Here is a 57671-nt window from a genome sequence, read left to right on the forward strand (position 1 = left end):
AAAAGGCCGCTAGGGATTTAACAAAAAGTACCTTGGATGATTATTTCGATTTTGTGGATGATTTGGAACGCAAAGATTGGTTTGTACAGTACTTAAATACTATAGTTGAAGTTTTCGATCCACATACTTTTTATTTTGCGCCGGATGACAAGGAAAAATTCGATACCAGTATGTCAGGTAAATTTGAAGGTATTGGTGCCCGATTACAAAAGAAAAAGGATCAAACTAAAATTGTAGAGATTATTTCTGGAGGTCCAGTTTGGAGAGATCAGCAATTGGAAGTTGGCGATGAAATTCTAAAAGTAGGACAAAACGGGGAAACCCCGGTTGATATTGTTGGAATGCGTTTGGATGATGCCATCAAATTTATAAAAGGACCTAAAGGCACTAGGGTGGATCTAACGGTTAAAAAAGTGGATGGTTCTATGGTAGTTATTTCCCTGACCAGGGATGTAGTTGAATTGGAAGAGTCATATGCGAAATCCGCAACCATAATCAAGGGCAGTCAAAAGTATGGCCTTATTAATTTGCCAAAATTTTATGTAGATTTTGAGGACTACAATGAAAGAAACGCAGCTACGGATGTGGCTCAGGAAGTGGAAAGATTAAAAGAAGCTGGAGCGGAAGGACTAATTTTAGATCTTCGCGATAATGGCGGTGGATCACTTAAAACAGTGGTTGAAATGGCTGGCCTATTTATAAAGGACGGTCCAATTGTTCAGGTAAGGTCTACCGATAAAAAACCAGAGGTGTATAACGACAAGGATGAGCGCATTCAGTGGGATGGTCCTTTGGTAATATTGGTAAATGAATTATCGGCCTCCGCTTCTGAGATATTGGCGGCAGCTATGCAAGATTATAAAAGAGGGGTGGTTATTGGCAGTAAGCAAACTTTTGGTAAAGGTACGGTTCAAAATGTAATCCCATTAGAGAATATAGTCAGAAGCAATGAGCATGGAGATTTAGGTGCAATAAAACTTACGACTCAAAAATTCTATAGAATTAATGGTGGGTCTACCCAATTGGAAGGTGTTAAAAGTGATGTGGTTGTGCCAGATCGTTATAGTTACATCGACCTTGGGGAAAGAGATCAGGAAAACCCGTTGACATGGGATAAGATTTCCCCAGCAGAATTTACACCTTGGGATGGCTATATAGACTACGAGTCCACCATTGCGAGCAGCACTAAAAGGATGGACCAGAATTCTCAAATAAAATTGATCGAGGAAAATGCGCAATGGATTAAGAAGGCACAAGATGAAACTGTGGTTTCTTTAAAATACGCCGATTATAAGAAGGGCTTGGAAGCGGATAAGGAAAAAGCCAAATATTTTAAAACTATATCGGATTATGATTCACATCTAACATTTGAGTCTTTAAAATACGAAAAAGAACTATTTACCCAAGATTCGATTTTAAGGGAAAAGCGTGACCGTTGGCACAAGGATTTAGCCAAGGATGTCTATGTAGAGGAGGCTGTTAATGTTTTGGAGGATCTAAAAATGAATAATATAAAGAATTCCAAATTGGCCAGCGTAAAAGGATAATTTTGGAAATGGATAAGATGTTAAAACCTGCTCATAGAGCAGGTTTTTTTATGGCATTAATTAGTCTGATGCCTATTCCAATAAAAGGAAATTGTTTATAAAGTTGATTACCTTGACTTCTGCCATCTCACATGGTTTTAACTGCTCCATCTTCTCCGTAATATAAAAGTTAAAACTGATAAAATCGTTGCCGCCCAACTCTTCGGCGTATACCTTTATGCTTTTGCCCATATTAAAATTGGACCGCGTTACTGCGTATTTTTTGTTTTGAAATAGTACATTGGAGTAACCCAAAGGAATGGCTTTTATTCTTTCTGTTAACATGGAAACAAGACAATTTGTTTGTGGTTATGTGAGAAGGATGCATGCTTATGAACTGCAGGAGAGCATAGAACATCCTACTTTGTTCCTGGCCCAATCCGGACGTTTGGCAAACCACTTTTCAGCTTGGATTTGTTCGTCATAGGGATGCTTTAAAAGTTGAAAAAATTCATCGATCAAGGTATAATCCCCTTTGTCAGCCTGGTCTATGGCCAATTGTGCCATATAATTTCTTAGAACATATTTGGGGTTCACTTTATTCATTTTTTCGCTTCTCCGCTCGTCAGTCAGGTTTTCTTTTTGCAATCTTAATTGGTAATCAGTAAACCATGTTTTCCATATTTCAAGAATGTCGACATCAACTTCTGCATGGGTATAGAAGGCATTCTTAATCGGGTCCAAAAAGTCATCATCAATAGGGCTGTCTTTTTTGATTTTATTCAAGCTTCGGAAAAAGATGGTCATATCGGTTTCTGTTAATTGTAAATTGTCTTCCAACCTTCCTAAAAGTTCACCATCCTTTTTATCGGTTTCAAAAAGTCCGATTTTGGATTTCATCATTGATAAATATTTGGTCTGATAATTTTTCCTGTATTCCTTTAATATGCCTTCCAGTACTACTGAATCCTCTATTAAAGGAAATAGGGCATTAGCCAATTGATATAGGTTCCAAAGGCCTATATTTATTTGATTGCCAAATCTATAGCGCTTATGCTGGCGGTCGGTAGTATTTGGGGTCCAGCCTTCATCATAGCCTTCCAGCCATCCGTAAGGTCCGTAGTCTATGGTGAGTCCAAGAATGGACATATTGTCTGTGTTCATAACCCCATGTACAAATCCTACCCGCTGCCAGTGTATGATCAGATCGAGGGTACTGTTGGCGACTTCCCTAAAAAACTGGATATAAGATTCCTTTGAATCTTCACTCAAATTAGGAAAGAAATGCCGAATAGTGTAATCGGTGAGATCTTTTAAAGTTTTTTTATCCTGTCTTGCAGAAAAAATTTCGAAATTCCCAAAGCGTAAGAATGAAGGTGCCACCCGGCATACCACCGCTCCCTTTTCATAAGCTGGATTGCCATTATAAAGTACGTCACGAAGTACTTGGTCGCCCGTTAGCGCCAAGGAAAGGGCTCTTGTGGTGGGCACTCCCAGGTGGTACATGGCCTCACTGCATAAATATTCCCTAATGGAAGACCGCAATACTGCCAAGCCATCGGCCGTTCTGGAATAAGGTGTTTCCCCGGCCCCTTTAAGTTGTAGCGCCCATTGTTTTTTGTTGTGGTTAACTTCAAATAAATTTATAGCTCTGCCATCCCCTAACTGTCCGGCCCAATTGCCAAATTGATGGCCACCGTAGCACATGGCATAGGGATGCGTGTCTGGTAAAACGGCGTTTCCTGAAAAAATATTCTGGAACTCAGCGGACTTAAGGTCGTTCTTAGTTAATCCCAAGTCTAATGCCAATTCACTTGATGTGTGGATCATTCCCGGTTTGGCAGTTGATTTTGGAGTTACAAATGAGTAGCATGCCTGCATGACCTGCCTTCTAGTGTTTTCCAAAACTGGGTCTGCTGGGAGTTCTATATTAAAAGTATCCTTAATATTTAAATTCATACGATTCCTAATCTATTATTGAGTTCCATTTTTTACTTCTTCTGGCAACGGCCTTGATATAAGAACAAACGGCTACCGCCTTGTATCCTTCGCTGGTCAATTGCTCAAAAGTACCTTCCACAAGTTCCTTGCCATATCCTTTGCCCCTTAGCTTAAAGGGTACTTCGGAATAGGTCAAATACATCTTCCCATCAACTAGCTTGTAGGTTACCACGGCCGTTGCATCATTTATAACCATGGTAAATTTCTTGTTTTCTTTATCGTGATGCACCTTTAAATTACCTGTTGTTAAATTGTTATCCATTTATTTGGTTCTTTTTCGATAGAATTTATCAATTTTTTAAGCCACCGGTAGCGTAGGAAAATTAAGTTTTCTTGATTTATTCAAATTATGCAAATCTTTGGCTTGGCAATAATTGACTGTCACTACCAAAAAAGTGGAAGAAAATTACGCCATTTTAGTCAACCCTTATAGAACTTGGTTGTATGGCATCCTTTGGTACCATAAAGGTATAGGTGCCCGCCTATTAAATCGACTTTAAAAAATCAATGGCATTGGTTACGTTAAGATGAAAGTCGGCAAAAACCACACTATCATTTTGATCTATTAAAATAAACCAAGGTGTTCCTCCCGTTCGGTAATTTACCATGACCTTCGAAATATTGTTGGAACTTTCATCACCGGGATCATGGCCAAAGGGGATTTTTAAATCGTATTGCTTTTGGGTTTCCAATATCTTGTCATAGGTGTTGGAATCGTGTCCTTCAAAAACGGTCTGAATGCCCATAAAAACAATATTTTTGTTGTCTTTTAAAGCGGTAACCATTTCCTTAAGCGCGGGAAATCCTCTACTATGACATCCTTGGCACCAACTTTGAAAACAATAGACAACCTTGAATTTTCCCTGAAAATCGGACAATTTAATGGCCTTTGTGATATTTCCATTGGCATCGATCCATTGTTCTACCCCTAATTCACGAGCTTTAAAAATATTCTTGTCATTTGAGGTGCTATCAGTCATATATTGGGTCCTTTCCAGTTTTGTTCAACACAAATTCTATAGTTGTAGGGATGTGTTTTTATAATCTGTTTAATTCTTAACGGTACACCCGATTATTTTAAGGCACAATTACACTTTTACTTTTTTAAGTTTATCGGCATGCATTTTTCGTAGCTTGCTCAACTTTGGGGTAATAACGGCACTGCAGTAACCCTGGGACTGATTGTTTCTATAGTAATCCTGGTGATACTCTTCAGCTTCGTAAAATGTGCCCAACGGACTAATTTCTGTTACAATTGGTTTGTCGAAGTATGGTGCCACTTCCTTTAATACCAGGCCTGCGTTTTCCTTTTGGGCATTATCGTGATAATAAATTACCGAACGATATTGTGTGCCGGCGTCAGCCCCCTGACGGTTTAGGGTAGTTGGATCGTGGCTGGTCATGAAAACTAAAAGGATGTCCTCGTAGGGAATAATATTGGCGTCAAAGGTCAATTGAACTACTTCGGCGTGGCCAGTAAGTCCAGAACACACTTCCCTATAAGTTGGTTTTCCTGGGGCATTTCCACCTGTATATCCGGAAATAACTTTTTCTACACCATTCACTTCCTGAAATATGGCTTCAACACACCAGAAACATCCACCACCAAAAGTAGCGGTTTCTAATTTTTTATTTTTCATCGGTCACCCTTTCTTTAATTATTTTCATGGATTCTGAATTTATGCAATAACGTAGCCCACTGGGTTCCGGTCCGTCCGGGAATACATGCCCCAAATGGGCATCACAGGTATTGCACATTACTTCTACCCTGACCATACCATAAGAAGTGTCCTTATGGTATTTAATGGCATTGTCTTTAATAGGCTGTGTAAAACTGGGCCAACCGGTCCCGGAATTAAATTTTATAGTAGAGTCGAACAAAGGTGTGTCGCAACAAATACAACTATATTTTCCTGCATCATGGGTGCTGCAAAGCGCTCCACTATGCGCTGCTTCCGTACCTTTATTTCTGGCGATTCTAAATTGTTCAGGAGTTAGCAGTTGTTTCCATTCCTCCTCAGTTTTTTCAACCCTTTTATCAGGTTGTGGATTTCCCTTAACACTGAAGTTGATGATGTCTTTCCATGTCAACATAAAAATTTTCCTTTCTTTAATAATTTTTAAATAGTATTCGGTATTGATCTAATTGGGATGCTTGAAGACTATTGGGGTGTCGGAATTTTTTGGTCCAATAACCTTTTCAATTCCCATATTTCGTCGTTCCAACACCTCTAAACTTACAAGGGCCTTAAATCCCAATTGACAACTTTAATTTATATTTACACTATGAATAAATATAACAAAAATAGGGTCATTTATACTACGCTGTTACTGGTTTGTGTGGTTCTATTTTGGATGTTTGAAAATTTCTACACTCCTGCCCCATATACACTTCCTAAAGGGGAAGGAAGTAGGACTGAAATCCCAGAGCTACTGTGGCCAAGTTCTACCACTGGTGATATAGTGCAACATGCCCATTTTGCCTTATCCTATAATGAGGCCTATGAACAGGCCGAGTGGGTGGTTTATGTTTTGGATAAATCGCATTTGACCCAGGATGATAGAAAAAGACCTTTTTTTTTAGAAGACCCCATGGTTAGGACCAAGTCTGCAGACTGGAGAAACTATAAGGGTTCTGGATATGATAGGGGCCATCTATGTCCTGCTGGTGATCGCAGATTCTCGGAATTTGCATATAATGAAACCTTTTACACCAGTAATATTAGCCCTCAGGATAGGGATTTTAACGGAGGAATCTGGAATAGGCTAGAACAGCAGCTACGCTTTTGGGCCAAAAAAGACGGACCTTTGTTTGTTGCGACTGCCGGAGTTTTGGAGAAAGGTTTGCCCAGTATTGGTGAAGAGGAGGTAGCGGTTCCAAATTTTTATTATAAAATTATTGCAAAAGGCAAGGGTAAGAATCTCAGGATTATAGCTTTTCTTTTCCCCCACAGGGAAGATAACGGAAAATTGAATCAATTTGTAGTCTCGGTCGACAATCTGGAAAAAATGACCGGAATAGATTTCTTCCCAAATTTGCCAGATGATCAAGAAGATTTATTGGAAGCCAGCTTAAGTACCGAAGGTTGGAAATTTTAGGTCAATTCATTTAGTCTATTCGCATCCAATTTTAGAAAAATAAACAATAAGGCGGTGAAAAATAGTAGTCCGGAACCTCCATAACTAAAGAAGGGTAGTGGTATACCTATGGTGGGCAGAACTCCGATAACCATTCCTATGTTTATGAAATAATGTATGAATAAAATGGAGATAACGCCATAGCCATACATACGACTGAAGGCATTTTTCTGTCGCTCTGCCAAATGTACCAGTCTTAAAAGCATTAATGTAAAGAGAATAACAACAGTTGCCGTACCAATAAATCCCCATTCCTCACCTACCGTGCTAAATATGTAATCTGTATGTTGTTCCGGAACAAAGTCGCCCTTGGTTCTCGTTCCCTCCAAAAATCCCTTACCGTATTTTCCGCCCGATTCAATGGCTTTTTCAGATTGATAGGTATTGTACCCTATTGTTTTTCTGATTTCCTCCAATTTCTTGGGGTCTTTTTCCAATCGAAGCCAAAGACCGAACCGGTCTCTATGGCGTTGTTCAAAAACCGAATTATAAACGAAATTAACCGAAAGTGAAAATAAAACGACAGCTACATATATAAGGGTAACCGGGATTACGGGTACTTTGAATGATGGCTTTTTCAATAACAGGAACAAAGCTAATAAGAGTCCTAGGATTATGGCTACCCAGATGGTACCGAACATAAGTGTTAAAATAAAAATAAGGATCACCATAACTCCTATACTCAGATAATAAAGAGGGAGACCTTCCCTAAATATTACAAAGATCAAGGCAAAGAAGACCAAGGCGCTTCCTGGATCTGGTTGTGGAATGATCAAGAAAGCAGGAATCAAAATTATCAATATGGAGACCATTTGATCTTTCTGGCGCTTAATGTCGGTCTGTATATCGCTTAAATATTTGGCTAATGCCAGGGCGGTGGCAACTTTTGCGAATTCTGATGGTTGTAGGTTGAAAAATCCAAGGTCGTACCAAGAGGTAGCCCCGGCAATAGTTTTTCCAAACACAAAGAGGCCCAAGAGCAGTGCAAGGGATATAATGTAGAACAGACTTGAAAATCGTTCGTAAAAATTTGCTTCCAAGGCCAGGATAATAATAATTGCAACTGCACTGGTTCCTATAAAAAACAATTGCTTTCCATGCAATGAAGCAAAATTGAATATAGAAGGGTTGTCCTCTGTGAAGGTGCTTGAATAGATATTTATCCAACCTATAAAAACTAAGGAAATGTATATAAGAACGCTAAACCAGTCTAAGCGTTTAAGGACACTTTTACCAGACACGCTCATTTATTTTAAAGGGTTGTCCACTATAGGGCTTTGCATATTCCTCCTCCAAAGTTTTTTCCAACATTCTTTTTTCCAGATCTACCCGGGTTATTTCGCCTTTTAGATATTTTTCAATCATTAGGGAGGCGATATGCCCGGCAAAACGGGATCCAAAGTATCCATTTTCTATATATACCGCAATGGCGATCTTTGGATTGTCAACTGGGGCAAAGGCAACAAAAACGGAGTTATCCGTGAGTTGGGTACGTACCCCATCAATTCTTGTGAAGTTTTCAACGGTTCCTGTTTTACCTGCAATTTCGATACCTTCAATTTGTAGGCGACTTGCTGTTCCTTTTTTATAAACTTCGGCCATTCCATGGGCTACCGGTTCAAAATGTTTTTTGTCAATGGTGGTATGTTTGGCCTTGGTGAATTCTGGAATGCTAATATTTTCACCGCCGATTTTTTTCAGCACATGTGGTGTAAAATAATGTCCTCTATTGGCAATGGCTGCAGTCATGTTGGCCAGTTGGATAGGGGTAACCTCTACTTCTCCCTGACCTATGGAATTTGAAATAATGGTAGAGGAAGACCATCTTTTTTCCCCGTAAATTCGGTTATAATATTCCTTGTTTGGAATTCTCCCCGGTCTTCCGGTAGGCAGGTCGTAACCCAAAAATGTGCCCAAACCAAAACTTTTCATATGCTTTTCCCAGACATCCATGGCTTCGGCAGAGGTCGGAAATTGGTCATATATTTTGCGAAAAGTTCCAGCAAAATATGCATTACAGGATAGGTATATCCCAGAATTTAAATTTCTGCTTCCTCCTCCGCAATGGCAGCCTCTTTTCCTTTTTCCCACATAGAATCCGTTGTAGCAATGAATAGTGGTTTCAGGTGTAATTGCCCCTTCCTGAAGTGCTACGAGGGCATTTAGGGTCTTAAATGGCGATCCAGGCGATTGTGATGCCAATATGGAACGGTCAAAAGTTGGTTTTGAAATAGTGTCGTAGTGTAATTTACTGTAGTTCTTGGATCTTTCCCTACCCACCAAAAGGGCGGGGTCATAGGTTGGACCAGAAATTAAGGCCAATATTTCACCGGTGGCCGGTTCAATGGCAACTACCCCTCCGTGTTTACCTGTCATTAACTTTTCTCCGTATTCCTGGAGCAATTTGTCTATTGTGACGGTTATTTGTTTGCCTTGTTCCGGAAGTGTATCCAAAGTACCGTCCTTATAAGGGCCAATATCCCTATTAAATCGATCCTTCTGTATGTGTTTTACTCCTTTACGTCCCCTAAGGATTGATTCGTATTCCTTTTCAATGCCCGTGGTCCCCTTTAGTTCTCCAGCAGCATAGGAAGGATTTCGTTCCAAGTCCCATTCGTTTACCTCACTTATGTACCCTAAAACGTTGGCGCCACTATTGGTGTCATAATATCTCAATGATCTTTTTTGAATATAAAACCCTTCAAATCGTCTCATTTTTTCTTGAAGCCGTCCGTAGTCCTCTTTTGAAAGCTGAGGTACCAACACGGAAGGAAGTCTAGGGGAATACACTCTCGCCTTCTTTAGCTGGGATACAAACCTTTCTTTATCAATTCCAAGAAGATTACAAAATGCAAGGGTGTCCAACGGTTTTACCTCCCTTGGAATAACCATAACGTCATATGCCGGCTGGTTTGCTACCAGGAGTTCTCCATTTCTATCGTATATATAGCCCCTTTCCGGATAGTCATAAACTTTTTTAATGGCGGGATCTTCCAATATTTGATTGGGGGAAAAACTAAAAATCTGGAGATATGACAATCTACCGATAAAAGTTATTCCAACCAGCAATATAATAGAGGATAATAAGATTTTTCTCATTCTTTTTTAACACTAAAAAGTGAACTTAACAATAAGCACAATATTAATGTGGCTGTACTGATAGATAAAACTTTCTTCAAAATTAACAGTGTATTTGCTAAACTGAAAATTTCTAGAGTGAAGAAAACCAAATGGTGTATTATTATTAATAACGCTAAAAATGTAATTTGTTGTGCCCTAGTGGTGTTGGTTAGTTTAAAATTTTGAAATTCATAATTCACCCCAAAACAAAAGCGCATTATGGTTGGTCTTAAATAAGCAATGGTTACGGTGGCGGCGGCGTGTAAGGCAACGGTATCCGAAAACAGATCAACCATAAAGCCAAGTAAAAAACTTAAAAGAAGAAACAGTTGCCTTTTTTCCTTAATGGGATACCAGTACAGGAATAGAATATACACCATTGGATTGATATATCCAAAAAAATTGAGCTTATTAAAGACCAATACCTGCACCAAAATTAATAGTACAAATCTAATTATATTAATAAAGTAGCTATTGCGAATCATTATTGGTTTTGGCTTCTAATTCAATTATTTCTTCCCTCTGCACATTGTCCAAAACATAGATGCTTTTAACGGCAGCCATATTGTTAAAAAGCTTAATATCCAAGCTATAGGAGCTTTGCGAGTTGTTCAGATCAAATTTCTTGATAACACCTATCGGAATATTCTCAGGAAAGATGCTGGAACTTGCACCCGTAACAATGGTGTCCCCGATCTTAAGTGGTACCAACCTTTCAATGTCGACAAGTTGCACCGTATTAAAGTCTTTTGTGTCCCATACCAATGAGCCATAATGGTTGGTGTTTTTGATTTTGGCGTTGACCCTGGATTTAGTGTTCAGGATGCTTTGTACCGTTGCAAAATTTTTGGAGGTATTTTCTACTATTCCAAGGATGCCATTGGAGGTAATTACCCCCATATCGGGTTTAATCCCATTTATGGTCCCTTTGTTGATCGTAATATAATTACGGGGCAGTCCGTAGCTGTTCTTAATTACTTGGGAGGCAATGACTTTGTAAATAGTATTGGCAGTGTCCAATTGCATGGAATCTTCCTTTTTTTGATTAAAAAGAAGGGTGCGCAAACGCTTATTCTCCTCCACCAACTTTTTATTTTCCTCGCCTAATCCAAAATAGGTGGTTATACTACTCGTGGTTTTATAAATATTTCCCGTTATCCAGTTGGAGGAATTAAAATACTTGGAATGGTGATAGGAATGGGATTGTACAGTAAGCGCTAAGGATATAGTCAACAAGAAAAGATATAGCAAGAAATTTTTATATCTTAATATAAAGTTGATAATCTGCTGCATTCACTTAAATTGTTTTGTAAATCCTAAATCGATCAATTGCCAATTAAGGAATTAATGCCTATTTGCTAATTGTTGCCATGATAAAAGGTAGTTCTAAGTGCAGGGGATTATATGAACTATTTAATTAAAATACTCTTATATCGCTCCAAATTTTTTAAAGCAATACCGGTCCCCCTTACAACCGCCCTTAATGGATCTTCCGCAATATAAACGGGCAAATCCGTTTTTTGGGACAAACGTCGGTCAAGACCCCTAAGCATAGAACCACCACCAGCTAAATATATACCTGTATTATAGATATCCGCAGCCAGTTCGGGAGGCGTTTGTGATAGCGTTTCCATTACCGCATCTTCTACCCTTAAAATGGATTTGTCAAGGGCTTTGGCTATTTCTCTGTAGGAAATGGAGACTTGTTTTGGTTTTCCGGTTAAAAGGTCTCTACCCTGAACCGACATTTCGTCCGGCGGGGTCTGTAGATCTTCTGTGGCCGAACCAATCGTGATCTTTATATTCTCGGCAGTACTCTCCCCAACATATAGGTTGTGCTGCGTACGCATGTAATAGATTATATCGTTGGTAAATACATCACCAGCAATCTTAACCGATTTATCGCAAACGATTCCACCCAAGGCAATTACCGCAATTTCGGTAGTACCACCCCCTATATCAACGATCATGTTTCCTTTAGGCTGCATTATATCCAAGCCAATACCAATGGCCGCAGCCATTGGTTCATGAATAAGGTAAACTTCCTTTCCATTTACACGTTCTGCCGACTCCTTAACGGCGCGCATTTCCACCTCCGTAATTCCGGAAGGGATGCAAATTACCAATCTAAGCGCTGGTGGAAACCATTTTTTCTTTAATGCAGGAATGTTCTTTATAAACATCATTAGCATCTTTTCAGAGGCATCAAAATCTGCAATTACGCCATCTTTTAGAGGGCGTATGGTTTTAATATTTTCATGGGTCTTGCCTTGCATCATATTGGCTTCCTTGCCTACGGCAATGATTTTTCCACTTATTCTGTCCCTGGCCACAATAGATGGACTGTCTACCACCACTTTGTCGTTGTGAATGATGAGGGTGTTGGCAGTACCTAAGTCTATTGCAATCTCCTCGGTTAAGAAATCAAAGAATCCCATTTTATGTTGTTATATTTCGGTTTAAAAGTCAATTTGATCGTTAAATGTAATAAAATTAATGTTTAAAATGACGTGTACCAGTCATTACCATGGCAATTCCATTTTCGTTACAGTAATCTACACTAAGTTGGTCCTTGATAGACCCACCAGGTTGTATAACGCTGGTCACTCCACTTTTATGCGCAATCTCTACACAATCCGGAAAAGGAAAAAAGGCGTCACTCGCCAATACGGCACCATTAAGGTCAAAATTAAAGGACTGAGCCTTGTGTATAGCTTGGTTTAGTGCATCAACACGAGAAGTTTGCCCTGTACCACTGGCACATAATTGTTTGTTTTTTGCCAGAACAATGGTATTGCTTTTTGTGTGTTTGCATAATTTAGAGGCAAATATTAAATCTTCCAATTCCCTGTCCGTAGGTTTTTTGTCAGTGGCATTGCTTAGGTCTGAAATTTGATCTGTTTTTTCATCCTTTTCCTGTACCAAAACCCCGTTTAAACATGTTCTAACGGTCATTTTAGGGAGTTCAACCTCATTTTGAACCAGGATTATTCTATTTTTCTTTCCCTTCAGAATATCTAGGGCAACAGGAGTGTAGCTTGGAGCAATAACTACTTCGCAAAATAGATTGTGAATTTCTTCCGCAGTAGATTTGTCAATTTCAACGTTGCTGATCAAGATTCCTCCGAATGCGGATACTGGATCACCGGCCAAAGCATCTACATATGCCTGGTGAATAGTTGGTCTGGTTGCAAGACCACAGGCATTGTTGTGCTTTAAAATAGCGAAGGTAGGTTCGTCATTCTTAAATTCTTGAATAAGGTTTACGGCAGCATCCACATCCAGCAAATTATTGTAAGAAAGTTCCTTGCCGTGAAGTTTGTTGAACATAGCGTCGAAATCACCAAAGAAAAACCCTTTTTGATGGGGGTTTTCACCATAGCGTAGCACTTGTCCGTCAACTGCACTTAATTTAAACGAAGCCTCTTCATGATTCTTGTTGAAATAATTAAATATCGCTGAATCATAATGTGATGAAACATTGAAAGATTTTGTAGCAAAACGTCTGCGGTCTTCCAAAGTAGTACTTCCATTACCTTTGGTTATCAATTCCAGGACTTCGTCGTAGTCGTTCATGGAAGAAACACAAAGTGTATCCTTGTAATTTTTGGCGGCCGCACGTATCAATGAAATTCCACCAATATCTATTTTTTCAATAATATCTTGTTCAGAAGCACCACTTGCAACTGTTTTTTCAAAGGGATATAGGTCTACAATAACAATATCCAACTGCGGAATTTCAAACTCCTTCAATTGGTCCTGATCACTCTTATTGTCCTGACGGTTCAAAATCCCACCAAATACCTTGGGGTGCAATGTTTTAACCCTGCCGCCCAAAATGGATGGATAGCTGGTGACGTCCTCTACTGGCACTACATCAATACCTAAATTCTTAATGAATACTTCGGTGCCACCGGTAGAATAGATGGTAATTCCCAATTCATTAAACTTTTTTACCAATGGCTCTAAACCATCTTTATGAAATACAGAAATTAAGGCTGATGAAGCTTTTTTAGTGGTACTCATTTTGTTGTGATTGTTGTTTTGGATTATAAGGACACAAATGTAATTTTTTTGTACTTAAAAAGCAGTACGTTTATTAACAATCGCCCTAAAGTTTTAAAGAATTTTTGCTACCTCTTGGTTCACATATTCCAAAAATCGTTCATCATCTTCGGAAAATGGGTCTGGAGTATTGGAATCTATGTCTATTTGTCCAATATTTTCACCATTTAGAAAAAGAGGGACAACAATTTCCGCTTTAACGGTTATACTGCAAGCTATATAATTATCCTGGGCATGTACATCGGGAACCACAAAGTTTTGATTGGATACTGCCACCTGTCCACAAATGCCTTTTCCAAATGGAATTATGGTGTGGTCTGTTGGTGCACCGGCGTAGGGACCCAATATTAACTCATCTTTGTCCCCATTTTTAAAATAGAACCCTACCCAGTTATAATAGGGGACATTGTCTTTTAGTAAATCGCAAATGCCCTGCATTTTTTGGGTATTACTTTTTTGATCATTACTTGTAATTGCTGAAACCTTTGCCCTTAATGTAGTAAGCATAAAATTATTTTTTGCAAAAGTAGGGCTATTTCCAATTTTGCTCTCTATTGGGGTTTAAACTTTTGTTTCAGTTTTAGTACAGACAATTTTATCCTTAATTTTCAGTTAATATCTTATAGGTAAATCATAGAGTTCCAACTTTTGATTATTTTTGCATTCATGAAACCAATGATCCAAAAAATACTAGCTATGTTGATGGCATTTTTTATGCTGGCTTCTACTGTTTCTTGGACGATAGAGAAGCACTATTGCTTTGGTTCTTTGGTCGATATTGCTTTTTTTCATGAGGCGGACACCTGCGGGATGGATGTAGGGTTGGTAAATGCCACCTTTGATAAAAAAGGTAATCCCTGCTGTGCCCTTGAAGTTATTACTATCCCGGGGCAGGACGATTTAAAAATATCCTACCATGACATTGATCTGGGCCATCAATTATTCTTGGTGGCCTATGTAGCTTACCATATAAGCCTATTTCAGCCCAAGGCTCAGCCACTTGTTCCCCATGCCGATTATCCACCGCCCATTTTGGTAAAGGATATTCATATCCTGGATCAGGTTTTTCTAATTTGATTTTATGTAGTTCGTAGTCTTGTTTCTTTTCCAGTCATCGATTTGGGAAAGGACGATTGTGTTTGTGTGTTGAATACTGAACTAATATTAAAAAGATCAAGTGAAGAATTTTATTATAAGTATTTTATTGTGGATTCCGTTTTTGGCTATTTCCCAAAATAATATGGCGGGTATGGTCATGGAAGCCAACCCTGAAAACAACCACCTAGGGTTGGCAGGTGCCAATGTGTATTGGTTAAATTCCCAGACTGGCACCATTACCAAAGAGGATGGTAGCTTTGTTATACCGTTTAAAAAGGAGTTTAACCGGTTAGTGATAAGCTATGTGGGATTTGAGTCCGACACTTTGTTGGTCAATTCCCCTAAAGCGATTCATCATTGGTTAAAGCCATCCAATGAGTTAAATGAGGTGGTGGTCCGGAAAAAGCGGGAATCTGTACAGAAGTCGTTTTTTAGCCCACAGAATGTGGTCACTATAAACAGTGCCGAATTATTAAAGGCAGCTTGTTGCAATCTCTCCGAAAGCTTTGAGACCAATCCGGCGATTGATGTTAATTTTTCCGATGCCCTCACAGGTACCAAGCAAATTCAAATGTTGGGACTTACCAGTCCTTATTTATTGATAACCCAAGAAAACATTCCTATGGTTCGGGGGGCTTCACAGGCCTATGGACTTACCTTTACACCTGGAACTTGGGTAGAAAGTATACAGATTACAAAAGGGGCCGGGAGTGTAGTTAACGGTTACGAAAGTATTTCCGGTCAAATTAATACGGAATTGGTAAAACCCTTAACGGACAATCCCCTATTTGTTAATGGCTATGCCAATTTGAATGGCCGTTTGGAATTAAATACCCACTTAAACAAGAACTTGACCGATAAATGGAGTACTGGGCTATATCTCCATGCCAACCGACGGGATGTGAAGGAGGATGATAATGCAGACGGGTTTTTGGATGCTCCCTTGGGCAATCAAATAAATGTTTTGAACAGATGGCAATACCAAAACCCAAGTACCGGATGGGTGAGTTTTATTAATCTTCGTTTTTTAAATGATGACAAACAAGTAGGGCAAACAAATTTTGTACCTAGTATAGATAAATTCACTGCCAATTCTTGGGGAGGTGAAATAAATACCAGAAGGTTTGATACATCGTTGAAATTGGGTTATGTATTTCCGGAGCTACCTTTTCAGAGCATTGGTTTTCAAACGGCCTACAATATCCATAAACAGGATTCTTATTTTGGCTTTAATGAATATAATATAGATCATGAAAGCATCTATTCCAATCTGCTGTTCAATTCCATTATAGGGGATACCAAAAGTAAATTTAAAACAGGTCTGACCTTTGCTTATGACGGCTATGGGGAAATGGTAAATACCTTGGATTATTCCAGAGTGGATAAATCTATTGGTGCCTTTTTTGAGTATAGTTACGATAATTTAAAGGAATTGAGTTTTACTGCTGGCATTAGGGTGGACAACCACAATAAATTAGGGACTTTTGTTACTCCCAGATTGCATGTGCGCTATATGCCCTGGGAAAGAGGAAGCTTCAGGGCGTCTTTCGGCCGTGGAAAACGGGCAGCCAACATCTTTGCCGAAAACCAACAATTGTTTGCCTCTTCAAGACAGATAAGGATTCTAGGGGATAATAGCAGTATTTATGGCCTGGATCCCGAAGATGCCTGGAATTATGGTGCTAGTTTTATTCAGGGATTTAATTTGATGGGTAGAACAGGTGACATAACATTGGATTATTACATTACCAATTTTAAAAATCAAGTGGTAGTGGATTGGGAGAATCCCTTGGAGGTATCGTTTTATAATTTGGTGGGAAAAAGTTTGGCCAAAAGCTTTCAATTTGAAATAAATTATAAGGTTTTAAAGAATTTTGAATTAAGGACGGCCTATAAATATTACGATGTAGAAACCGACTACCTAAGCGGCACCTTACAAAAACCTTTGCAGGCCCAACATCGATTTTTTGCTAACTTGGGTTATACTTCCGTTCCTAAGGAGAATGGTTCCTCATGGCGTATGGATTATACCGTTCATTCGCAGGGAAGGCAGCGTTTGCCAAATACCTCCAACAATCCTGAAGAATTTAGATTGGCAGAATTTTCTCCCTCCCATAGTATGATGATTGCCCAGGTGACAAGAGTGTTTAATGATAATTTCGAAATATATATTGGTGGTGAGAATCTGGCAGATTATACTCAAGATGACCCTGTATTAAGCGCAGACAATCCATTTGGTCCAAATTTTGATACTACAATAATACATGGTCCTATAATGGGCAGAATGTTTTATGCAGGATTTAGATATAAATTATAACTTTATGAGATATTAATTATTCAACATGAAAAGTATAACAATGAAAAATTTATTTATAGGAGCCATATTTGGAGTATTGACCGTTGCTGGCTATGGTCAGGAGAAAAACAAGAAAATGAGTTTTGAGGTCAATGGAAAATGTGTCATGTGCAAGGAAAGGATCGAGGAGGCCGCCTTAGGGGTAAAAGGGGTTAAATATGCGCTTTGGGATATTCCAACGCATCAATTATCTGTTATTATTGATGAGCGAAAAACAAATTCGATGGCCATAAAAACTGCTATTGTAGGGGTAGGTCATGATACCAAGGAATTAAAGGCAACTGATGAAGCTTATGAAAGTGTACATCCTTGTTGCAAGTATCGTGAGGATAATTCGGACGACGGTCAACACCATGAATAAAAGTGGAGCGATCTAGATATTCTTTCCATCGTTCGATGTCAATAAACAAAAAACCGCATTTGGAATTCCAAATGCGGTTTTTTTATTGTTGTAAATTTTAAAACTTACATCATTCCTGGCATACCGCCACCATGGCCATGTCCGCCGCCAGCAGGAGCTTCCTCTTTAATGTCGGTCAAGGCACATTCAGTAGTCAAGATCATTCCGGCTACAGAAGCTGCATTTTCCAATGCAATTCTAGTTACTTTAGTTGGATCAATAATACCGGCTTTGATCATATCAACATAGGTTTCTGATTTGGCATCATAACCAAAATCCCCTTTGCCGTCCAATACTTTGGCCACTACTACAGAACCTTCTCCACCAGCGTTTTCAACGATGGTTCTCAACGGAGATTCTATAGCTCTAGCAACTATTTGTACGCCTGTTTCTTCGTCGGCATTTTCAGTCTTTATTTTAACAAGTGCAGATTTGGCTCTTAATAAAGCAACACCTCCACCGGCTACAATACCTTCTTCAACAGCTGCTCTTGTAGCATGAAGGGCATCATCAACCCTATCTTTTTTCTCTTTCATTTCTACTTCGGAAGGAGCGCCAATGTAAAGAACAGCAACACCACCGGCTAATTTGGCCAAACGTTCCTGTAATTTTTCCTTGTCGTAATCAGAGGTAGTTGATTCGATTTGAGATTTAATCTGGTTTACCCTAGTTTTAATAGTTTTAGGAACACCGGCACCATTTACAATGGTCGTATTATCCTTGTCTATGGTGATCTTCTCACAGGTACCTAGCATATCCAAGGTTGCATTTTCCATAGTAAAGCCTCTTTCTTCGGCTATTACGGTACCACCTGTTAGGATAGCAATATCTTCCAACATTGCCTTTCTTCTGTCTCCAAATCCTGGAGCTTTTACAGCGGCAATTTTTAAAGATCCTCTCAATTTATTTACTACCAATGTAGCCAAGGCTTCACCATCAACATCTTCTGCAATGATCAAAAGAGGTTTTCCTGATTGTGCTACTGGCTCCAATACTGGTAACAAATCCTTCATAGAAGAAATCTTCTTATCATATAATAATATGTAAGGATTCTCTAAATCGGCTGTCATTTTTTCTGAATCGGTGACGAAGTATGGGGAAAGATATCCTCTGTCGAATTGCATACCTTCTACAACATCGACATAAGTATCTGTTCCTTTTGCTTCCTCCACAGTGATAACACCTTCTTTACCTACTTTTCCAAAAGCCTGGGCAATAAGGTCACCAATAGTTTCATCATTATTGGATGAAATAGCGGCAACTTGTTTGATCTTATCTGAAGAGTCACCTACTTTTTTGGTTTGTTTGGCCAAGTCCGCAACAATAGCTTCTACAGCTTTGTCTATACCTCTTTTAAGGTCCATAGGATTAGCACCTGCTGCTACGTTCTTCAAGCCTTCTTTTACGATCGCTTGTGCAAGAACTGTTGCGGTAGTTGTACCATCACCTGCCAAATCATTGGTTTTGGAAGCAACTTCCTTTACCATTTGAGCACCCATATTCTCAAGAGCATCTGCCAATTCAATTTCTTTGGCCACGGTAACCCCATCCTTGGTAATGGTCGGAGCACCAAACGATTTGCTGATGATTACGTTTCTACCCTTGGGTCCCAAGGTTACTTTTACTGCGTTTGCCAATGCATCAACACCTCTTTTCAGGCCGTCTCTTGCATCGATATCGAATTTTATATCTTTTGCCATAATTTAATTTCATTTATCATTCCAAATAAAACGGAATGAAATTAGTTATACTCTTTAGTTTGTTGTTTGGAATATTCCCAGCTTTTAGGGAATAATAGCAATGTTATATGATTGCCAAAATGTCGCTTTCGCGCATCATAAGATATTCGGTGCCCTCAAGCTTTAACTCGGTACCTGCATACTTACCGTATAAAACCGTATCCCCAACTTTAACGGTTATTTTTTCATCCTTGGTTCCAGGACCAACGGCAACTACTTTACCTTTTTGTGGTTTTTCTTTTGCGGTATCTGGGATGTAAAGACCTGATGCAGTCTTTGTTTCGGCAGCCATAGGTTCTATTAGAACTCTATCCGCTAATGGTTTAATGCTAACTTTAGCCATATTATTTAGATTTTATGTTTTTAAGTTTGATTATAGTAGGCAGAAATTATGCCATTGCCTTAAAACTGACACTTTGTTAAATAAAAATGCCAGCTTGTCACGTAAGCTGGCATTTTTGATATTTTAAAGGTGTTTTCTCTTATTATTGAACACTGTCGGTATTGTTTGTACCGTTAGTGGCAGGTGCTGAGATAGGTGTGTCTGGTAAAGCATCGGGTGCTGTGGTTTCAATTGGGTCCCCATTAAGTAATTTTGAATCGGAATCACTAAAACTTCCCTTTATTGCTACGTTGGAAAGCAAAATTAAAACAACCAATATAGTTGCCAAAGTCCAAGTACTCTTATCCAAAAAGTCTCCAGTTTTCTTTACTCCTCCTACAATTTGGGTTCCGCCTCCACCGAAGGAAGAAGACAATCCGCCACCTTTAGGGTTTTGCACCATAATAACAAGCATCAATAGGATGCAAACTAGGATGATCAGTACCAAGAATATTGTAAATGTTGTATTCATTATTTAATTATTTTCTTGTTGTATCTTTTCTACCGCTTTAATTCGGTCTGCAAAGAAACTACTTTTTTCTGGATATTTCAAACTTAAAATTTTGTAAGCCTGAATGGCCTTTTTATACTTCTTTTGTTCCAAATAAACTTTGGCTAAAGTCGCCGTCATTAATTCATTTTTATCAAAGGTAAGGGAGTCCTTGATAGCTACTTTGGTCGCATTGGCCGTGGGAACAATTTTGGGGTTTGTTTCAATAAATTTGTCGATCTGATCAAATTTCTTCTTCTTTAGCTTGTCTTCTTTTGGTGTTGATTTAGACTGCTTATTGTGAACTGCCTTTTTTGCAGAATCCGATCCCGACTTTGGTTTTTGTGCCTTTTGCGAGGTTAACTGAAGCCATTCCCCGAATGAATATTTTTCTTTTTTGGTAAAATTCAGCGGTTTCCCGATTTCCAGTGCCTCTTCAGCTTTTTTTTTATCGTCCGAGATGGATTTGTCTATATCCGGGTCTTTGGAAGAAAAAAGGGAGGGGTCCAAAATATTGTCAGCATCCTTTACCGTCCTGGGCAAGGGCTCGTCTTCCGATTCTTCAATTAGTGCACTCTCTTTTTTAAATTCCGAAACTATCTCTTCCGAAATTGTTGGCGTATCATTTAATGTGGTGGCCTTCCCCAAAATAGAATCGGCGATTGTGTTCTGTAGAAAATCTTTGGAGGTAATAAAATCGAAAAGAATATCCCTATCCGCTGTATATGCCGCAGCAACCTTAAGGGCGTTGTTGTATTTGAAACTGTTGAGGTTCTTTAGACCTTTAAGGTGCATGGCCCTGGCTGCTTGGAAATAGGGGTACTCGGCCAATACATCTTCCAGTTGATTGGTCTGCACGGGGGAAACCACCTTGTCCGGGTTTTGCAATAGATATGTAAAGTCCTGTACATTCATAAATTACCAATCAGCCAACGATTTATTAAAAATATCCTGGGTAATACGTTCAAAAATTATTTGATGTGCCTCATCCTTAACACTGGCCAATTGCGAATTGGCAGGATAGTCGTAAAAGAAGGAAAACCGTTGTTCAAAGTCAACATCTTCCTTGGTATTGTTAAAGAATCTTACGTTTACCCCAATACTCAGCCTGTTTTGAGCAGCTGTTTGTTGGGAGGTGGCCGACATGGGAGAAATTCGGTATTCCACAATTTCGCCTTCGTACAGCAAATCCCCATTGGACTTGACAAGGTCCAGACTCGTCTGGTTTAATATTAGATCCTGCAGTGACAAGGTAAAATCCCTATCCATCCCCGGTTCAAAAGTAGATCCTGGATTTTGGGAGGCATAGTTTTGAAAATAATTCACCTGAAAGGTCTTTGCCGTTCCCACATCTCCCCCGGTAAAGTTATAGATACCACATCCAGAAATACTTGCCACTACAACCAGCATCAAAATAATATGTTTACTCCGGATCATTAATTTATTTTTTTTAATTTTTGCCTACTGCCTACTGCCTACTGCCTACTGCCTACTGCCTACTGCCTACTGCCTACTGCCTACTGCCTACTGCCTACTGTTATAGGTCGTACTGTTTTATTTTACGGTAAAGGGTGCGTTCCGAGATGCCCAATTCTGCAGAGGCCGCTTTTCTTTTTCCCTTATTTCGTTCCAAGGATTTTTTTATGAGCTCAATTTCCTTATCCTGTAAAGATAAGGTTTCTTCCTCTTGTATTTCCTCCGCAAAATCATACTTATCCACCTGGGGAGTTTTAATTATTGGTTTTTCGGTATACGGCTCGGGAAGCTGCAAAATTTTATTGCGGCTTTCCTCTTGTTCCGTGTAATCCTCCTCATCGTCACCATAGATTTTTCGGATAAGATTTTCGTTTTCTTCCTGTACTTTCTCGCTGTCGTTGTGTTTAAGCAGCTCCAATGTTAATTTCTTTAAATCGTTTAAATCGCCTTTCATGTCAAAAAGCACTTTGTACAATATCTCCCTTTCCGTACTAAAATCGCCTTCTTTTTTTTCTTTTCCTACAACGGCCGGCAAATTGGTATTGCTTGAACTGGGTAGGTAACCATTTAAGGTAGCTAGGTTGATAATCCTGCTTTCCTCCAGGACAGATACCTGTTCTGCAATATTCCTTAACTGTCTAATGTTTCCCGGCCATCTGTATTTTAATAGTAATTGTACCGCATCATCATCCAAGCGAATCGTGGGCATTTTATATTTCTGGCCAAAATCCGAAGCAAATTTCCTAAACAATAAGTGTATGTCCTCCTTGCGCTCGCGCAAAGGGGGTATGTTAATTTCAACAGTACTTAGGCGATAATATAGGTCTTCCCGGAATTTTTCCTTTTTAATGGCTTCGAACATGTTGATATTGGTCGCAGCTACTATTCTTACGTCTGTTTTTTGGACTTGGGAGGAACCTACTTTTAAAAACTCTCCATTTTCCAGAACCCTCAAAAGTCGTACTTGGGTGGTCAAAGGCAATTCCCCAACTTCATCCAAAAAAATAGTTCCACCGTCGGCCACCTCAAAATAACCACTCCTGGTGGCGGTGGCTCCTGTAAAGGCCCCTTTTTCATGTCCAAAAAGTTCGCTGTCTATGGTGCCTTCGGGAATAGCCCCACAGTTGACCGCTATATATTTGGCGTGTTTTCTATGTGAAAGGGAGTGTATAATTTTAGGAATGGCTTCTTTTCCAACACCACTTTCCCCAGTGACCAATACGGAGATATCCGTCGGTGATACTTGGATGGACTTTTCAATGGCGCGATTAAGTTTTACATCGTTGCCAATTATTTCAAAGCGCTGTTTAATTGATTGAATCGATTCCATCTTCTAATTGTTATTGGAATATCCTACAGGTCTTCCTATTAATGTACCCGAGGTGCAATCTATAATTTCGACCTTTACAAAATCGCCTTTTTTATAGTTTTCCTTAGGAAATACCACAACAAAACTTTGTGAGTTTCTGCCCATCCAATCCAAATCTGATTTTTTGGAAGGTCCCTCAATTAAAACTTCTACGGTTTTTCCAAGTTGTTGTTTGCTCCGGATATGACTATGTTCCCTTTGTAGGGCAATGATCTCTGTTAATCTTCTATTTTTCACCTCTTGAGGCACATCGTCTACCATATTCCTAGCTGCAGCAGTGCCAGGTCTTTCGGAATAGGCATACATATATCCATAGTCATATTGTATTTCCCTCATCAAGGAAAGGGTGTCTTGATGGTCTTCTTCCGTTTCGGACGGAAAACCGGTAATCATGTCCTGGGAAATGGTACAATCCGGAATTATTTCCTTAATGTTTTTAACCAGTTTCAAATATTCCTCCCTGGTATGTAATCTGTTCATTTCCTTTAAAATGCGATCGCTGCCGCTTTGTACCGGTAAATGAATGTAATTACAGATATTTTGGTGTTTTGCTACAATTCTTACCACATCCAGGGTCATGTCCTGTGGATTGGAAGTGGAAAAGCGGATACGTATTTTTGGTTGTGCCAATGCCACCATCTCCAATAAATTGGAAAAATCAACAGCGGTTGCTTTTTGCATTTCAGTGGCCTTTTCAAACCCCTTTTTCAACCCTCCACCGTACCATAGGTAGCTGTCCACATTTTGGCCTAACAGCGTAATTTCCTTATATCCTTTATGGGCAAGGTCGTTCACTTCTTCTAAAATAGATTGTGGATCCCTGCTACGTTCCCTCCCACGGGTAAAGGGTACTACGCAAAAGGTACACATATTGTCACAACCACGGGTAATGGATACAAAGGCGGTAACGCCATTGGTATTGAGACGTACCGGGGAAATATCCCCATAGGTTTCCTCTTTGGATAGGATTACGTTTACGGCATTTCTGCCATCATCTACTTCTTGAATAAGATTGGGTAAGTCCTTATATGCATCCGGGCCTACCACCATATCTACAATTTTTTCTTCCTCCAGTAATTTGGTTTTTAGCCTTTCCGCCATGCAACCAAGAACACCCACCTTCATATGGGGCCGATGTCTTTTTACAGCATTAAACTTTTCCAAGCGCTTGCGAATGGTGAGTTCAGCTTTTTCTCGAATTGAACAGGTATTCACCAAGACTAAGTCTGCATCTTCCAGATCCTGGGTAGTGCTAAAGCCTTCATTGGACAAAATGGAGGCAACAATTTCACTATCAGAAAAGTTCATGGCGCAACCATAGCTTTCTATGTATAGTTTTCTAGTGCTATTTTCTTTTTCCGCAATGGTTATGGCAGTTCCTTGAACAGATTCGTCTATAGTCTTCTCCATTTTATTATGCATTCATCGTCATCTTTAAGAGTTTGCAAAGATAGTATTATATAGGTAAATATGACATATTGACAGTTAAAAATTTCTCAAAGTTCCACGCAACTTTTTGAGCGCAATCGTATCTCTTAAGGGTAAACCCAATAACTTTAAAAAAAATGAGAACCACAATAATACTATTCTTAGCGCTGGCAACCCTTGGGTTTGTGTCCTGTAATGATGAGGATGATGGTAAATATGCAGAGTACCTGGTGGCCAAACCAATAAAGATGAGCATAGCCGATTTTAAGAAGGATGTAGATGTAATAGCTCCCGTTCCTTTGAACGAATCCGGAAAGATTTATGTTTATGGAGAATTTATATTTGTCAATGACAAATATAAAGGGGTTCACGTTATAGATAATAGTAATCCCAAAGCCCCCAAGAAAATAGCCTTCATAAAAATACCAGGAAACGTTGATGTCTCGGTAAAGGGAGATTATTTATATGCCGATAGTATTACGGATTTGATCGTTTTGGATATTTCCGACATCAATAATGTTAAAATGGTTAACCGTTTGGAGAATGTTCTAAGGGATAATGTGGTTTTCCCTTTTGAGGTTGATATTTTTGAATGGCAGGATATAGATTACCAGAACGACATTGTGATTGGCTGGGAAACGGTAAAGGAAAGAAGGCTGATAGAAGATGTGGAAGTTCAGTTTTCACGTGAGTTTGATGTTATGTTGGCCAATGCCGCCCAAAATTCGTCACCAACGGGGCAAGGTGGATCCTTGGCTCGCTTTAAGATTGTAAACGATTATTTATATGCCGTTGATAGTCATAGTATCAATGTATTCAATATTCAAGATTTGGAAAATCCCAAGGATTTGGAGGACGTATATGCAGGTTTCGATATTGAAACTATCTTTAATAGAGGTGACCAATTATTTTTAGGGAGTATGCGAGGTATGTACATCTATGATATCTCCTCTCCGGCCACGCCTACATTGATTTCGGAATTTCAGCACGGTACAGCCTGTGACCCCGTAGTGGTCGATGGTGATTATGCCTATGTTACCTTAAGGGGAGGCAATATGTGTGGCGCTACGGAAAGTGGACTTTTTATTGTGGACATTTCAGATATGACCAATCCTGAATTGGTTAAGACCTATCCAATGGATGGCCCTTATGGCTTGGGGGTAAAAGGTGAAAAACTATTTGTTTGCGATGGGACTTCGGGGTTAAAAGTCTTTGATAAGACCGATGTTCAGAATTTGGTACAGCTTAATCATTTTAAGGATATCAATACTTTTGATGTTATTCCCATGGAGGATAATTTGTTAATGATCGGGGAAGAAGTCATTTATCAATATGAATATTTGGAAAACAAAATAAAGCTGATAAGCACATTTAAGCTTAATTAAAGGCTGCAAAATAATTTAAAACACCCCTTGAAATAGGGGTGTTTTTTTATGGGGGTACAAATGAAAATCCGTTAAATAAAAAAATTGATATACTTTTGTGTCACCAAAAACTAGTTAATGGCAAAGAATTTAGTAATAGTAGAGTCCCCGGCTAAAGCAAAAACAATTGAAAAATTTTTAGGAAAAGATTATAAGGTAGAGTCCAGTTTTGGGCATATTGCCGATCTACCTTCCAAAGAATTGGGAGTGGATGTGGATAATAATTTTGCCCCTAAATATATTGTTGACAAGGATAAAAAGGCCTTGGTAAAAAAACTTAGGGATTTAGCGGACAAAGCGGAAACTATATGGCTTGCCAGTGATGAGGACCGGGAGGGTGAGGCTATTTCCTGGCACTTGGCCGAAGAGTTGAAGTTGGATAAGAAAAAAACGAAGAGGATAGTCTTTAACTCCATTACCAAATCTGCCATTCAGAAGGCCATTGAAAATCCCAGGGAAATTAATTATAATTTGGTAAACGCCCAACAGGCCAGACGCGTGTTGGATAGATTGGTGGGTTACGAACTTTCTCCAGTGTTGTGGAAAAAAATTAAACCGGGATTATCTGCAGGTAGGGTTCAATCTGTAGCGGTTCGATTGATTGTAGAAAGAGAAAGGGATATAGAAGCCTTTAATCCTGAGGCGGCTTTTAGGATATCGGCCGAATTCAAAACCATTGAGGGCAGTATTTTTACCGCCAAATTAAATAAGACCTATTCCAGCCAGAAAGAGGCTGAAGCTTTCCTCAAGGAAAATATAGGAGCTAATTTTTCGGTTGCCACTTTAGATAAGAAGCCTGCCAAAAAATCGCCAGCTGCTCCATTTACAACTTCAACATTACAGCAGGAAGCCTCACGAAAATTGTATTTTTCTGTTTCAAGGACTATGCAGGTGGCACAACGCTTGTACGAGGCAGGGTTAATAACGTATATGAGAACGGATAGTGTTAACCTTTCCAAGGATGCATTGGATGCGGCCAAGGATGCCATTATAAGTAATTATGGCAAAGAATATAGCAAGGTTAGGAATTTCACTGGAAAATCCAAGGGAGCTCAAGAGGCCCATGAGGCCATTCGTCCTACGGAGATGACCAATCAGTCCCCTTCTTTGGAAAGGGATCAATCCAAATTATACGAACTTATCTGGAAACGTACCCTAGCTTCACAAATGAGTGATGCCGAATTGGAGCGTACCAATGTTAAAATAAAGTCCAATACCCATAAGGAAGAATTTACCGCCAACGGGGAAGTGATCAAATTCGATGGTTTCCTAAAGGTGTATTTGGAAGGAACCGATGAAGAAGATATAAGTGAAGAGCAGGAAGGAATGCTTCCGGCCATGAAGGAGGGTGAAAAGCTCATTAATAATTATATATCCGCAACAGAGCGTTTTTCCAGGGCCCCATATAGGTTTACGGAAGCGTCTTTGGTAAAGAAACTGGAAGAACTTGGCATAGGAAGACCATCTACCTATGCACCTACCATTTCCACTATTCAAAATAGAGGTTATGTAGAGAAGGGCACCATTGAGGGTACGGAAAGGAATTACGTGCAGTTGATGTTGAGATCGGATAAACTTACAGCTAAGAATTTATCTGAAAATGTGGGATCTGACAAAGGCAAATTGGTCCCGACAGATATTGGAATGATTGTAACCGATTTCTTGGTCAGTCACTTCGAAACAATTTTGGATTATCATTTCACGGCCAAAGTGGAAGAGGATTTTGATGAAATTGCCTCAGGAGATGAGGATTGGCAAAAAGTAATGAAGGATTTTTACGCGGATTTTCATCCCAAGGTACTGGATGTGGAAGAAAATGCCGATAGGGCAAGTGGTGAACGCGTTTTGGGGACCGACCCCAAGACAGGAAGGCAGGTGTCCGTTAGATTGGGCCGCTTTGGACCCATGGTACAGGTTGGGACTGTGGATGATGAGGAAAAACCGTTGTTTGCCAGTCTGTTACCGGACCAGTCCTTAAACACAATTAGCTACGAAGAAGCCATGGACCTGTTTAAATTACCAAGAAAACTTGGAGTTTATGAAGGGGAGGAAGTAGAGGCAAATGTAGGTAGGTTTGGGCCCTATATAAGGTTTGGGAAAAAGTTTGTTTCTTTGGGCAAGGATGAAAATGCCATGGAGATAGATATGGATCGCGCTGTGGAGCTCATTAAGGAAAAACAGGAAGCTGATGCCCCAATAGCCATATACGACAATAAGGATGTAACCAAAGGAGTGGGTAGGTTTGGCCCATTTATTAAATGGGACGGAATGTTTATCAATGTAAGTAAGAAATACGACTTTGATAATCTTGCAAAACAGGATATAGAAGAGATTATTGAGGCCAAAAAACAAAAAGAAATTGATAAATTGGTCCAGGAATGGAAAGAGGAAGGTATTCGTATAGAAAAGGCGAGATGGGGAAGGCATACCATTATTAAGGGTAAAATAAAAGTGGAGGTTTCCAAGGATGTGGATGCAACCAAGATTTCCCTTAAAGAGGCACAGGAATTAATAGAGAAAAAAGCACCAAAGAAAAAAACCAAGGCAAAACCTAAGGCTAAAAAATAATATGGCGTTCGATTTTTTAGTGCCCGTTAGTGATAGGGTATTGGCCCACTGCGAATTACTACCGGCCCAAGCATTGGGAAAACACGTATACATGCACACTAAACGGCATGGCCTTCCGGTATTGGCAAATGTTAGCGTGGCCATATTGGGGGTTAACGAATCCAGGAATGCCTTCGAGAAAAAACCGGAGCGTTTGGATATCTCGGAGATCAGGCTTCAGCTTTATAATTTAATGCTGGGGAATTGGAACTCATCCATTGTAGATTTGGGCGATATTGAGGAAGGTGAGACGGTAGAGGACACCTATTTCGTAGTCAAGGAAATAGTTGCCGGATTATTGGAAGAAAATATCATTCCCATTGTAATTGGAGCTACCCAAGACTTGACATATCCCACTTATAGAGCTTTTGACGGACTTAAAAATATGGTCAATTTGGTGTCCATTGACAGTAGGTTCGATTTTGGGATGGACGAAGAACTTATTTCTTCCCACTCCTATATGAGTAAAATAATTACCGACAAGCCAAACAATCTTTTTAATTTCTCGAATATAGGCTATCAAAGCTATTTTAATTCCCAGGAAGAATTGGACCTTATGGAGCGTCTTTTCTTTGATTCCTATAGGTTGGGGGAATTAATTTCGAATATAACCTTGGCAGAACCCGTGCTTAGGAATGCCCATGTGGTAAGTTTGGACGCACGTGCCATACGTGCCGCCGATATAGGGTATTCCCGGAATTTTTCCCCCAACGGCTTTAACGGAAGGGAAATTTGTGCCATAGCAAGATATGCCGGAATAAGCGATAATGTATCCGTTTTTGGGATTTATGAATGCGAGAACAGCAATCAATCCTTTCAACTTGTCGCCCAAATAATATGGTATTTTATAGAGGGGCTGAATTTTAGGATTCAAGAATTGCCCAATAGTAATAGTAACGACTTCACCAAGTATACCGTACCTACAGAAGATGAGTCCCTTGTCTTCTATAAAAGTCATCTTAGCGAAAGATGGTGGGTAGAGGTACCTTCAATTTTAACTTCACATACTAAAACAAATTCACCTGCGTTATTACCATGCACCGAATTGGATTATCTAGATGCATGTAATCAAAATATTCCTGAGCGGTGGTTTAAAGCCTACAAAAAAGGGTTTAATTGAAATAATAATTTTAGGGTATAAAACAAATTTTATACAATAAATTATTTAAAAATAAGTTTTAGAGAATAATACTTGTGTTTGCATTTATAATCATAATCGAAATTTAACCTAACGTATGAAGAAGCTATTGTTGTCATCTATAGCATTTGTTTTTTTACTCTCAAGTTGTGGGTCCAAAACAAAAGGAGAGCTAGTCGGAGCTCAAGGAAAAAAGTGGTATCCAGAAAAACCCTATGGTATGGAATTGATTCCTAGAGGAGCATTCATCATGGGTAAGAGTGAGGAGGATCAGGCTCAGGCACAAAATGCCCCGACAAAGACTGTTACTGTTCGATCCTTTTACATGGATGATACCGAAATTACAAATAGTGAATATCGCCAATTTGTAGAATGGGTCAAAGATTCCATTGCAAGAACAAAATTGGCCATTTTGGCCGATGAGTTGGGATTGGGTCCAGATGATGGCGGTATTGGCGAATATGCGTTTAAGGATGCCGATACCACAAAATTATCTGCCTACGATAAGTATATGCTGAACAACTATTCCGGCATGGGCGAAACAGGCTACGAAGGAAGGGCATTGAACAGAAGGGTTGATCTAATATGGGATATATCAAAGTATCCTGATGAGTATTATACCGAGGTCATGGTAGATTCTATGTATCTGCCAGAAGAAGAATCCTATAACGGTCAACGTAATATTGATGTTACCAAATTGAAATACAAATACACCTGGATGGATATTGAAGCAGCAGCTCGTGCCAAAAAAGGAAGTAGAAAAGATTTCATAAAACAGGAAGAATTGGAAATATATCCTGATACTACGGTCTGGATAAAGGATTTCTCATATTCCTATAACGAACCAATGCACAATGATTACTTCTGGCACGATGCTTATAGTGATTATCCTGTAGTGGGTGTTTCTTGGCAACAAGCCCAGGCTTTTTGTAACTGGAGAACAAAATTCAAGAACGATGATCAAAAAAGTAGGAGCAAGCAATTTGTCAACCGCTTTAGATTACCAACAGAAGCGGAATGGGAATATGCTGCTAGGGGAGGTATAGAAGGTGGAACATACCCATGGGGTGGTCCTTATGTAATCAGTGATACTGGTTGTTTCATGGCCAACTTTAAGCCACAGCGAGGGGATTACGCAGCTGATCAAGCCTTGTATACAGTAGAGGCTAAGGCTTATGAGCCCAACGATTATAACTTGTACAACATGGCCGGTAACGTTTCAGAATGGACGAATAGTAGTTATGACCCAAATTCATATGAATATGTGTCCACTATGAACCCAAATGCAGAATCGACCAATAATGCAAGAAAAGTTATTAGAGGTGGATCTTGGAAAGATGTTGCTTATTTCCTACAGGTAAGCACCAGGGATTACGAATACCAAGATTCTGCACGTAGTTACATCGGTTTTAGAACCGTACAGGATTACATGGGAGAAGAGGATTCTACCAATTAAAATATAAAATAAAGAAGACCTTTATATTAAATCAAACGTTAAACCAAATACTTATTATTAACATTACTTAATTAAATTTAAAATTATGGCACAGTCAAAATCAACTAAGAAATTATTTAACATGGCCTACGGCCTTGGTGCATCTGTAGTAATTATAGGAGCATTATTTAAGATCCTTCACTGGCAATTTGGCCCACTTACGGGAGGATTGTTATTGGCAATCGGACTTATTACCGAAGCATTAATTTTTGCTATTAGTGCATTTGAACCAGTAGATGACGAATACGATTGGTCATTGGTGTATCCAGAATTAGGTGGAGGAGCAGCTTCAGGAAAATCGAATAACGAATTAAAGGAAGCAGAAGCCTCTTTATCCAAAAAATTGGATGATTTGTTAAAAGAAGCTGGTGTAGATGCCAGTCTTATGGAAAGTCTTGGATCTAGCATTAGAAACTTTGAAGGTGCTGCCAAGGGTATTGCTCCAACTGTTGATGCTATGGAGTCTACCAAAAAGTATTCTGATGAAATGGTACAAGCTGCCTCTCAAATGGAATCTTTAAACAGTCTTTACAAAGTTCAGTTGGAAAGTGCAAGCAGACAAGCGTCTATCAACGAGGAAGTGGTACAGAATTCAAGTGCCTTAAAAGATCAAATGGAATCTTTGGCAACCAACCTTTCTTCTTTGAATGGAGTATACGGTGGTATGTTATCTGCAATGAATAGAAACTAATTAGTTATAATTCAATAACCAAACCCAAATCGATTAATAATTAAAACTAATTAGAAAAATGGCAGGAGGAAAAGCAACACCACGTCAGAAGATGATCAACCTAATGTATTTGATCTTCATTGCGATGCTGGCCTTAAATATGGGAAAAGAAGTTCTATCGGCTTTCGGTCTTATGAACGAAAAGTTAGAAGCTTCTAACATAAAAACCACGGAAAACAATACGGCTTTCCTAAGTGGTCTTGAAACTAAAGCATCTGAAAATGCTGAGAAATTTGGTCCTCTTTTGGAAGATGCCAAGAAAATAAAGGAATTGTCCGTAGAGTATTACCAGTACTTGGAAAACTTGAAAAAGGAGATGATGGCCGATGTTAAGGATCCCAAAGATTATCAAGTAATGGACAAGACCGATTATTTAGATCAAAAGTTTTTCCAAGGAGATCAACTTGGAGCAGATGGTAAGGAATTCTTGGATCGCTTGGTAAATTATCGTTCACAAATTACAGCGGTAATGCCTAAAGAACTGGAGTCTGTAAAGTCTTCTGTTAAAAGTAGGTTCGAAACAGGTGATGAAAACGGTAAAGTTGAAAAAAGGGATGGTTCCAAACAAGATTGGTTGAACTATAACTTTGAAGGATATCCTTTGGTAGCATCATTGACTAAAATCACTTCGCTTCAGGCGGATATTAAAGCTACTGAAGAAGATGCATTAAAAGCTATGCTTCAAGGTCAACTGAGCAGTGAGGTTTCCATGACCAACTATACCACTTTATTGGAGCAAGAAAAGTCTGCCTTTTATGCAGGTGAAAAATTTGCTGGAAATATAGTTTTGGGTCGTAAGGATGCCACTACAAAACCAAATGAAGTTAACTTGACCATAGATGGTAGAAAGTTGACCGAAGGTACTGATTATGTTATAGAGGATGGTAAGGTTAGATTAACAGTAAGTGCTGGAAGTGCTGGTGATCATAAGATCGAAGGTAGTTTAGTATTTATGCAGGATGGGGAGCGTACAGAAGTGCCAGTATCCTCAACATTTGCAACTATTACCAAGCCTAATGCCGCTGTAATTTCAGCCGATAAAATGAATGTGGTATATCGTGGGGTTTCCAACCCTATCACCATATCCATTCCTGGTATTCCTGATAACAATGTTTCTGCATCTGCTCCTGGACTTAGTAAGCAAAGCGGAAGTAAATATGCTATGAATCCTGGTACAGGAAGAACAGTTTCCATTACAGCCTCAGGTAAGTTGCCCGATGGCCAAATGATCAAAACTTCTTCTGAGTTTAGAATTAAGGATATTCCTAGACCTTCAGGCTCTGTGAGAGGAGAATCCGGAAGTGCTAAAATGGGTAAAAACAACCTAGAAATTTCTACTATAGGTGCCTTGTTGGAAGATTTTGATTTCGATCTTAACCTTGCGGTCAGTGGATTTAAATTTAAAGTTCCAGGACAGCCAACTGTAGATGTAAATGGTAACAAATTGGATGATAGAGCCAAGTCTGCCCTTAAAAGAGCAGGTCGTGGGGATGCCGTTCAGATATTTGATATTGAGGCCTATATTACAAACAACAAAGGCTATAAGCTTAAAAAAGTATCTCCAGTTGTTGTGGAGATAACAAACTAGTAAAAAATGTTGTGAAGTGGCCATGGCAAACTATGAATGTTTTCCATGGCTAATTCACCAGTCTGCTGAAAAGCTGGACTGAAGATTAAAAACAATAAATTTAAACTGATGAATTGGAAAAATGTTTTATTAATTGGAGTAGTGGTTCTGTTGCCATTGTCTATTTCCGCACAGGCAAATATTTTAAATGCCAAATTACCGGAAGAGATTGGTAAGAAGACTCAGGCGCAGATCGAGAAAGATAACGACGCCCCTCTGCCCTATGCTTATGTGGACGATAGGGACATACTCTGGTCCAAGACCATTTGGGAAGTGATCGACTTGGACGAGCGTATTAATTTTCCACTGTATTATCCTTTGGATACCATTGATATAGGTCCGGACAGAAGGTCTTTGTACGATGTGTTGATCAAAAACATCAAAAACGGAACATTGGAAGATGTATATGTGGATTCCTATTTTACTGAAAAAAGAAAGTTCAGTGATTTAGCAGCGACTCTAAGAAAACGGGATACTACCGATTTTGGTTACGAACAATATAACGCAGGAGAACCAATTTCTCCGGAGTATATTAACGAAAGAAACCTTGTTGCTGCCGATTTGGAGGAGTACCTTGTTAAAGGAATCTGGTATTTCGACAAAAGACAGGGAGAGCTTAAGTACAGATTGTTGGGTATTGCCCCTGTAGCTCCGGATGTTAACTTTATAGATGATGAGTCTATGGATTTGGCTGAGGCAAAAGTTCCATTGTTCTGGGTATGGTATCCTAGTGCAAGACAAATATTACATGAGGCTAAAGTATTTAATCAGCGAAATTCCGCACAGCCTATTTCCTTTGATATGTTGTTGAATGCCAGAAGATTCAATGCAACCATATATAAAGAGGATAACGTGCATGGAGATCGTGAGGTTAAGGATTATATAGCTGATAATGCCTTGTTCCAATTATTGGAATCCAAACGAATCAAGGAGGTTATCCGAGATAGGGAACAAGATATGTGGGCATACTAGCCTTAATAAAATTCCAATTCACATATAAAGCAGAGCGCCACATCATATGATGTGGCGCTTCCTTTTTTTTACTATTTTACCAAAGATTTAGAATTCCTTCTCTACTTTTGCGCAATGGTAGACTATTTAATTGTGGGCCTCGGATTGGCCGGCATTTCCTTTTGCGAAGTATTGGAAAGGAATAAGAAGTCGTTTATAGTAATAAGTGATGATTCCCAAACCTCTTCCGTAGTGGCGGGGGGCTTGTACAACCCGGTAACCCTTAAACGATTTACCTTGGCCTGGAATGCCAAAGAGCAGTTGGATTTGGCGATTCCCTTTTATGCCGAATTGGAAAAAAAACTTAATATCCAATTGGATTATAAAATTCCCATCCTTAGGCGTTTTGCCAGTATAAATGAACAAAATCTTTGGTTTGAAGCTTCAGACAAGCCTAATTTAAGTCGCTTTATAGCCCCAAAAATACTATCCAACCATAACCCAAACATCGAAGCCCCCAATGGCTATGGGGAAGTGTTACATACCGGCAGGATAGATACCTCCGTTTTAGTATCACATTATAAGAGGTATTTGGCGGAACAAAACTTAATATTTAAGGAATCTTTTGATTTTGAAGCCTTAAAGCTACAGCATGCCTATTTGGAATACCGTGGATTAAAAGCTAAAAGGATTGTATTCGCAACGGGATTTGGTATAAAAATTAATCCGTATTTTAATTATTTGCCACTAAACGGTACCAAAGGAGAGTTGCTTACCATTAAGGCACCAGCTTTAAAAGAGGAAAGGGTTATAAAATCCTCTGTGTTTATAATTCCCATGGGTGACGATCTGTATAGGGTGGGTGCCACCTATAAATGGAAAGATAAAAGCAATACTCCTACTGAGGAATGCAAGCAGGAACTTCTGCAAAAGTTGAACACCTTTTTAAAATGTCCTTATGAGGTTATTGATCACGTAGCAGGAATAAGGCCAACGGTAAGTGATAGGAAGCCACTTGTAGGGAGGCATCCCAAGCATGAAAATATGTTTTTACTCAATGGATTGGGATCCCGAGGGGTAATGATCGCCCCAATGGCTTCCAAACAGCTTTACGGCTTTATAGAAAACAGTGAGGCCTTGGAACCTGAAATGGATCTATCCCGTTTTACCACAAAACATTTTAAGAATTAATCTTTGCAGCCTTGGGATCGAATTTTACGAAAAAATTAATCCAGATATTCCGCGAAACCCTAATAATAAAGGGCATAAAAACTATCATTGTAGCAATTATGGCAATAAAAGTGTTTATCAATGAGGCCTTGAACATTAAAAAGGCAATAATAAAAGTGGCTACTGCAAAAGCTACGCCTACAGCATAACTAACATACATGGCTCCATAAAAAAAAGAGGGTTCTATTTTATATTTGGTGCCACAATGGGAACAGCGTTCGTGCATTTTAAAAATATTTCCAATATTATATGGATTTTTATCCTCATACATACTCTCTTCATGACATTTAGGACAAGTTCCTGTTAAAATGCTGTAGAGTTTGTTTCCTTTTTTTAACATTTGCAAAAAGTTTCTGCAAAAGTACATTTTTGTAGATGTAATCAGTGTAACATTAGTAACGAAATATGCTCAATATCCATAACCTCTCCGTTTCATTTGGCGGAGAATACTTATTTGAAGAAATATCTTTCCGTTTAAATTCCGGAGACCGGGTTGGTCTTATAGGAAAAAACGGGGCAGGTAAATCTACCCTGTTGAAAATTTTATCAAAGGATATGCCCATAGATTCGGGAACTATAGCTTCTGATAAAGACATTAAAATGGGTTTCTTACGGCAGGATATCGATTTTGAACAGGGTAGAACAGTGTTGGAAGAAGCCCATCAGGCTTTTGAGGAAATAAAGGCTTTGGAGCTTAGGTTGGACGATATCAATCACCAACTGGCAGAACGTACAGATTATGAAAGTGAGGGGTACAATCAATTGATTATTGATTTAAATGATGTAAGCCATCATTATGAGATATTGGGCGGATACAACTATCAGGGTGAAACTGAAAAGGTACTATTGGGCCTTGGATTCAGACGAGAGGATTTTGATCGTAAAACAGAAACCTTTTCAGGAGGATGGAGGATGCGGATAGAGTTGGCCAAACTTTTATTGCAGAGCAATGATGTGTTGTTGTTGGATGAGCCAACCAACCACTTGGATATAGAATCTATTATTTGGTTGGAGAATTTTTTAAAAAATTATTCAGGGGGTGTAATGATCGTATCCCACGATAAAATGTTTTTGGACAATGTTACCAACCGGACCATTGAAATATCCTTGGGAAGGATCTATGACTATAACAAGCCCTATTCCAAGTACTTGGTGCTGCGGAACGAAATAAAGGAACAACAGTTGAATGCCCAGAAGAATCAGGAGAAGGAGATACAGCAGGCAGAAAGGTTGATTGAAAAATTTAGGGCCAAGTCCACAAAGGCATCCATGGCACAGTCCCTGATCAAGAAGCTCGATAAAATGGAGCGCATAGAGGTTGATGAGGATGATAATAGCGTAATGAATTTGAGGTTTCAAATTTCAGTAACTCCAGGTAAGGTAGTAACGGAAATTGAAGGTTTGGCCAAAAGCTATGGTGACAACCATGTGTTGCAAGGCATAGATCTTTTAATAGAACGGGACTCCAAGACTGCTTTTGTGGGTCAGAATGGACAAGGTAAATCCACTTTGGCTAAAATAATGGTGGGGGATTTGGACCATAAGGGGCATTTAAAACTGGGTCATAATGTTCAGATAGGATACTTTGCACAAAATCAGGCGGAGTATTTGGATGGGGAAAAGACTATTTTGGATACTATGATAGATGCGGCGAATGAGAAGAACAGAAGTAAGGTAAGGGATATTTTAGGATCTTTCCTCTTTAGGGGCGATGAGGTGGATAAATATGTAAAAGTACTTTCTGGTGGTGAGCGGAACAGATTGGCCCTTGCCAAAATGCTTCTACAGCCTTTTAATGTTTTGGTAATGGATGAGCCAACCAACCACCTTGACATCAAATCTAAAAACGTACTAAAACAGGCGCTTCAAAATTTTGACGGAACTTTGATCCTGGTGAGTCACGATAGGGATTTTTTACAGGGCCTTACCAATAAGGTATATGAATTTAAAGATGGCAAAATTAAAGAATATCTAGGGGATATCGATTTCTATCTGGAACAGCGGAAGGTCGAGGATTTTCGGGCAATTGAAAAGAAACAAACAGTAGTTCAAAAAAAGGAAAAGCCCAAGGAAAAAAATGTTGATTTTGAAGATCAAAAAAAGATAAAATCCCTAAAGAACAGACTGAGCTCAGCGGAAAGCGATATATCCAAGTTAGAAAAGGAAATAGCAAATATTGACCATGAGCTACTTATGAATTATGATGCAACCATTGCGAAGTCCAATTTCTTCGACGCTTATCAGAAGAAAAAAAAGAACCTGGAAATTCTGATGAAAACTTGGGAAAATATCACTTTGGAGCTTGAAGAATTCTCTTTGTAGGAAAAGTAATCTAAAGGGGCAAATTTCTTTCACCACAACTTTTCACACTTTCACAACAAAAATGGCGTTTTCAGACGTTTTTCATCGAATAATTTTGTTGTTTATCGAACAATAATCTTATTTTGTAGGGTAATTCTTAATCCTTAAGTGGAAAATATGAAAAAAAGCATACTCATGCTATTTATGGTTGTTGTAGGGCAAATTTTGTCTGGACAGGTTTCTGATCTGGAAAAAAATGCTTTAATAGACCTTTATAACAGTGCTAATGGTGATTCTTGGACCAAGAGTTGGGATCTGAACACAGCTGTTTCTTCTTGGGAGGGTGTCAATATTGAGAACAATAAAGTGGTTTCCATTAATTTAATGAATAATAATCTTAGGGGGAACTTACCTAATTCTATTGGTGACTTGGTTAATTTGAAGATATTGAATCTGGCTTTGAATGAGATTGGTGGGGACATTCCTTCAAGTATAACCAAATTAGAAAAATTGGTGGTGCTAAGGTTGGGAAAAAATAAAATTACCGGTTTAATTCCAGAAAATATTGGAAATCTTGAAAAGCTTGTGGTTTTGGACCTTTTTTACAACAACCTTTCTGGAGAATTGCCAATTGGTATGGGAGATATTAAAAAGCTAAAGGTAGTATTACTTTCACATAACGGGTTAAGTGGTGCAATCCCTGCAACATTTGGAAATTTAAAATATTTGGAGAGGTTGGAGTTGGCCGATAACGATTTTAGTGGTGTAGTGCCCGAAAACTTGGATAAGCTTACCCATTTGAAAATGCTGGTTTTGGCAGAAAATAATTTTAGGGGAGACTTTCCAGAGGATATCTTAAGCCTACCCAATCTGCAATTGGTACAACTTCAAAATAACAAATTTGGTAAACATGATTTTAAAAGTGATGCCGCTAAAGATAGGTTGGCTCTTTTTGATTTTGATGGGAATAAGCTTAGAAATTTTGATATAAATAAATTGAATACCGATAAGGATATTAGAACCGCTGAAACGCGTTTTGAGGATGGAGTTAACTAAAAAATATATGGATATGTTAAAACGAAAATTGCAAAATGCCGGATTTCTGGTGCTGCTTATGTTTTGTATAGTATTTACTAGTGTGGTTAATGCCATGGTTCCAAAAAGCGAGACAAATGTGTTATTGGAACTTTACAAAAGTACAAATGGGCAAAAATGGAATACCACTTGGGATGTCAATGCCCCGGTAAACACTTGGTACGGTGTAACCGTGCAAAATGGCCATGTGGTGGAAATTAACCTTTTTAGGAACAACCTGGAGGGTAGCCTACCTGAAAGTATAGGGGATTTAAAACACTTGGTACATCTAAACCTGGCCTTCAATACTATTAGTGGAGAGATTCCAAAAAGTCTTGCAGAGCTTAGTAAGTTGGAAGTTTTAAAATTGGAAATGAACAGGATAGAGGGCGAAATACCTTCTGAAATTGGAAATATGAAATCGTTGGTGAAGCTGTCCGCTTTCAACAATTTCTTATCTGGAAAAATACCCGAAAGCCTAGGGAATATTCAAACTTTAAAAGAGCTGAATTTGTCTAGCAATAACCTTACGGGGCGCATACCAAATTCTTTGGGAGAGTTATCCCAACTGGAGAGCTTGGGACTTTTTGAGAATAAACTGTACGGTTCCATTCCTGGAGAATTGGGAAAATTGGGTCAATTGAAGGAGTTGGTCTTGGCCAATAACGATCTTGGCGGAGAAATTCCAAAGGAGTTTGGACAATTGTCCAGCCTTCAGATTCTTCAAATTCAGAACAACAATATATTCTCATTTGATAACATGGACAATATGAATTCAAGTCAGTTCCTTGTTTTCGACTACGATAAGGTAGAAAAAGAGAATAAGTATAAAGATTTTGATGTTATTAAGACTAGAATGGCGGATACGAAGTTTGAGGACGAAATGGAAGAATAGTAAATATTTATAAATAAGTTGGTTTGGTTAGAGGGAATACAATTTGTATTCCCTTTTTTTATGCAATTATGTTAATTCGGAACTTTAAGATACATTTAACAAAAGGCCCTTAAACTTATAGATAGTTTTGCAGTCAAACCAACTTACAGCCCTTTTATGAATTCAAGAAAAATTGTTTTATCTATTGTTGGGGTCGTCCTTATAATAGGCTCCATTTTTGGCGCAAAATATATTATCAACAGTAAAAATACCCCAAAGCCGCGACCAGAAAAAGTGGTAAAAACGGTCGTTGTTGAAACTGTCATAAATGGTAATGTCCCGATTATTGTTCCCGCAAACGGAAATCTTGTGGCCAAAAGAAGGGTGGAACTCTACGCAGAGGTACAAGGGGTTTTTAAGCCAGGTAAAAAATTGTTTAAACCGGGGCAGGAATTTAGGGCTGGGGAAATGTTGATTCAAATTGATGCTGCCGAATATTATGCCAATGTCCAATCTTCCAAAAGTAATTTATACAATTTAATAACCTCCATAATGCCAGACCTTCGTTTGGACTATCCGGAGGTATTTGGTAAATGGCAAACATTTCTTGCCAATTTTGACATAAATAAAAGTATACCCCCTCTCCCGGAAATGTCCACGGAAAAGGAGAAATATTTTATATCCGGAAGAGGTATTTTGACCAATTACTATTCCACAAAGAATTTGGAACAACGTTTGGCCAAATATGCTATAGCGGCACCTTTTACCGGAGTACTTACAGAGGCCCTGGTCACAGAAGGCACCTTGGTTCGTTCCGGTCAAAAATTGGGGGAATTTATCAATACCAATGATTATGAGCTGGAAGTTGCGATAAGCAAGACCTACAGTGATTTACTAAAGGTAGGTGAAGTGGTTGAGCTGAAAAGTATAGACCAGGCCAAAACCTACAAAGGAAAAGTTGCCAGAATCAATGGGCGTGTAGATTTAACTTCCCAAACCATAACGGCCTTTATTGAAGTCAAAGACCCGGACCTTAGGGAAGGAATGTACCTAGAGGCCAATCTCACCGCAAGGGAAGAGGTTGATGCTATTGAAATAAACAGAAGTTTGCTATTGGAGAACGACCAAATTTTTATTGTTAGGGACTCGGTTTTGGATTTGATACCGGTTAACCCTGTCTATTTTTCGAATAATAAGGTAGTGCTCAAAGATGTCCCGAATGGCTTGACGATTTTATCCAAACCGGTAATGGGGGCCTATTCCGGAATGTTGGTGAAAGTATTTAAAGATCAAGAAACCAACAATCAAAAATAATGAGGAATATTATAGCCTATTTTATTAAGTACCATGTAGCCGTAAATGTAATAATTGTGGCTTTCCTTATTTTTGGTATCGTTGGGGCACTTTCACTTAAATCGTCATATTTTCCATTAACAGACTCCAAGAACATCACTATAAATGTTACCTATCCAGGTGCTTCTCCCCAAGAGGTGGAAGAGGGTATTGTACTCAAGATAGAGGATAACCTAAAAGGTCTGGAAGGGGTAGACAGGGTTACTTCCACTTCAAGGGAAAATAGTGGTATTATTAATGTGGAGATCGAGAAGGGCAGGGATATAGATTTTATGCTCTTGGAAGTAAAAAATGCCGTAGACAGGGTGCCTTCATTTCCAACAGGTATGGAGCCGTTGGTGGTCTCCAAACTGGAGACCGTGAGGCAAACTATTAGTTTTGCCATAAGCGGTGAAAATATAAGTTTATCGGCCTTAAAACAAATCGGTAGGCAGATAGAGAATGATATAAGGGCCATGGAGGGTATTTCCCAAATAAGTATAACAGGATACCCGGCAGAGGAAATAGAGATTGCCGTGAACGAAAATAATCTTTTGGCCTATAATGTTTCGTTTGAAGAGGTGGCGCAGGCGGTCTCCAACGCTAATATTTTGGTTACGGGGGGTAATATAAAGACCAATGCAGAAGAGTTTCTGATTAGGGCCAATAATCGGTCGTATTATGGAAGCGAGTTATCCAATTTAGTGGTAAGGGCAAATTCTTCAGGGCAAACGGTACGTTTAAAAGATGTGGCCGAACTTCGGGATCGGTTTTCAGAAACTCCCAACACTACATATTTTAATGGGAATCTTGCTGTAAGCGTTTCTATCACCAGTACCAATACGGAGGATCTTATAACCTCATCTGAAATGGTCAAGGCCTATATTGAAGAATATAACCAGAAACATAACAATGTACAATTAAGTGTTGTAAGTGATCAATCGGTCACATTGAACCAACGGACCCAACTGTTGACGGAAAATGCTATAATGGGAATGATTTTGGTGCTTATTTTTCTTTCCTTATTTCTTAACACACGCCTGGCATTTTGGGTGGCATTCGGATTGCCAGTGGCTTTTTTGGGAATGTTCGTCTTTGCGGGGTTCTTTGATGTAACCATTAATGTTTTGTCGCTTTTTGGAATGATTATCGTTATTGGGATTCTGGTGGATGACGGTATTGTAATTGCCGAAAATATTTATCAGAACTACGAAAAAGGCAAACCCCCTATACAGGCAGCGGTCGACGGTGTTATGGAGGTGTTGCCTCCAATAATATCAGCTATTATTACCACGATTTTGGCTTTTTCAATTTTCCTTTTCTTGGATAGTAGGATCGGTGAATTTTTTGGGGAGGTTTCAGTGATCGTAATACTTACCCTGGTGGTTTCCTTGGTAGAGGCCCTTATCATATTACCGGCGCATTTGGCCCATTCAAAGGCACTGCAGCCCATGGATAATAAGCCCAAAAAAGGATTGGCAAAGATTTTTGCAAAATTAAGGGTGATTAACGAGTGGGGCGATAGTTTTATGGTGTGGATGCGCGATAAGTTATATGGTCCCTTATTGCGATTTTCTCTTCGCTATAAATTGCTGATGTTTTCCATATTTGTAATGCTACTGTTTTTAAGTTTTGGCTCCATTGGTGGGGGTATCATCCGAACTGCCTTTTTTCCACGGGTGGCCAGTGATAGGGTATCTGTAGATTTGCTAATGCCCAATGGGACAAATGAAAGGGTAACCGATTCAATTATCAGATTGATAGAGGAAAAGGCAAAAATTGTGGATCAAGAGCTTAGCGAAAAATATTTAAAGGGCACTGGCAAACAGCTGTTTGAAAACATGATAAGAAAAGTAGGGCCGGGATCCTCTACAGCTTCATTGGATATAAATCTCTTGCCAGGGGAAGAGCGGCCCGATGCAATAATTTCGGATTTGATAACCAACAGATTACGGGAATTGGTGGGTCCGGTTATTGGCGTGGAAAGCCTTATTTATGGCTCTGGGGGCAATTTTGGGGGTAGCCCCGTTTCTGTCTCACTGCTGGGAAATAATATAGAGGAACTAAAAGCAGCAAAAAAAGAGCTTAAGGCCATTTTGGAAAATAATGCCTTGTTAAAGGATGTGGCAGACAATGATCCTGCAGGAATAAAAGAAATACGGTTGGAACTGAAGGAAAATGCCTATTTAATGGGGTTGGACCTAAGAAGCGTAATGAATCAGGTTCGAGCCGGTTTTTTTGGAGCACAGGCGCAGCGATTTCAACGTGGCCAGGACGAAATACGGGTGTGGGTCAGGTATGACCGTGCCAGTCGTTCGTCTATCAATGATTTGGACGATATGAGGATTACCACTCCAAACGGAAGTAAGGTGCCTCTAAAGGAAATTGCCACATACGTCATAGAGCGGGGAGATGTTGCCATTAACCATTTGGAAGGGCAGCGTGAAATTCAAGTCTCTGCAGATATTAAGGATGAGAAGACAACCAGTGCCACAGATATAATGAATGATATTAGGACTGTAATAATGCCAGATATCCATTCTAAATATCCCACGGTAACTGCCTCCTATGAAGGACAGAACAGAGAAACCAATAAACTGTTTGGGTCACTAAAATTTGTTGGGCTTACTGTTTTGATGTTGATCTATATTACCATAGCCTTTACCTTCCGAAGTTTTAGTCAACCCCTAATGTTAATTGTTCTAGTTCCTTTTAGTATCACTGCTGTTGCATGGGGCCATTGGATTCACGATTTCCCCATTAACGTTTTATCCATGTTGGGAATAATAGCCCTTATAGGTATAATGGTGAATGACGGTTTGGTGCTTATTGGGAAATTTAATGGCAATCTGAGGGAGGGAATGAAATTTGATGACGCCATTTACGAGGCTGGTAAATCGAGATTTAGAGCTATATTTTTAACCTCCATAACCACTATTGCAGGATTGGCTCCCTTGCTAATGGAAAAAAGCCGTCAGGCCCAATTCCTTAAGCCTATGGCTATATCCATTGCTTATGGTATTGGATATGCAACGGTTCTGACCTTATTGATGTTGCCACTTTTCCTAGCATTTAGCAACAAGATTAAAGTAGGTTCCAAATGGTTGCTTACCGGTAAAAAAGTGACCAAAGAGGAGGTGGAAAGGGCCATAAAGGAACAAGAGGAAGAAAGTCATATGCAAAATTTTGAAAAACATGAGCAGAATGGCCAGTCACCTGAATTTACAACATCGTTAGAGGATGAAATTGTAATATCTAACGAATTGGAAGACAATAAATAATGGGATATAGATATTTAATTGCAGCCTTACTAATGGGAATTTGTGGGGATTTAAGCGCACAAGATAAATTATTGTCCAAGGATGCTGCAGTGTCATTGGCCTTGGAAAACAATTTTGGCATTAAGGTAGCCAAGAATCAATTGGCCATAGCCGACAATAACTCGGGCATCTTGAACTCGGGTTATTTGCCCCGACTTACTGGAACGGCCGGAGCCACTTATAACGATTTCAATAGTACTACAGAGTATCCTGGACAATTTGAATCCAATGGAGATCCCAGACAGGATCTGGAAATTAAAAATGCAGAGTCACAAGTGTATAATGCAGCACTTAGTTTAAACTATACCCTCTTCGACGGAATGGGCAGGCTTTACAATTTTAGACGTTTAAAAGAACAGTATCAGTTAACAGAGCTGCAAGCCAGGGAAACAATTGAGAATACCGTTCTTCAGCTATTTAGTGTCTATTACGAAATTGCTAGGTTGACCGAAAATGAGAATGTGTTGCGGCAGGCCCTGGAAATCTCCAAGGACAGGATTAAAAGAGCTGAATATTCTTTTGAATATGGCCAAAACACAAAATTGGACATCCTTAATGCGCAGGTAGATGTAACCAACGACAGCATTAGTTTAATGAACGTGCAACAGAACTTGGCCAATACCAAGCGGGATTTAAATGTAGTGCTAAATCAAAACCTCAATGAAACCTTTGTGGTGGATACCTTGGTGGGTTTTATCCCAAAATTACAGTTGGAGGATTATATTGCCCAATCAAAAGAAAACAATATAGCCATACTTCAGAGCGATAGGAATTTGGCTATAAACGAGTACGATGTTAAAGTGAACAGATCGGGATATTTGCCAACCTTAGGGTTGACTGGTTCCTACGGTTGGAATTTAAACCAAAGTGCGGCAACTTCATTTCTCCCTGGACAAATTATTCCTGGAAGCAATAGGAATAGTTTAAATCTAGCATTGGGCGCCAACCTCACATGGAATTTATTCGATGGTGGCGGGACAACAGTGAGGGTAAAAAATGCTAAAATAGCCTATGAAAATCAAGAACTGTTCAAGGAACAGGTAACACTTGAAGTTGACAGGGATATTTTAAACGCCCTGGGAATCTATGAAAATAGGTTGCAGATATTTAAAATTCAGGAACAGAATGTGCTTACCAATCAGAATAATTTTGAACGTTCCAAGGAACAGTTTCAATTGGGAAGGATAACATCCATAGAATTTAGGCAGGCCCAAATAAACCTGCTGAATGCACAGACCAATAAGAATTTGGCCAAATACGACGCCAAATTGGCAGAATTGCAACTGTTACAATTAACGGGGCAGTTGTTATCCGTGGAATTCTAGAGGTGCTGCGTCTCCGGTCCTATGGGAAGAAAGCTAGTTTTTGTAGCTACTAGGATTAAGTAATTAAACAACTGGCCCATGTACGAACATTTCTTTCAATGTCCCTATTGTTGGGAAGAAATATCTATGTTATTGGACCCGTCCATAACAAGGCAGACTTATGTGGAAGATTGTGAGGTTTGTTGTAATCCCATATCGGTTTCCCCGGTTTTCAATGATGGGGAGCTTATTGGGTTTGACGCAATGGATCTTGGCCAATAAGAGTTAACTATGTATCAATAAAAAACAGCCTAAAATAACTACTTTTAGGCTGTTTTTTGGTCTAAAGGGGTATTGGGTTAGATTTATTTCTTAAAATCCCCAGCGTTTATCACTGTCCAATTTTTATAAGGTTTAATATATTTTGTGATGGCCTTGTTTACGTCGTTTACGGTCAAATTTTTCACCTTTTCTTCCAAAGTTTTTTGGAAGTCCATGGTGCGGTTATAATAAATGTTGTTGTTTATTAGGCCAGCTAGTTCGGCATCTTTGGCTCTGGAAACATTTTCCTCCTGAATCCAACCGTTTACGGCATTCTTCAATTCTTCCTCGGTAATACCGTCTTTTATAAAACGCTCCAATTCCTCCATAAATCCCTGTTGTACCTTGGTATAGTTCTCAGGTGCATAAATGGCGTATATGTACATGGCCGAATTTTGGTCATCGGCATTGAAATCGGCTTGGAATCCAGCACCTGCACCATAACTAACACCATCCTTCTGTCGCAACCTATCGGCAATCCTTGAATTTAGAAAACCACCACCCAATATGGTAGCCGCCATGTTCAATGCAGCATAATCCTCATCGTCCTGACTAATGTTAATATTCAGGTTTCCAAGGGTCATTGCATTTTTTTTGTCAGGGGTAAGTATGTCCTCGTTAATATCCCTAGAATCACTAAAGGGATCCTTAATTCGCTCGTAGGCTTTTTTACTCTTGTAGTTTGCAAATTCTTTTTCCATATAGGTTTTTAGCTGCATGGGTTGCATATCCCCTATGCTTACCAAAATAGACTTGCCCAGGCCGTAGAAATCTTTATGAAACTTCCTTATGTCTTCAATGTTTGTTGCTTTAATGGCAGCTTCTTCCTCTTCCACGGACATGGAGTATAAGGGGTGGCCTTTAGGAAAGGTGTTATTTATTTCGGACAATCTTTTGGAAGCCAAAAATTGTGGTTCTGTCTTATTACTTTCCAGATAAGCCAAGGATTCGGTTTTTAATTTCTCCAATTCCGCTGCCTCAAAGGATGGGCTTTTTAGCATTTCGGTCATTAAGGCCAAGGTAGCCATGAGGTTTTCTTCGGTGGAAATGACATTGGCATAAACATTACCGTTACTGGCTCTAAAGGATATCGAAGATTTTAATTTGCTCAATTCGTCCTCTATCTGTTGCCTTTTTTTGGCGAGGGTACCCTTGTTCAGCATACTGGCCGTAAAGGACGGAACAACGCCTTTGTTGGTCAAGGATTCTGCGTTGCCATTTCTAGTGCTAAAACTAACCCTTACTGTTTTGCCTCGATTACCCTTTTTGATAATTCCATACTCAATTCCGTTGGAAAGCTTGCCCATATCCAATCTGGATTGAATGGCATCATAGGAAACATCGAAGGCTTCACCTGTGCCCATATCTTCTTTTCCCTTGTATTCGGCTACCAAGGCATCCAGATTTTGAGTATGCTCTATCTCTGCTCTTTCAGGTTGTTTGGTAGGATTAAATCTGCCAACGGTTCTATTCGTGTTGATCAAGTATTTTTTGGCGACCTCATTTACTTTTTCCAGGCTAGCATTTTCAATTCTATCCCGTTGAATAAATGCCAATCGCCAATCGCCTGCCCCGATAAATTCGCTCATATAAGTCCCTAAATAGGATGAGTTTCTAAGAATTTGATCTGTTTGCTTTAATAGATTGGCCTTGGCACGATCTAATTCATCCTGGGTAATGGGTGTAGTTTTTATGGCGTCCAAAGTTTCTCTTAGTACTTTTTCAGCTTCGTCCGCATTCTTATCCGATGGCACATCTACATTAATATATAAAAAACCTGGCTCCTTGGTAAAAGGCGAAAAAGACCATATGGAAGAAGCCTTATTGGTTTCGACCAGTGCCTTATAGAGTCGGCCCGAAGGTTCATCCGCCAAGGCATTTTCTATTATGGATATGGCGGCATAATCCTCATGGGAGCCCGCTGGGGTATGGTACATGGCAGCAACGATTTGCAGATCGCCAACACGGTTGAGATGTACGGTCTTTTCCCCATCCTGCGCAGGTTCTTCGGTATACGAATCTCTTATTGGAATAGCGGGTTTCTCAATTTCACCAAACTTCTTTTCAATAAGGGCCAATGTTTTATTTTCGTCGAACTTGCCGGTGACCATTAGAATGGCATTGTCCGGACGGTAGAATTTTTTATAAAAGGCCTTAAGATTATCAATGGGAACACGTTCAATGTCGGACCTGTTTCCAATGGTGCTATTGCCGTAGTTATGCCATAGATAAGCTGCACTGATTACCTTCTGCATAAGTACCCTGGAGGGATCGTTTTCCCCACTTTCAAATTCATTGCGGACCACACTGAATTCCGAATCCAGGTCTTTTTTGGCAATATAGGAATTCACCATTCGATCGGCTTCCAGGTCCAAAGCCCAATCCAGGTTTTCATCGGTTGCATTAAAGGTTTCAAAATAGTTGGTTCTATCAAACCAAGTTGTGCCGTTTGGTCTGGCTCCATGGGAGCTTAACTCTTTGGGGATGTCAGGATGGTTAGGGGTGCCTTTGAAAACCATGTGCTCCAATAAATGGGCCATTCCCTTTTCTCCGTAACCTTCGTGTCTAGATCCTACAAGATAGGTGATGTTAACCGTGATGGTCTGTGAAGAATTGTCCGGGAATAGAAGCACTTTAAGTCCGTTATCCATTCTATATTCGGTTATTCCTTCTACCGAAGCAACTTTCTTTAATTGTCCATAGGATATACCGCTAATTATTAACCCGATCCAAATAAGCGATAAGATTTTCTTTTTCATGCTATTGTAATTTTATGTTGTTCAATAATACAAAAATTACAGGGTGTTTTAGGAGTTAAAACCGTAGAAATTTTGAGTTTTGTAGTTATAAATAAGACTTTGGGATGGCTCTTTTAAAAAATAGTAATATTTTTATGCGATCAACCTAAACTGATATTATCAATGCTTAGAATTACCTCCAGAGTATTTAATTTTCTCTTAGCTGCCTTTTTGCTAATTTCCTTGGGATCTTGTAAGTCAGGAAAAGCAGTTACAGCTGGGCCCGATAAACAAACACATACTGCAGAAGTATTTACAGAAAATATTCCGGTCACGGATATTTCCTTTGAAATGGTGCTGATTCCCCAAGGGAAATTTACCATGGGAAGTCCAGAGAGCCAAGTCAATAGAAAGGCTGATGAAGGCCCATTGAAAGACGTTGAGTTGGACGCCTTTTATATGGGCAAATATGAACTTGGTTGGGAGGTTTTTGAGTTGTTCTTTAAACAAAACAAAGAATTGTTCCAGACCTTGGACGCCGATAAGTTAAATAATATAGATGCCATTACGAGGCCTAGTCCTCCTTATGAGGATCCTTCCTATGGTATGGGCAAGGTTGGTTATCCGGCAATAAGTATGTCCGCTTATTCCGCTTTAGTATTCTGTAAGTGGTTAAGTACCGTTACGGGCAGGTTTTATAGATTGCCAACAGAAGCGGAATGGGAGTATGCCGCCAAGGCCGGGACCAATACCGCTTATTCCTTTGGAGATGATCTTACAAAATTGGACGAATATGCTGTGTATTATAAAAACTCCAATAATCAGTATGCCAAGGTGGGAACCAAAATGCCCAACCCTTGGGGACTATATGACATGCACGGTAATGTCTCCGAATGGACCCTGGATGAGTATAAAGAAAATGCCTTTGCCATTACCGAATCCAAGAACCCTTGGGTAAAACCGACCGTAATTCACCCGCGAGTGATCAAAGGTGGTTCATGGGACGATGATGCAAAGACACTGAGGTCTTCCGCGAGAATCGCATCCAGCTTAAAATTGCAAAAGAGGGACCCACAGATTCCAAAAAGCTTTTGGTGGAACACCGATTCCAACTTTATTGGGTTTAGATTGGTGAGTCCAAAAGTACAACCCTCAAAGGAGGAACAAAAACAGTTTTGGCAGACCGTATTGGATGAGTAGGTAAATCCTAATAAAGCACTTTGTAATTAGAACAATAAATTTAACAGATGAAAAATAGACTGTCCTTAATAGCATTATTATTCCTCGTTTTTGCTGGCTATGCACAAGAATCTTACACCTTGGCCAAGGAAAGTGTCCTAAAAATTAATGGTAGTTCTTCAATTCATGATTGGACGGTGACGGCCAATTCAATGAAGGGATCTATTAAAATGGATGCTGGGGCACTTATAAATTTGCTGTTCCAGGTTGAGGTAGCTCAAATAAAAAGTGAACGTGGTGCAGCTATGGACAAGAAAATGCATGCTGCCCTAAAGATGGAAGAACATCCAGAAGTATCTTTTAAATTTCAAGAAATAAAGAAGGACGCTGGTATGGAAAATTCTTTTCATATTGTGGGCATGCTCAGTATTGCTGGAGCTGAAAAAGAAGTGGACATTACATCGAAATTCGAAGAAGTAGGTGGGAATTATGTTTTTAAAGGTAACAAAGAAATAAGGTTGCAAGATTTTAACATGGAACCGCCAACAGCAATGTTTGGACAGATTATAGTTGGCGATAATGTCACTATCGATTTTGATTTGGTTTTTACCAAGGGATAGTGCTGTCTTGGTTGTAGTGGCTTTAAGCCAGGGATGGTGTACTATTCAATTGTTGTAGGCAGCCCTTATTTCTTCAACTGTTCTTCCCGGAAACTTCCTGGAGTTTTCCCAGTGTGATTCTTAAAGATTCTTGCAAAATAGGACAGATTCTCCAATCCCACTTTTTCCGCAATTTGTTTAAGGGAATTATTTGTTGAAAGTAAGAGTAGTTTTGCCCGTTCAATACGTTTGGACTGTATATATTTGTTGGGACGCATGCCAAAATTTTCATTGAAAACCCTGGAAAAATAATCGGTGTTCAAGTGGCAAAAGTGTGCCAGTTGTTTTACCGTTAAATTTTTGTGCAGATTTTCGTGAATGTGGTTTAAGACCATTCCAAATTCCTTCTTCACATTACTTTTTGGGGATTGCGAATGGGCTTCCTTTATAAATCTGGAGAGGAGTATCTCCAATATAGCATGGGTTTCCATATATGCGGAAAGCCCCAATTCTTCGTTTTTCTTTTCAAAATCCATTAAGGTTGGCCTGTTGTCATACACTTTTGGGTTGTTGTTTTCCAACTGCCTATTGGGATTTAATGCTAATATGCGCTTAAAGTAATACAAGTCCATAGGGGTTGCTTCTAGCTCGTAAATAAAGCTGCTAAAATTAAATATGGAATAACCATTTTTTATCTCTTCCAAACAGCTGATATAATATTGCTCGTGGTATTCATCGCATTTATACCTGCCAAAGGTATAACTGGGTATGAGGTATATATGTCCCGACTTTAATTCCATGGCCTCATTGCTGTGATAAACCATGGCACTGCCCTGGGTAATGTAATAAAGCCGGAGAAACGGACTAATAACATCGTCATAGTCCCACAGAGGGTCCAACTTTGCATAACCTACATTTAATAAGTCTAATTTTAAAGATTGAAGTAATTTAGACATAATTAATAATTTGTCGGATTTGGAGTAATGATTAAAATTTAATTATTCAATAAAAATAAAGATTCAACGTCCTAAATTAGTGTAAAAGTTAGGAATTATTATCTAACAATAAAATGACAATGTCGGAAATGTACCATACTTAAACTGATTTGGATGTGAATTATGAATCCTTAAATTTTATCTTTGAAAAAGTATTAAATAGCATGGTGTTATATGGCAATTATTAAGAATCTTTTAGTTTATTCTTGGGTTTTATTGGTTTTATCTTGTAGAGGCCCCGAATTGCCCGAGTTGGTATCTATGCAATATGATAAATTACCAAAGCAGATAGATTTTAATCTGCACGTTAAACCCATCCTTTCTGATAAGTGTTTTATATGTCATGGACCGGACAAGGCTAAAATAAAGGCAGATCTTCAGTTGCATAACCCTAAAACAGCCTTTAAGGAATTATCGGAATCTCCAGGAAAGTTTGCTTTGACTCCTGGGAATCTAAATAAGAGTGAAGTTTTCCATAGAATTCTTTCTGAGGATCCCAACTTTGTAATGCCAGAACCTGATTCCCATCTTACTTTATCCGATCATGAGAAGGCAGTCTTGATCAAATGGATAGAACAGGGCGCCGAATATAAAGATCACTGGGCCTTTATTAAACCAAAGGCCTATGATATGCCCAAAGTTAAGGGCAAGGACCTAGTAGAAAATTCTATCGATAATTTTGTACTGGCCCGCTTGGAACAGGATAAATTACAATTCTCCCCTAAGGCGGACAAGGAATTATTATTGAGAAGATTGTATCTGGATCTAACAGGATTGCCACCAACTTTGGAGGATATGGATTCGTTTATAAAGGACCCATCGCAAGAATCCTACGAGAAAGTAGTGGATAAATTGTTAGACTCGCCCCACTACGGCGAACAAATGGCATTGGATTGGATGGATTTGGCCCGTTTTGCCGATACCCACGGTTACAGTGTAGATCGTTATCGGGACATGTCACCTTGGAGGGATTGGGTGATAGATGCCTTTAACAAAAATATGTCCTATGAGCAGTTTTTAACATGGCAACTGGCCGGAGATCTTATTGGGAATCCAACTCGGGAATCAATTTTGGCTACGGCTTTTAACCGAGTTCATCCTCAAAACATGGAGGGTGGTATTGTAAGTGAAGAGTTTTTGGTGGAGTATGCTGTGGATAGGGCTAGTACAGTAGGACAAGCATTTATGGGGCTTACTGTGGCCTGCGCCAGATGTCATGATCATAAATATGATCCCATATCACATAGGAATTTTTATGAGCTCACCAGTTTTTTCAACAATGTGAACGAGTCGGGACAAATTTCCTGGAACAGTGCTACACCGGTACCCACCTTGATGTTGACTACTGAGGAGGAGGAAAAGGTGCTTTCCTATATGAATAAACTCGTTCAGGAGACGGAAGAGGAGATTAAAAAAGTGGAACAAAAGGAGCTAGCTACCAATTTTGATAAATGGCTTTCCGAAAAACAATATAGATCCATTGAGTCGGAAGGCCCTTCGAACGGACTTACAGCCTACTATGACCTCAATGATCGGAGTTTACGAAATGCCATCGATCCAAATCAAAAGGGAACCATGAAGCGGGAGGGCACCGAAGGGCAAAAAATACATCTTTCGGACGGAAAACGGGACAAAGGAGTTCTGTTGGATGGAGATACATGGTTGGATTTAAGAAAAACCGGTGTTTTTGGGCGTAATGAAGCCTTTAGCGTAAGTCTATGGGCCAATATACCTTCGAATATAGAGAATGGTAATATTTTCCATAAAGGAGATGGCGCCATATTGTACAATTGGCGTGGTTATCATCTTAAGATTGTGGACAACAAGTTGGAACTGATGATGGCTCATACAGCACCGAACAATGCCATTGTAGAGATTGCTAAAAATGTATTTCCAAGGGACCAATGGGTTCATTTCACCATTACCTATGATGGGTCTAGCAAAGCGGACGGCTACAAACTATTTGTCAATGGCAAGGAGATGGAGACCATCGTACAAATCGATAACCTCTACAAGGACATCCTCTTTAGAAACAATAATGAACCGGGTCTACAATTGGGCGCCAGATTAAGGGGAAAAGGAATAAAGGGTTCCGTGGTCGATGAGATACGGGTTTATAAAAGGGATTTATCTGCCTTAGAGGTAATGCAATTGGCAAATGATTCCCAATTGACTGACTTGATAAATAAAGAGGTTGCAAGCCTTGGGGGCAGTGATAAAAAATTATTACAAGAATACTATTTGAAGATGGTCTCTAAGGAAGCCAAATTGCAACAGCGTAAATTAGCCGAACTGCGCAAGAGTTATGTGGATAGTGTGGAAAAGGTAAAGGAGGTAATGGTCATGGAGGAGACCCCGGAACCGGTACCGTCCTATATATTAGATAGAGGGGTTTATAACGCCAAGGGGGAAGAAGTGTTCCCGAATACTCCTGAAGCTATTTTATCCCTGCCAGAAGACTATCCAAAAAACCGATTGGGATTTGCAAAATGGTTATTTCATAAGGACCATCCATTGACTGCGCGAGTTGCAGTGAACAGGTTTTGGCAGCATTATTTTGGCAATGGCTTGGTGAAGACTTCAGAGGATTTCGGGAATCAGGGTGAAATGCCCAGTCACCCGAAATTATTGGATTGGTTGGCTTTGGAGTTTAGGAATTCCGGATGGGACGTTAAGGCATTGCAGAAATTGATCGTTATGTCTCACACCTATCAACAGTCATCATTGGTCAGTGAAGAATTGATGGAAATGGATATTGAAAATAGACTCTTGGCAAGAGGCCCTTCAAAAAGGTTATCGGGAGAGATGCTGCGTGATAATGCCTTGGCCAGTTCAGGATTGTTGAACAAAACCATAGGAGGGGAAAGTGTAAGTCCTTATCAACCAGAAGGATTGTGGAGGGTAAACAATGCTACCTATAAGGAGGATACTGGAGATAAACTATATAGAAGAAGTATGTATACCATCTGGAAGCGTTCGGTGCCACATCCTACCTTAGCTACTTTTGATGCCCCTGCACGTGACGTGTGTACCATTAGGCGACAGGAAACCAATACCCCATTGCAGGCATTGGTGTTGCTCAACGATCCCACTTACATTGAAGCATCCAGAGTTTTGGGCAAAGCTATGAGCAGTACCGAGGATATAGAATTGGCCATTTCCAATGTTTTTAGACAGCTTACTGGACGAAGAATCAAAGGAAACGAGCTACAATTATTGGTGGAACTTCAGCAGAATGAATACAAAAAATTCTCGACCAACATAGACAATGCCAAGGGATGGCTAAATACGGGGGAATTTAAATTGAATAGTGGGGATGATAAAGCATTGGTAGCAGCAAATGCCGTGGTGGCCAATGCCATTATGAATGCTGATCCATGTATCACTAAACGGTAATGTTTTGGGAAAACTAGAATTAAAAAGGAAACTATGTGCGATCATCATGATAAATTAAGATCTAACAACAGGGATCTTCAAAGTTTGGAAAGGCAATTGGATCGGAGGGAGTTTTTTAAAAAAACTTCACTTGGGATTGGGGCCATTGCGCTTAGTTCTTTATTGAATACGGAGAAGGTTTGGAGTGCCGTTGACCCATTCGCCGATCAACAGAATTCCTTGAATTCTTTCGCTAAAAATAAATTGGGATTGCCACATCATTTGCCCAAGGCAAAGCGCATTGTGTACCTTTTTCAAAGCGGTGGCCCTTCACAATTGGATCTGTTCGATTATAAGCCCAAACTCAAGGATATGTTCGGTCAGGATTTACCGGATTCTATAAGGGCAGGTCAGCGTTTAACGGGGATGAGTGCGGATCAAACGGCTTTTCCCATTGCAGCATCCACTTTAAATTTTAAGCAGTATGGGGAATCCAGGGCTTGGGTCAGTGATGCTATGCCTTATTTGTCAGAGGTGGTAGATGATCTGTGTTTTATTAAGGGGATGCATACCGATGCCATTAACCACGATCCGGCCATAACCTTTTTTCAAACAGGGAGCCAACAACCGGGTAGACCGTCCATAGGATCTTGGATCAGTTACGGGCTGGGGTCCGACAATAATAATTTACCAACCTTTATTTCCTTAGTCTCCAAAAACGGTTCGGGGCAACCCTTGTATTCCCGTTTGTGGGGCAATGGATTCTTGCCAACAGAGCATCAAGGGGTACAGTTCCGTTCCGGAAAAGACCCCGTACTTTATTTGGGAGACCCTGAAAATTATGACGGAAATGACCGTAGACAGATGCTGGACTATTTAAAAAAGTTGAATGGGATAGCATATGATGCCTATGGGGATCCAGAAATAAATGCAAGGATAGCACAATATGAAATGGCCTATAGGATGCAAACTTCCGTACCCGAGGTTACGGATACTTCCGACGAACCAGATTATATTTTTGACATGTACGGTCCAGATAGTCGAAACCCGGGTACTTACGCGGCAAATTGTTTAATGGCCCGTAAACTATTGGAAAAGGATGTAAAATTTGTGCAATTATATCATCAGGGCTGGGATCAACACGGCAATTGCCCAGGGGGCGTAAAACATCAGAGCAAGAATACAGATCAGGGAACTGCTGCACTGATCAAAGATCTTAAGCAACGGGGTATGCTCGAGGATACATTGGTAGTTTGGGGGGGAGAGTTTGGACGAACGGTATATTCCCAAGGGCAGTTAACGGATACCAACTACGGAAGGGATCACCACCCGAAAGCTTTTACCATGTTTATGGCGGGGGCAGGGGTGAAACCCGGATTTACCTATGGTGAAACAGATGATTTTGGGTATAATATCATAAAAGATCCAGTACATACCCATGATTTTCAGGCTACTTTATTGCATCTTTTTGGGATAGATCATGAAAGATTGACCTATAAACATCAGGGAAGGCGTTTTAGACTTACCGATGTACATGGAGATGTAGTGAAAGACATCCTAAGTTAATTCAAAAGGAATAAATATGTTACAATTGGTTTAAAAAGTTAGGAATGGATAGTAGTGTGCCAGATTTTGTATTGTTTTTAGGTCGATTTCACCCACTTGTGGTTCATCTGCCTATTGGTTTTTTATTCTTTGCGTTTATTTTGGAATTATACGGGCGTTGGAACAAGAACCCCACGCTGTCCATGGCCATTTCATTGGCCTTGTTCGGTGGTGCTATAAGTGCCTTGGGGGCCAGTGTTCTTGGCTATATGCTTTCCTTAAGCGGGGACTATGACAAGAGCATGTTGGACACCCATTTTTGGTTTGGAATAGCCACAACCTTAATAACTTTTTTTGCTTGGGCCATACGTTCCGGCAAGCTTAATATCGCAAAATTAAACGGCCTAAAATCCAATATGGCCGCCCTGACCTTAGTAGTGGTTTTGGTAAGTGTTACAGGTCATTATGGAGGTAATTTAACCCATGGAAGTGATTATTTGGTAAAATACGCTCCCTTCGGGAGAACGGAAAAGCTAGTGCTGCCACCTATTGCCAATTTGGAGGAGGCTGCTGTTTATGATTATTTGGTAAACCCTATTCTTGAAACCAAGTGCACCAGTTGCCATAATTCCAGTAAGAAAAAGGGTGGGCTCTCCTTTCAGGATACCATTGCCATAAAAAAAGGAGGTAAAAACGGAGAAGCCTATATTGCCGGGGATGTTACCAAGTCGGAAATGATAAGACGCGTTATGTTGGATCCACATGATGAGGATTACATGCCTCCGGAAGGAAAGACCCCACTTACCGAGGAAGAGAAATCTATTTTGGCCTTTTGGATAGATAAGGGCAATGCCAATTTTAAAGTGAAGCTGGCCGATCTGGAAACCCCTGAGGAAATAGCAAGTATAGCTTCCACAATGTTGG

At 39.5% G+C, this 57671-nt stretch carries 47 protein-coding genes (2 of these 47 cut by a window edge); 25 read left to right on the plus strand and 22 right to left on the minus strand.

The features are described 5' to 3' along the window. Positions 1–1547, plus strand: the 3' portion of a protein-coding gene (locus CWD91_RS04215; protein WP_103439664.1) for a carboxy terminal-processing peptidase. 634 nt of this gene lie to the left of the window's left edge; 1547 of the gene's 2181 nt are visible here — the last part of the coding sequence; its start codon lies off the left edge, out of view; its stop codon occupies positions 1545–1547. Positions 1548–1619: 72 nt separating this feature from the next. Here the strand turns inward: CWD91_RS04215 and CWD91_RS04220 are convergent, their stop codons facing one another. The 6 genes from CWD91_RS04220 to msrB all read right to left on the minus strand — a co-directional run bounded on the left by CWD91_RS04220 (position 1620) and on the right by msrB (position 5621). Next, positions 1620–1871 (minus strand): peptide methionine sulfoxide reductase, encoded by a 252-nt coding sequence (locus CWD91_RS04220; protein ID WP_103439665.1) that lies wholly within the window; start codon positions 1869–1871, stop codon positions 1620–1622. Positions 1872–1916: 45 nt separating this feature from the next. Beyond that, on the minus strand, positions 1917–3485 hold the full coding sequence (locus CWD91_RS04225) for a protein adenylyltransferase SelO (RefSeq protein WP_103439666.1): 1569 nt from the start codon (positions 3483–3485) through the stop codon (positions 1917–1919). 7 nt (positions 3486–3492) lie between these two features. Beyond that, entirely contained in the window at positions 3493–3789 is a 297-nt protein-coding gene (locus CWD91_RS04230; RefSeq protein WP_103439667.1) for a GNAT family N-acetyltransferase, read from the minus strand. 223 nt (positions 3790–4012) lie between these two features. Then, entirely contained in the window at positions 4013–4507 is a 495-nt protein-coding gene (locus CWD91_RS04235; RefSeq protein WP_103439668.1) for a peroxiredoxin family protein, read from the minus strand. Between the two features lie 108 nt (positions 4508–4615). Then, positions 4616–5167 (minus strand): peptide-methionine (S)-S-oxide reductase MsrA, encoded by a 552-nt coding sequence (gene msrA, locus CWD91_RS04240; protein ID WP_103439669.1) that lies wholly within the window; start codon positions 5165–5167, stop codon positions 4616–4618. Next, positions 5157–5621 (minus strand): peptide-methionine (R)-S-oxide reductase MsrB, encoded by a 465-nt coding sequence (gene msrB / locus CWD91_RS04245; protein WP_103439670.1) that lies wholly within the window; start codon positions 5619–5621, stop codon positions 5157–5159. The genes msrA and msrB overlap by 11 nt, the downstream gene beginning before the upstream one ends. A gap of 192 nt (positions 5622–5813) precedes the next feature. Between msrB and CWD91_RS04250 the strand changes: the two genes are divergently transcribed. Beyond that, positions 5814–6626: a DNA/RNA non-specific endonuclease gene (locus CWD91_RS04250; protein ID WP_103439671.1), complete on the plus strand. Its 813-nt coding sequence runs from the start codon at positions 5814–5816 to the stop codon at positions 6624–6626. Here the strand turns inward: CWD91_RS04250 and rodA are convergent. The 6 genes from rodA to CWD91_RS04285 all read right to left on the minus strand — a co-directional run bounded on the left by rodA (position 6623) and on the right by CWD91_RS04285 (position 14357). Continuing rightward, complete coding sequence (gene rodA, locus CWD91_RS04255; protein WP_103439897.1) at positions 6623–7906, minus strand: rod shape-determining protein RodA; 1284 nt, start codon at positions 7904–7906, stop codon at positions 6623–6625. The genes CWD91_RS04250 and rodA overlap by 4 nt on opposite strands. Next, positions 7896–9764, minus strand: coding sequence for a penicillin-binding protein 2 (gene mrdA / locus CWD91_RS04260; RefSeq protein ID WP_103439672.1), 1869 nt, complete (start codon positions 9762–9764; stop codon positions 7896–7898). The genes rodA and mrdA overlap by 11 nt, the downstream gene beginning before the upstream one ends. 492 nt (positions 9765–10256) lie before the next feature. Next, entirely contained in the window at positions 10257–11078 is an 822-nt protein-coding gene (mreC, locus tag CWD91_RS04270; protein ID WP_103439674.1) for a rod shape-determining protein MreC, read from the minus strand. Positions 11079–11194: 116 nt separating this feature from the next. Next, entirely contained in the window at positions 11195–12223 is a 1029-nt protein-coding gene (locus CWD91_RS04275) for a rod shape-determining protein (protein ID WP_103439675.1), read from the minus strand. Positions 12224–12278: 55 nt separating this feature from the next. After that, positions 12279–13811, minus strand: a complete 1533-nt coding sequence (gene purH, locus CWD91_RS04280) for a bifunctional phosphoribosylaminoimidazolecarboxamide formyltransferase/IMP cyclohydrolase (RefSeq protein WP_103439676.1) — start codon at positions 13809–13811, stop codon at positions 12279–12281. 93 nt (positions 13812–13904) lie between these two features. Continuing rightward, positions 13905–14357 carry a GAF domain-containing protein gene (locus tag CWD91_RS04285; protein WP_103439677.1) on the minus strand — a complete coding sequence of 151 codons (453 nt, stop codon included), beginning with the start codon at positions 14355–14357 and terminating at the stop codon, positions 13905–13907. Between the two features lie 168 nt (positions 14358–14525). Here CWD91_RS04285 and CWD91_RS04290 point away from each other — a divergent pair, with 168 nt between their 5' ends. From CWD91_RS04290 to CWD91_RS04300, 3 genes are all read left to right on the plus strand, one after another. Continuing rightward, positions 14526–14927, plus strand: coding sequence for an HYC_CC_PP family protein (locus tag CWD91_RS04290; protein WP_449371720.1), 402 nt, complete (start codon positions 14526–14528; stop codon positions 14925–14927). Between the two features lie 163 nt (positions 14928–15090). After that, positions 15091–17265, plus strand: coding sequence for a TonB-dependent receptor (locus CWD91_RS04295; RefSeq protein ID WP_239985660.1), 2175 nt, complete (start codon positions 15091–15093; stop codon positions 17263–17265). Positions 17266–17305: 40 nt separating this feature from the next. Continuing rightward, positions 17306–17665: a heavy-metal-associated domain-containing protein gene (locus tag CWD91_RS04300; protein WP_103439899.1), complete on the plus strand. Its 360-nt coding sequence runs from the start codon at positions 17306–17308 to the stop codon at positions 17663–17665. A gap of 104 nt (positions 17666–17769) precedes the next feature. Here CWD91_RS04300 and groL read toward each other — a convergent pair whose 3' ends face one another. The 7 genes from groL to miaB all read right to left on the minus strand — a co-directional run bounded on the left by groL (position 17770) and on the right by miaB (position 24570). Next, positions 17770–19404, minus strand: a complete 1635-nt coding sequence (gene groL, locus CWD91_RS04305) for a chaperonin GroEL (protein WP_103439679.1) — start codon at positions 19402–19404, stop codon at positions 17770–17772. Between the two features lie 103 nt (positions 19405–19507). Further along, a complete protein-coding gene (locus CWD91_RS04310) occupies positions 19508–19786 on the minus strand; it encodes a co-chaperone GroES (RefSeq protein WP_103439680.1) in 279 nt (92 codons plus the stop codon). 142 nt (positions 19787–19928) lie between these two features. Then, on the minus strand, positions 19929–20297 hold the full coding sequence (gene secG, locus CWD91_RS04315; protein WP_103439681.1) for a preprotein translocase subunit SecG: 369 nt from the start codon (positions 20295–20297) through the stop codon (positions 19929–19931). A 3-nt stretch (positions 20298–20300) separates the two neighbouring features. Next, positions 20301–21230, minus strand: a complete 930-nt coding sequence (locus CWD91_RS04320) for a hypothetical protein (protein ID WP_103439682.1) — start codon at positions 21228–21230, stop codon at positions 20301–20303. A gap of 3 nt (positions 21231–21233) precedes the next feature. Next, positions 21234–21752 carry an LptE family protein gene (locus CWD91_RS04325; RefSeq protein WP_103439683.1) on the minus strand — a complete coding sequence of 173 codons (519 nt, stop codon included), beginning with the start codon at positions 21750–21752 and terminating at the stop codon, positions 21234–21236. Between the two features lie 100 nt (positions 21753–21852). Further along, a complete protein-coding gene (locus tag CWD91_RS04330; RefSeq protein ID WP_103439684.1) occupies positions 21853–23121 on the minus strand; it encodes a sigma-54 interaction domain-containing protein in 1269 nt (422 codons plus the stop codon). Between the two features lie 3 nt (positions 23122–23124). After that, a complete protein-coding gene (gene miaB, locus CWD91_RS04335; protein WP_103439900.1) occupies positions 23125–24570 on the minus strand; it encodes a tRNA (N6-isopentenyl adenosine(37)-C2)-methylthiotransferase MiaB in 1446 nt (481 codons plus the stop codon). A 155-nt stretch (positions 24571–24725) separates the two neighbouring features. On the opposite strand from miaB, the gene CWD91_RS04340 reads away from it, so the two are divergent. The 8 genes from CWD91_RS04340 (at position 24726) to CWD91_RS04375 (ending at position 35751) form a co-directional block, all read left to right on the plus strand. Further along, entirely contained in the window at positions 24726–25973 is a 1248-nt protein-coding gene (locus CWD91_RS04340; RefSeq protein WP_103439685.1) for an LVIVD repeat-containing protein, read from the plus strand. A gap of 117 nt (positions 25974–26090) precedes the next feature. Then, positions 26091–28580 carry a type I DNA topoisomerase gene (topA, locus tag CWD91_RS04345; protein ID WP_103439686.1) on the plus strand — a complete coding sequence of 830 codons (2490 nt, stop codon included), beginning with the start codon at positions 26091–26093 and terminating at the stop codon, positions 28578–28580. A gap of 1 nt (position 28581) precedes the next feature. After that, complete coding sequence (locus CWD91_RS04350) at positions 28582–29739, plus strand: formimidoylglutamase (RefSeq protein ID WP_103439687.1); 1158 nt, start codon at positions 28582–28584, stop codon at positions 29737–29739. A gap of 115 nt (positions 29740–29854) precedes the next feature. Next, positions 29855–31213 carry a T9SS ring complex lipoprotein PorK/GldK gene (porK, locus tag CWD91_RS04355; RefSeq protein WP_103439688.1) on the plus strand — a complete coding sequence of 453 codons (1359 nt, stop codon included), beginning with the start codon at positions 29855–29857 and terminating at the stop codon, positions 31211–31213. Positions 31214–31298: 85 nt separating this feature from the next. Beyond that, on the plus strand, positions 31299–31943 hold the full coding sequence (porL, locus tag CWD91_RS04360) for a type IX secretion system motor protein PorL/GldL (RefSeq protein WP_103439689.1): 645 nt from the start codon (positions 31299–31301) through the stop codon (positions 31941–31943). Positions 31944–32001: 58 nt separating this feature from the next. Then, positions 32002–33570 (plus strand): type IX secretion system motor protein PorM/GldM, encoded by a 1569-nt coding sequence (gene porM / locus CWD91_RS04365; RefSeq protein WP_103439690.1) that lies wholly within the window; start codon positions 32002–32004, stop codon positions 33568–33570. 108 nt (positions 33571–33678) lie between these two features. Next, positions 33679–34581, plus strand: a complete 903-nt coding sequence (gene porN / locus CWD91_RS04370; RefSeq protein WP_103439691.1) for a type IX secretion system ring subunit PorN/GldN — start codon at positions 33679–33681, stop codon at positions 34579–34581. Positions 34582–34695: 114 nt separating this feature from the next. Continuing rightward, on the plus strand, positions 34696–35751 hold the full coding sequence (locus tag CWD91_RS04375; protein ID WP_103439692.1) for an NAD(P)/FAD-dependent oxidoreductase: 1056 nt from the start codon (positions 34696–34698) through the stop codon (positions 35749–35751). Here CWD91_RS04375 and CWD91_RS04380 read toward each other — a convergent pair. Continuing rightward, positions 35741–36130, minus strand: coding sequence for a DUF983 domain-containing protein (locus CWD91_RS04380; RefSeq protein WP_103439693.1), 390 nt, complete (start codon positions 36128–36130; stop codon positions 35741–35743). The two genes, CWD91_RS04375 and CWD91_RS04380, sit on opposite strands and share 11 nt — an antisense overlap. Before the next feature lie 65 nt (positions 36131–36195). Here CWD91_RS04380 and CWD91_RS04385 point away from each other — a divergent pair, with 65 nt between their 5' ends. The 7 genes from CWD91_RS04385 to CWD91_RS04415 all read left to right on the plus strand — a co-directional run bounded on the left by CWD91_RS04385 (position 36196) and on the right by CWD91_RS04415 (position 46277). Beyond that, complete coding sequence (locus CWD91_RS04385) at positions 36196–38112, plus strand: ABC-F family ATP-binding cassette domain-containing protein (RefSeq protein ID WP_103439694.1); 1917 nt, start codon at positions 36196–36198, stop codon at positions 38110–38112. A gap of 156 nt (positions 38113–38268) precedes the next feature. Further along, a complete protein-coding gene (locus tag CWD91_RS04390) occupies positions 38269–39147 on the plus strand; it encodes a leucine-rich repeat domain-containing protein (protein ID WP_103439695.1) in 879 nt (292 codons plus the stop codon). Positions 39148–39160: 13 nt separating this feature from the next. After that, positions 39161–40060, plus strand: a complete 900-nt coding sequence (locus tag CWD91_RS04395; RefSeq protein ID WP_103439901.1) for a leucine-rich repeat domain-containing protein — start codon at positions 39161–39163, stop codon at positions 40058–40060. 156 nt (positions 40061–40216) lie between these two features. After that, positions 40217–41353, plus strand: a complete 1137-nt coding sequence (locus tag CWD91_RS04400; RefSeq protein WP_103439696.1) for an efflux RND transporter periplasmic adaptor subunit — start codon at positions 40217–40219, stop codon at positions 41351–41353. Continuing rightward, complete coding sequence (locus CWD91_RS04405; protein WP_103439697.1) at positions 41353–44652, plus strand: efflux RND transporter permease subunit; 3300 nt, start codon at positions 41353–41355, stop codon at positions 44650–44652. The genes CWD91_RS04400 and CWD91_RS04405 overlap by 1 nt, the downstream gene beginning before the upstream one ends. Then, positions 44652–46016 (plus strand): TolC family protein, encoded by a 1365-nt coding sequence (locus CWD91_RS04410; RefSeq protein ID WP_103439698.1) that lies wholly within the window; start codon positions 44652–44654, stop codon positions 46014–46016. The genes CWD91_RS04405 and CWD91_RS04410 overlap by 1 nt, the downstream gene beginning before the upstream one ends. A gap of 78 nt (positions 46017–46094) precedes the next feature. Beyond that, a complete protein-coding gene (locus tag CWD91_RS04415) occupies positions 46095–46277 on the plus strand; it encodes a CPXCG motif-containing cysteine-rich protein (RefSeq protein ID WP_103439699.1) in 183 nt (60 codons plus the stop codon). 83 nt (positions 46278–46360) lie between these two features. On the opposite strand, the gene CWD91_RS04420 is transcribed toward CWD91_RS04415, so the two are convergent. Then, positions 46361–49075, minus strand: a complete 2715-nt coding sequence (locus CWD91_RS04420) for a M16 family metallopeptidase (protein ID WP_103439700.1) — start codon at positions 49073–49075, stop codon at positions 46361–46363. 162 nt (positions 49076–49237) lie between these two features. Between CWD91_RS04420 and CWD91_RS04425 the strand changes: the two genes are divergently transcribed. Both CWD91_RS04425 and CWD91_RS04430 read left to right on the plus strand, forming a co-directional pair. After that, positions 49238–50254 carry a formylglycine-generating enzyme family protein gene (locus tag CWD91_RS04425; RefSeq protein ID WP_103439701.1) on the plus strand — a complete coding sequence of 339 codons (1017 nt, stop codon included), beginning with the start codon at positions 49238–49240 and terminating at the stop codon, positions 50252–50254. Positions 50255–50301: 47 nt separating this feature from the next. Continuing rightward, complete coding sequence (locus CWD91_RS04430; RefSeq protein ID WP_103439702.1) at positions 50302–50853, plus strand: YceI family protein; 552 nt, start codon at positions 50302–50304, stop codon at positions 50851–50853. A 65-nt stretch (positions 50854–50918) separates the two neighbouring features. Here the strand turns inward: CWD91_RS04430 and CWD91_RS04435 are convergent, their stop codons facing one another. Beyond that, the gene (locus CWD91_RS04435) at positions 50919–51788 is read right to left on the minus strand and encodes a helix-turn-helix domain-containing protein (protein WP_103439703.1); all 870 of its coding nucleotides are present in this window, start codon (positions 51786–51788) and stop codon (positions 50919–50921) included. A gap of 213 nt (positions 51789–52001) precedes the next feature. Between CWD91_RS04435 and CWD91_RS04440 the strand changes: the two genes are divergently transcribed. The 3 genes in view from CWD91_RS04440 to CWD91_RS04450 are tightly spaced (at most 44 nt apart) and all read left to right on the plus strand, a layout consistent with a single transcriptional unit that may run on beyond the window. After that, entirely contained in the window at positions 52002–55223 is a 3222-nt protein-coding gene (locus CWD91_RS04440) for a DUF1553 domain-containing protein (protein WP_103439704.1), read from the plus strand. 33 nt (positions 55224–55256) lie between these two features. Continuing rightward, positions 55257–56768: a DUF1501 domain-containing protein gene (locus CWD91_RS04445; RefSeq protein ID WP_103439705.1), complete on the plus strand. Its 1512-nt coding sequence runs from the start codon at positions 55257–55259 to the stop codon at positions 56766–56768. A 44-nt stretch (positions 56769–56812) separates the two neighbouring features. Then, positions 56813–57671, plus strand: partial view of a DUF2231 domain-containing protein gene (locus CWD91_RS04450; protein WP_103439706.1) — the 5' portion only. Its footprint extends 536 nt past the window's final position; the window shows 859 of its 1395 coding nt (coding positions 1–859); it begins with the start codon at positions 56813–56815; its stop codon lies off the right edge, out of view.

The sequence above is a fragment of the Arenibacter hampyeongensis genome, assembly GCF_002909255.1.
Classification (GTDB): Bacteria; Bacteroidota; Bacteroidia; order Flavobacteriales; family Flavobacteriaceae; genus Arenibacter; species Arenibacter hampyeongensis.

What these genes read in the sequence shown, in the direction of transcription:
- CWD91_RS04410 (WP_103439698.1), top strand. Translation starts at nt 44,652, where the DNA reads ATGGGATATAGATATTTAATTGCAGCCTTACTAATGGGAATTTGTGGG.
- miaB (WP_103439900.1), bottom strand. Translation starts at nt 24,570, where the DNA reads ATGGAGAAGACTATAGACGAATCTGTTCAAGGAACTGCCATAACCATT.
- CWD91_RS04435 (WP_103439703.1), bottom strand. Translation starts at nt 51,788, where the DNA reads ATGTCTAAATTACTTCAATCTTTAAAATTAGACTTATTAAATGTAGGT.
- CWD91_RS04290 (WP_449371720.1), top strand. Translation starts at nt 14,526, where the DNA reads ATGATCCAAAAAATACTAGCTATGTTGATGGCATTTTTTATGCTGGCT.
- msrA (WP_103439669.1), bottom strand. Translation starts at nt 5,167, where the DNA reads ATGAAAAATAAAAAATTAGAAACCGCTACTTTTGGTGGTGGATGTTTC.
- secG (WP_103439681.1), bottom strand. Translation starts at nt 20,297, where the DNA reads ATGAATACAACATTTACAATATTCTTGGTACTGATCATCCTAGTTTGC.
- CWD91_RS04400 (WP_103439696.1), top strand. Translation starts at nt 40,217, where the DNA reads ATGAATTCAAGAAAAATTGTTTTATCTATTGTTGGGGTCGTCCTTATA.
- CWD91_RS04220 (WP_103439665.1), bottom strand. Translation starts at nt 1,871, where the DNA reads ATGTTAACAGAAAGAATAAAAGCCATTCCTTTGGGTTACTCCAATGTA.
- porM (WP_103439690.1), top strand. Translation starts at nt 32,002, where the DNA reads ATGGCAGGAGGAAAAGCAACACCACGTCAGAAGATGATCAACCTAATG.
- CWD91_RS04320 (WP_103439682.1), bottom strand. Translation starts at nt 21,230, where the DNA reads ATGAATGTACAGGACTTTACATATCTATTGCAAAACCCGGACAAGGTG.
- CWD91_RS04325 (WP_103439683.1), bottom strand. Translation starts at nt 21,752, where the DNA reads ATGATCCGGAGTAAACATATTATTTTGATGCTGGTTGTAGTGGCAAGT.
- CWD91_RS04285 (WP_103439677.1), bottom strand. Translation starts at nt 14,357, where the DNA reads ATGCTTACTACATTAAGGGCAAAGGTTTCAGCAATTACAAGTAATGAT.
- CWD91_RS04420 (WP_103439700.1), bottom strand. Translation starts at nt 49,075, where the DNA reads ATGAAAAAGAAAATCTTATCGCTTATTTGGATCGGGTTAATAATTAGC.
- porK (WP_103439688.1), top strand. Translation starts at nt 29,855, where the DNA reads ATGAAGAAGCTATTGTTGTCATCTATAGCATTTGTTTTTTTACTCTCA.
- CWD91_RS04350 (WP_103439687.1), top strand. Translation starts at nt 28,582, where the DNA reads ATGGCGTTCGATTTTTTAGTGCCCGTTAGTGATAGGGTATTGGCCCAC.
- CWD91_RS04425 (WP_103439701.1), top strand. Translation starts at nt 49,238, where the DNA reads ATGCTTAGAATTACCTCCAGAGTATTTAATTTTCTCTTAGCTGCCTTT.
- CWD91_RS04395 (WP_103439901.1), top strand. Translation starts at nt 39,161, where the DNA reads ATGTTAAAACGAAAATTGCAAAATGCCGGATTTCTGGTGCTGCTTATG.
- msrB (WP_103439670.1), bottom strand. Translation starts at nt 5,621, where the DNA reads ATGTTGACATGGAAAGACATCATCAACTTCAGTGTTAAGGGAAATCCA.
- CWD91_RS04415 (WP_103439699.1), top strand. Translation starts at nt 46,095, where the DNA reads ATGTACGAACATTTCTTTCAATGTCCCTATTGTTGGGAAGAAATATCT.
- CWD91_RS04230 (WP_103439667.1), bottom strand. Translation starts at nt 3,789, where the DNA reads ATGGATAACAATTTAACAACAGGTAATTTAAAGGTGCATCACGATAAA.
- porN (WP_103439691.1), top strand. Translation starts at nt 33,679, where the DNA reads ATGAATTGGAAAAATGTTTTATTAATTGGAGTAGTGGTTCTGTTGCCA.
- CWD91_RS04375 (WP_103439692.1), top strand. Translation starts at nt 34,696, where the DNA reads ATGGTAGACTATTTAATTGTGGGCCTCGGATTGGCCGGCATTTCCTTT.
- CWD91_RS04445 (WP_103439705.1), top strand. Translation starts at nt 55,257, where the DNA reads ATGTGCGATCATCATGATAAATTAAGATCTAACAACAGGGATCTTCAA.
- CWD91_RS04385 (WP_103439694.1), top strand. Translation starts at nt 36,196, where the DNA reads ATGCTCAATATCCATAACCTCTCCGTTTCATTTGGCGGAGAATACTTA.
- purH (WP_103439676.1), bottom strand. Translation starts at nt 13,811, where the DNA reads ATGAGTACCACTAAAAAAGCTTCATCAGCCTTAATTTCTGTATTTCAT.
- porL (WP_103439689.1), top strand. Translation starts at nt 31,299, where the DNA reads ATGGCACAGTCAAAATCAACTAAGAAATTATTTAACATGGCCTACGGC.
- CWD91_RS04250 (WP_103439671.1), top strand. Translation starts at nt 5,814, where the DNA reads ATGAATAAATATAACAAAAATAGGGTCATTTATACTACGCTGTTACTG.
- topA (WP_103439686.1), top strand. Translation starts at nt 26,091, where the DNA reads ATGGCAAAGAATTTAGTAATAGTAGAGTCCCCGGCTAAAGCAAAAACA.
- mrdA (WP_103439672.1), bottom strand. Translation starts at nt 9,764, where the DNA reads ATGAGAAAAATCTTATTATCCTCTATTATATTGCTGGTTGGAATAACT.
- CWD91_RS04295 (WP_239985660.1), top strand. Translation starts at nt 15,091, where the DNA reads ATGGCGGGTATGGTCATGGAAGCCAACCCTGAAAACAACCACCTAGGG.
- CWD91_RS04275 (WP_103439675.1), bottom strand. Translation starts at nt 12,223, where the DNA reads ATGGGATTCTTTGATTTCTTAACCGAGGAGATTGCAATAGACTTAGGT.
- CWD91_RS04380 (WP_103439693.1), bottom strand. Translation starts at nt 36,130, where the DNA reads ATGTTAAAAAAAGGAAACAAACTCTACAGCATTTTAACAGGAACTTGT.
- groL (WP_103439679.1), bottom strand. Translation starts at nt 19,404, where the DNA reads ATGGCAAAAGATATAAAATTCGATATCGATGCAAGAGACGGCCTGAAA.
- CWD91_RS04430 (WP_103439702.1), top strand. Translation starts at nt 50,302, where the DNA reads ATGAAAAATAGACTGTCCTTAATAGCATTATTATTCCTCGTTTTTGCT.
- CWD91_RS04310 (WP_103439680.1), bottom strand. Translation starts at nt 19,786, where the DNA reads ATGGCTAAAGTTAGCATTAAACCATTAGCGGATAGAGTTCTAATAGAA.
- mreC (WP_103439674.1), bottom strand. Translation starts at nt 11,078, where the DNA reads ATGCAGCAGATTATCAACTTTATATTAAGATATAAAAATTTCTTGCTA.
- CWD91_RS04405 (WP_103439697.1), top strand. Translation starts at nt 41,353, where the DNA reads ATGAGGAATATTATAGCCTATTTTATTAAGTACCATGTAGCCGTAAAT.
- CWD91_RS04390 (WP_103439695.1), top strand. Translation starts at nt 38,269, where the DNA reads ATGAAAAAAAGCATACTCATGCTATTTATGGTTGTTGTAGGGCAAATT.
- CWD91_RS04330 (WP_103439684.1), bottom strand. Translation starts at nt 23,121, where the DNA reads ATGGAATCGATTCAATCAATTAAACAGCGCTTTGAAATAATTGGCAAC.
- CWD91_RS04225 (WP_103439666.1), bottom strand. Translation starts at nt 3,485, where the DNA reads ATGAATTTAAATATTAAGGATACTTTTAATATAGAACTCCCAGCAGAC.
- CWD91_RS04440 (WP_103439704.1), top strand. Translation starts at nt 52,002, where the DNA reads ATGGCAATTATTAAGAATCTTTTAGTTTATTCTTGGGTTTTATTGGTT.
- CWD91_RS04340 (WP_103439685.1), top strand. Translation starts at nt 24,726, where the DNA reads ATGAGAACCACAATAATACTATTCTTAGCGCTGGCAACCCTTGGGTTT.
- CWD91_RS04235 (WP_103439668.1), bottom strand. Translation starts at nt 4,507, where the DNA reads ATGACTGATAGCACCTCAAATGACAAGAATATTTTTAAAGCTCGTGAA.
- CWD91_RS04300 (WP_103439899.1), top strand. Translation starts at nt 17,306, where the DNA reads ATGAAAAATTTATTTATAGGAGCCATATTTGGAGTATTGACCGTTGCT.